Origin of the sequence: Streptomyces viridiviolaceus (assembly GCF_014650995.1) — a bacterium.
GTDB classification, from domain to species: domain Bacteria; phylum Actinomycetota; class Actinomycetes; order Streptomycetales; family Streptomycetaceae; genus Streptomyces; species Streptomyces viridiviolaceus.
The window spans coordinates 255955-310810 of sequence record NZ_BMWA01000010.1; the positions used below are offsets into that span (position 1 = coordinate 255955).

Annotated in this window: 55 protein-coding genes and 1 pseudogene (1 of these 56 cut by a window edge); 22 read left to right on the forward strand and 34 right to left on the reverse strand. The window is 73.6% G+C overall.

Annotated features, from left to right (window positions below; all coding sequences use genetic code 11):
• Positions 1-36: 36 nt before the first annotated feature.
• Positions 37-447 (forward strand): hypothetical protein, encoded by a 411-nt coding sequence (locus IE260_RS16830; RefSeq protein WP_189872627.1) that lies wholly within the window; start codon positions 37-39, stop codon positions 445-447.
• Between the two features lie 50 nt (positions 448-497).
• Positions 498-2819 (forward strand): ABC transporter ATP-binding protein/permease, encoded by a 2322-nt coding sequence (locus IE260_RS16835; protein ID WP_189872628.1) that lies wholly within the window; start codon positions 498-500, stop codon positions 2817-2819.
• 103 nt (positions 2820-2922) lie between these two features.
• On the opposite strand, the gene IE260_RS16840 is transcribed toward IE260_RS16835, so the two are convergent.
• The 3 genes from IE260_RS16840 to IE260_RS16850 all read right to left on the reverse strand — a co-directional run bounded on the left by IE260_RS16840 (position 2923) and on the right by IE260_RS16850 (position 5369).
• The gene (locus IE260_RS16840; protein WP_189872629.1) at positions 2923-4185 is read right to left on the reverse strand and encodes a streptophobe family protein; all 1263 of its coding nucleotides are present in this window, start codon (positions 4183-4185) and stop codon (positions 2923-2925) included.
• 189 nt (positions 4186-4374) lie between these two features.
• Positions 4375-4788, reverse strand: coding sequence for a PRC-barrel domain containing protein (locus IE260_RS16845; protein WP_373303354.1), 414 nt, complete (start codon positions 4786-4788; stop codon positions 4375-4377).
• A complete protein-coding gene (locus tag IE260_RS16850; RefSeq protein ID WP_189872633.1) occupies positions 4788-5369 on the reverse strand; it encodes a PRC-barrel domain-containing protein in 582 nt (193 codons plus the stop codon). The genes IE260_RS16845 and IE260_RS16850 overlap by 1 nt, the downstream gene beginning before the upstream one ends.
• A gap of 154 nt (positions 5370-5523) precedes the next feature.
• Here IE260_RS16850 and IE260_RS16855 point away from each other — a divergent pair, with 154 nt between their 5' ends.
• Positions 5524-5979, forward strand: a complete 456-nt coding sequence (locus IE260_RS16855) for an ATP-binding protein (RefSeq protein ID WP_189872635.1) — start codon at positions 5524-5526, stop codon at positions 5977-5979.
• 81 nt (positions 5980-6060) lie between these two features.
• Here the strand turns inward: IE260_RS16855 and IE260_RS16860 are convergent, their stop codons facing one another.
• A complete protein-coding gene (locus IE260_RS16860; protein WP_189872637.1) occupies positions 6061-6948 on the reverse strand; it encodes an RNA polymerase sigma factor SigF in 888 nt (295 codons plus the stop codon).
• A gap of 315 nt (positions 6949-7263) precedes the next feature.
• Between IE260_RS16860 and IE260_RS16865 the strand changes: the two genes are divergently transcribed.
• A complete protein-coding gene (locus IE260_RS16865; RefSeq protein WP_189872639.1) occupies positions 7264-7692 on the forward strand; it encodes a helix-turn-helix domain-containing protein in 429 nt (142 codons plus the stop codon).
• Positions 7693-7743: 51 nt separating this feature from the next.
• Here IE260_RS16865 and IE260_RS16870 read toward each other — a convergent pair whose 3' ends face one another.
• Together IE260_RS16870 and IE260_RS16875 are read right to left on the reverse strand one after the other, a co-directional pair.
• Entirely contained in the window at positions 7744-8346 is a 603-nt protein-coding gene (locus tag IE260_RS16870) for a ClpP family protease (protein WP_189872641.1), read from the reverse strand.
• Between the two features lies 1 nt (position 8347).
• Positions 8348-9001: an ATP-dependent Clp protease proteolytic subunit gene (locus tag IE260_RS16875; RefSeq protein WP_189872643.1), complete on the reverse strand. Its 654-nt coding sequence runs from the start codon at positions 8999-9001 to the stop codon at positions 8348-8350.
• Between the two features lie 361 nt (positions 9002-9362).
• Between IE260_RS16875 and IE260_RS16880 the strand changes: the two genes are divergently transcribed.
• Entirely contained in the window at positions 9363-9845 is a 483-nt protein-coding gene (locus tag IE260_RS16880; protein WP_189872746.1) for a VOC family protein, read from the forward strand.
• A gap of 14 nt (positions 9846-9859) precedes the next feature.
• On the opposite strand, the gene IE260_RS16885 is transcribed toward IE260_RS16880, so the two are convergent.
• Positions 9860-10813, reverse strand: a complete 954-nt coding sequence (locus IE260_RS16885) for an SGNH/GDSL hydrolase family protein (protein ID WP_189872645.1) — start codon at positions 10811-10813, stop codon at positions 9860-9862.
• A 217-nt stretch (positions 10814-11030) separates the two neighbouring features.
• On the opposite strand from IE260_RS16885, the gene IE260_RS16890 reads away from it, so the two are divergent.
• Both IE260_RS16890 and IE260_RS16895 read left to right on the forward strand, forming a co-directional pair.
• Complete coding sequence (locus IE260_RS16890) at positions 11031-11828, forward strand: VOC family protein (RefSeq protein ID WP_189872647.1); 798 nt, start codon at positions 11031-11033, stop codon at positions 11826-11828.
• A gap of 31 nt (positions 11829-11859) precedes the next feature.
• Complete coding sequence (locus IE260_RS16895) at positions 11860-12564, forward strand: ribonuclease H family protein (protein WP_189872649.1); 705 nt, start codon at positions 11860-11862, stop codon at positions 12562-12564.
• A gap of 13 nt (positions 12565-12577) precedes the next feature.
• On the opposite strand, the gene IE260_RS16900 is transcribed toward IE260_RS16895, so the two are convergent.
• Positions 12578-13027: an SRPBCC family protein gene (locus IE260_RS16900; RefSeq protein ID WP_189872650.1), complete on the reverse strand. Its 450-nt coding sequence runs from the start codon at positions 13025-13027 to the stop codon at positions 12578-12580.
• A gap of 180 nt (positions 13028-13207) precedes the next feature.
• On the opposite strand from IE260_RS16900, the gene IE260_RS16905 reads away from it, so the two are divergent.
• A complete protein-coding gene (locus tag IE260_RS16905; protein ID WP_189872652.1) occupies positions 13208-14191 on the forward strand; it encodes an aldo/keto reductase in 984 nt (327 codons plus the stop codon).
• 21 nt (positions 14192-14212) lie between these two features.
• Here IE260_RS16905 and IE260_RS16910 read toward each other — a convergent pair whose 3' ends face one another.
• Positions 14213-14560, reverse strand: coding sequence for a hypothetical protein (locus IE260_RS16910; protein WP_189872653.1), 348 nt, complete (start codon positions 14558-14560; stop codon positions 14213-14215).
• 152 nt (positions 14561-14712) lie between these two features.
• Between IE260_RS16910 and IE260_RS16915 the strand changes: the two genes are divergently transcribed.
• Complete coding sequence (locus tag IE260_RS16915) at positions 14713-15216, forward strand: DUF6328 family protein (RefSeq protein WP_189872654.1); 504 nt, start codon at positions 14713-14715, stop codon at positions 15214-15216.
• 10 nt (positions 15217-15226) lie between these two features.
• Here the strand turns inward: IE260_RS16915 and IE260_RS16920 are convergent, their stop codons facing one another.
• Both IE260_RS16920 and IE260_RS16925 read right to left on the reverse strand, forming a co-directional pair.
• A complete protein-coding gene (locus tag IE260_RS16920) occupies positions 15227-15652 on the reverse strand; it encodes an SsgA family sporulation/cell division regulator (protein ID WP_189872655.1) in 426 nt (141 codons plus the stop codon).
• A 96-nt stretch (positions 15653-15748) separates the two neighbouring features.
• Positions 15749-16720, reverse strand: coding sequence for an LLM class F420-dependent oxidoreductase (locus IE260_RS16925; protein ID WP_189872656.1), 972 nt, complete (start codon positions 16718-16720; stop codon positions 15749-15751).
• A gap of 84 nt (positions 16721-16804) precedes the next feature.
• On the opposite strand from IE260_RS16925, the gene IE260_RS16930 reads away from it, so the two are divergent.
• Positions 16805-18250, forward strand: coding sequence for a serine hydrolase domain-containing protein (locus tag IE260_RS16930; protein ID WP_189872657.1), 1446 nt, complete (start codon positions 16805-16807; stop codon positions 18248-18250).
• Here IE260_RS16930 and IE260_RS16935 read toward each other — a convergent pair.
• The 9 genes and pseudogenes from IE260_RS16935 to IE260_RS16975 all read right to left on the reverse strand — a co-directional run bounded on the left by IE260_RS16935 (position 18242) and on the right by IE260_RS16975 (position 30451).
• Positions 18242-19843: a serine/threonine protein kinase gene (locus tag IE260_RS16935; RefSeq protein WP_189872658.1), complete on the reverse strand. Its 1602-nt coding sequence runs from the start codon at positions 19841-19843 to the stop codon at positions 18242-18244. The genes IE260_RS16930 and IE260_RS16935 overlap by 9 nt on opposite strands.
• Before the next feature lie 136 nt (positions 19844-19979).
• Positions 19980-20939 (reverse strand): threonine/serine dehydratase family protein, encoded by a 960-nt coding sequence (locus tag IE260_RS16940; RefSeq protein WP_189872659.1) that lies wholly within the window; start codon positions 20937-20939, stop codon positions 19980-19982.
• A 206-nt stretch (positions 20940-21145) separates the two neighbouring features.
• Positions 21146-21823 carry an AIM24 family protein gene (locus IE260_RS16945; RefSeq protein ID WP_189872660.1) on the reverse strand — a complete coding sequence of 226 codons (678 nt, stop codon included), beginning with the start codon at positions 21821-21823 and terminating at the stop codon, positions 21146-21148.
• 57 nt (positions 21824-21880) lie between these two features.
• Positions 21881-23172: pseudogene (locus tag IE260_RS16950) on the reverse strand (CAP domain-containing protein).
• A gap of 92 nt (positions 23173-23264) precedes the next feature.
• The gene (locus IE260_RS16955; RefSeq protein WP_189872661.1) at positions 23265-26228 is read right to left on the reverse strand and encodes a helix-turn-helix transcriptional regulator; all 2964 of its coding nucleotides are present in this window, start codon (positions 26226-26228) and stop codon (positions 23265-23267) included.
• A gap of 282 nt (positions 26229-26510) precedes the next feature.
• Entirely contained in the window at positions 26511-26864 is a 354-nt protein-coding gene (locus tag IE260_RS16960) for a UBP-type zinc finger domain-containing protein (RefSeq protein ID WP_189872662.1), read from the reverse strand.
• Complete coding sequence (locus IE260_RS16965) at positions 26861-28303, reverse strand: ATP-binding protein (protein WP_189872748.1); 1443 nt, start codon at positions 28301-28303, stop codon at positions 26861-26863. Before IE260_RS16965 ends, IE260_RS16960 begins: the two co-directional genes overlap by 4 nt.
• 11 nt (positions 28304-28314) lie before the next feature.
• A complete protein-coding gene (locus IE260_RS16970) occupies positions 28315-29991 on the reverse strand; it encodes an NAD(P)/FAD-dependent oxidoreductase (protein WP_189872663.1) in 1677 nt (558 codons plus the stop codon).
• Positions 29992-30085: 94 nt separating this feature from the next.
• Entirely contained in the window at positions 30086-30451 is a 366-nt protein-coding gene (locus IE260_RS16975; protein WP_189872664.1) for a VOC family protein, read from the reverse strand.
• Positions 30452-30512: 61 nt separating this feature from the next.
• Here IE260_RS16975 and IE260_RS16980 point away from each other — a divergent pair, with 61 nt between their 5' ends.
• Positions 30513-31385: a universal stress protein gene (locus IE260_RS16980; RefSeq protein WP_189872665.1), complete on the forward strand. Its 873-nt coding sequence runs from the start codon at positions 30513-30515 to the stop codon at positions 31383-31385.
• A 46-nt stretch (positions 31386-31431) separates the two neighbouring features.
• Here IE260_RS16980 and IE260_RS16985 read toward each other — a convergent pair whose 3' ends face one another.
• The 3 genes from IE260_RS16985 to IE260_RS16995 form a co-directional block, all read right to left on the reverse strand.
• A complete protein-coding gene (locus tag IE260_RS16985; protein WP_189872666.1) occupies positions 31432-32664 on the reverse strand; it encodes a DUF4032 domain-containing protein in 1233 nt (410 codons plus the stop codon).
• A gap of 49 nt (positions 32665-32713) precedes the next feature.
• Positions 32714-33460, reverse strand: coding sequence for an MBL fold metallo-hydrolase (locus IE260_RS16990; protein ID WP_189872667.1), 747 nt, complete (start codon positions 33458-33460; stop codon positions 32714-32716).
• A 76-nt stretch (positions 33461-33536) separates the two neighbouring features.
• Positions 33537-34166: an alpha-ketoglutarate-dependent dioxygenase AlkB gene (locus tag IE260_RS16995; protein WP_189872668.1), complete on the reverse strand. Its 630-nt coding sequence runs from the start codon at positions 34164-34166 to the stop codon at positions 33537-33539.
• A 127-nt stretch (positions 34167-34293) separates the two neighbouring features.
• Here IE260_RS16995 and IE260_RS17000 point away from each other — a divergent pair, with 127 nt between their 5' ends.
• Positions 34294-34938 carry a TetR/AcrR family transcriptional regulator gene (locus IE260_RS17000; RefSeq protein WP_189872669.1) on the forward strand — a complete coding sequence of 215 codons (645 nt, stop codon included), beginning with the start codon at positions 34294-34296 and terminating at the stop codon, positions 34936-34938.
• 16 nt (positions 34939-34954) lie between these two features.
• Positions 34955-36628, forward strand: a complete 1674-nt coding sequence (locus IE260_RS17005) for an FAD-binding dehydrogenase (protein WP_189872670.1) — start codon at positions 34955-34957, stop codon at positions 36626-36628.
• Positions 36629-36650: 22 nt separating this feature from the next.
• On the opposite strand, the gene IE260_RS17010 is transcribed toward IE260_RS17005, so the two are convergent.
• Positions 36651-37004, reverse strand: coding sequence for a DUF488 domain-containing protein (locus IE260_RS17010; protein ID WP_189872671.1), 354 nt, complete (start codon positions 37002-37004; stop codon positions 36651-36653).
• Between the two features lie 156 nt (positions 37005-37160).
• Here IE260_RS17010 and IE260_RS17015 point away from each other — a divergent pair, with 156 nt between their 5' ends.
• Positions 37161-37619: a DUF6098 family protein gene (locus tag IE260_RS17015; protein ID WP_189872673.1), complete on the forward strand. Its 459-nt coding sequence runs from the start codon at positions 37161-37163 to the stop codon at positions 37617-37619.
• 26 nt (positions 37620-37645) lie between these two features.
• On the opposite strand, the gene IE260_RS17020 is transcribed toward IE260_RS17015, so the two are convergent.
• On the reverse strand, positions 37646-37897 hold the full coding sequence (locus IE260_RS17020; RefSeq protein WP_189872675.1) for a WhiB family transcriptional regulator: 252 nt from the start codon (positions 37895-37897) through the stop codon (positions 37646-37648).
• 114 nt (positions 37898-38011) lie between these two features.
• A complete protein-coding gene (locus IE260_RS17025) occupies positions 38012-38914 on the reverse strand; it encodes a LysR family transcriptional regulator ArgP (protein WP_189872750.1) in 903 nt (300 codons plus the stop codon).
• 69 nt (positions 38915-38983) lie between these two features.
• Here IE260_RS17025 and IE260_RS17030 point away from each other — a divergent pair, with 69 nt between their 5' ends.
• Complete coding sequence (locus IE260_RS17030; RefSeq protein ID WP_189872676.1) at positions 38984-39598, forward strand: LysE/ArgO family amino acid transporter; 615 nt, start codon at positions 38984-38986, stop codon at positions 39596-39598.
• Between the two features lie 94 nt (positions 39599-39692).
• Positions 39693-40988: an MFS transporter gene (locus IE260_RS17035; RefSeq protein ID WP_189872678.1), complete on the forward strand. Its 1296-nt coding sequence runs from the start codon at positions 39693-39695 to the stop codon at positions 40986-40988.
• Between the two features lie 4 nt (positions 40989-40992).
• Here the strand turns inward: IE260_RS17035 and IE260_RS17040 are convergent, their stop codons facing one another.
• The 3 genes from IE260_RS17040 to IE260_RS17050 all read right to left on the reverse strand — a co-directional run bounded on the left by IE260_RS17040 (position 40993) and on the right by IE260_RS17050 (position 43508).
• Positions 40993-41448: a cyclic nucleotide-binding domain-containing protein gene (locus IE260_RS17040; RefSeq protein ID WP_189872680.1), complete on the reverse strand. Its 456-nt coding sequence runs from the start codon at positions 41446-41448 to the stop codon at positions 40993-40995.
• A gap of 305 nt (positions 41449-41753) precedes the next feature.
• Positions 41754-43232: an aminotransferase class I/II-fold pyridoxal phosphate-dependent enzyme gene (locus IE260_RS17045; protein ID WP_189872682.1), complete on the reverse strand. Its 1479-nt coding sequence runs from the start codon at positions 43230-43232 to the stop codon at positions 41754-41756.
• Positions 43233-43262: 30 nt separating this feature from the next.
• Positions 43263-43508 (reverse strand): hypothetical protein, encoded by a 246-nt coding sequence (locus IE260_RS17050; protein WP_189872683.1) that lies wholly within the window; start codon positions 43506-43508, stop codon positions 43263-43265.
• Positions 43509-43669: 161 nt separating this feature from the next.
• Here IE260_RS17050 and IE260_RS17055 point away from each other — a divergent pair, with 161 nt between their 5' ends.
• From IE260_RS17055 to IE260_RS17080, 6 genes are all read left to right on the forward strand, one after another.
• Positions 43670-44113 (forward strand): ATP-binding protein, encoded by a 444-nt coding sequence (locus IE260_RS17055; protein WP_189872684.1) that lies wholly within the window; start codon positions 43670-43672, stop codon positions 44111-44113.
• Between the two features lie 175 nt (positions 44114-44288).
• Positions 44289-45158 carry a SigB/SigF/SigG family RNA polymerase sigma factor gene (locus tag IE260_RS17060; RefSeq protein ID WP_189872685.1) on the forward strand — a complete coding sequence of 290 codons (870 nt, stop codon included), beginning with the start codon at positions 44289-44291 and terminating at the stop codon, positions 45156-45158.
• 19 nt (positions 45159-45177) lie between these two features.
• Positions 45178-45399 (forward strand): DUF5133 domain-containing protein, encoded by a 222-nt coding sequence (locus tag IE260_RS17065; RefSeq protein WP_189872686.1) that lies wholly within the window; start codon positions 45178-45180, stop codon positions 45397-45399.
• 123 nt (positions 45400-45522) lie between these two features.
• Positions 45523-46392: an ANTAR domain-containing protein gene (locus IE260_RS17070; protein WP_189872687.1), complete on the forward strand. Its 870-nt coding sequence runs from the start codon at positions 45523-45525 to the stop codon at positions 46390-46392.
• Between the two features lie 55 nt (positions 46393-46447).
• Entirely contained in the window at positions 46448-47287 is an 840-nt protein-coding gene (locus IE260_RS17075) for a DUF1206 domain-containing protein (protein ID WP_189872688.1), read from the forward strand.
• Positions 47288-47315: 28 nt separating this feature from the next.
• Positions 47316-47750 carry a hypothetical protein gene (locus IE260_RS17080; protein ID WP_189872689.1) on the forward strand — a complete coding sequence of 145 codons (435 nt, stop codon included), beginning with the start codon at positions 47316-47318 and terminating at the stop codon, positions 47748-47750.
• A gap of 31 nt (positions 47751-47781) precedes the next feature.
• On the opposite strand, the gene IE260_RS17085 is transcribed toward IE260_RS17080, so the two are convergent.
• The 5 genes from IE260_RS17085 to IE260_RS17105 all read right to left on the reverse strand — a co-directional run.
• Positions 47782-50028: an FUSC family protein gene (locus IE260_RS17085; protein ID WP_189872691.1), complete on the reverse strand. Its 2247-nt coding sequence runs from the start codon at positions 50026-50028 to the stop codon at positions 47782-47784.
• Between the two features lie 89 nt (positions 50029-50117).
• A complete protein-coding gene (locus IE260_RS17090) occupies positions 50118-51494 on the reverse strand; it encodes an NAD(P)/FAD-dependent oxidoreductase (RefSeq protein WP_189872693.1) in 1377 nt (458 codons plus the stop codon).
• 234 nt (positions 51495-51728) lie between these two features.
• Positions 51729-53465 carry a PP2C family protein-serine/threonine phosphatase gene (locus tag IE260_RS17095; RefSeq protein ID WP_189872695.1) on the reverse strand — a complete coding sequence of 579 codons (1737 nt, stop codon included), beginning with the start codon at positions 53463-53465 and terminating at the stop codon, positions 51729-51731.
• The gene (locus IE260_RS17100) at positions 53462-54529 is read right to left on the reverse strand and encodes an ATP-binding SpoIIE family protein phosphatase (protein ID WP_189872697.1); all 1068 of its coding nucleotides are present in this window, start codon (positions 54527-54529) and stop codon (positions 53462-53464) included. Before IE260_RS17100 ends, IE260_RS17095 begins: the two co-directional genes overlap by 4 nt.
• Positions 54529-54856: the 3' portion of an anti-sigma regulatory factor gene (locus IE260_RS17105; RefSeq protein ID WP_189872752.1), read on the reverse strand. The gene runs 113 nt beyond the window's last position; 328 of the gene's 441 nt are visible here — the last part of the coding sequence; the start codon falls outside the window, past its right edge; it ends in the stop codon at positions 54529-54531. The genes IE260_RS17100 and IE260_RS17105 overlap by 1 nt, the downstream gene beginning before the upstream one ends.

Consider the following 54856-nt stretch of genomic DNA (forward strand, 5'->3'; position numbering starts at 1 on the left):
ACCGGCAGGCGAGCCGTGCGACGGGGGAGGGGAGCAGTGCACGACGAGTTCCTGTGCCATGTCACCGCCTACGGTGTCTGCGACGGCCGGCGGATCGGAGTACCCCTGGGAACCTACCGGGCTCCCACGCTGGCCCTCGCCCTGTGGTGGCTGCGCGACCGCGCGTCCTGGATCGCCGAACGCCTGGACCCGCAGCCCGACAACCCCCGCTTACCCTCCGGCGCCCTGACCCCGGTCGCCGACGACGCTCCCGACGTGCCCCGGGTCCTGCGCTCCTGGTGTGCCGACGACGTGCAACAGGAGTTGATCGCCGACGAGTTGGCGGCGGGTCGGCTGGTGCGCATCGCGACCAGCGACGACACCACGGAGTACGAGCTGCTGGCCGAGTCCGTGGACGCCCTGCGCATGCAGCGGGCCGCCCCGCCGCTGGTGGTGCCCGTCGCCTGACCCGTCCTCCCGCCCGGGCGCAAGAGTGTACGAATCGGTAGAATCCTGGCATGGTGAACAGGCCGGTCGCCCCGACCGCGCCCGAACTCGTCCTGGAGACCGACACCGGCTCCACGGTGATGAGTCCGAGCCGTGACTACCACGTCGGGCGCGACCCGTCGTGCGACATCGTCATCGACGATGCCCGGGTCTCGTGGCACCACGCGGTGCTGCGACCCGAGTACGACCATTGGACGCTCGAGGACGAGAACAGCACCAACGGCACCTACACCGACGGCCACCGCGTCCACGCGTGGGACGTCGGCCCCGGCACCGTCATCCACTTCGGCAGCCCGGCCGACGGGCCGTTCGCGGTCCTCAACCGCCGCCCGGCCCCGGACGCCGCCCCGGTCTCGCTGACCGGCACCCTTCGGCGGCCGACCACCGTGCGGCCGCTGCCCGCCCGCACCGTCCGCATCGGACGGGCCGCCGACAACGACCTCGTCGTCGACGACCTGCTCGTCTCGCGCCACCACGCCGAACTGCGCTCGCTGTCCGACGGGACGTACGAGATCGTCGACCTCCACAGCCACAGCGGCACCTACCTCAACGGCGTGCGCGTCACCAGCGCCGCCGTCGGCACCGGCGACATCGTCGGCATCGGCCACTCCGACTTCTACCTCGTCGGCGACACGCTCCAGGAGTACGTCGACACCGGCGAGGTCTCCCTCGACGTGCAGGACCTCACGGTCGCCGTCGAGCGGGGGCAGCGGACCCTGCTCGACCACGTGTCGTTCCCCGTGGGGGAGAAGAGCCTGCTGGCGGTCGTCGGACCCAGCGGCGCCGGCAAGTCCACGCTCCTCAACGCGCTCACCGGGCAGCGGCCCGCCGACCGCGGCACCGTGCTCTACGACGGCCGTGACCTGTACCACGACTACGCCGAACTCCGTCAGCGCATCGGCCTCGTCCCGCAGGACGACATCCTGCACGCCCAGCTGACCGTCCACAGCGCCCTGTCCTACGCGGCCGAGCTGCGCTTCCCGCAGGACACCGCCAAGGCCGAACGGGAGGCCAGGGTCGACGAGGTGATCCGCGAACTGGGCCTGGAGCAGCGCGCCGGGCAGCACGTGCACAGCCTGTCCGGCGGGCAGCGCAAGCGGGTCAGTGTGGCCCTCGAGCTGCTGACCAAGCCGTCGCTGCTCTTCCTCGACGAACCCACCTCCGGCCTCGACCCCGGCATGGACCGCTCCGTGATGCACATGCTGCGCGGCCTCGCCGACGACGGCCGGACCGTCATCGTGGTCACGCACAGCGTCCTCAGCCTCGACGTCTGCGACCGGCTCCTCGTCCTCGCCCCCGGCGGCAAGGTGGCCTACTACGGGCCGCCCGAGGAGGCGCTGCCCTTCTTCGGCTTCGACCAGTGGCCCGAGGCATTCGAAGCCTTCGAGCGGGAGCGCGACCGGGACTGGGCGGGCACCTTCCGCTCCTCGCCCCTGTACGCGCGGTACGTCGCCGACGCCACCGCACAGCCCCGGCGGCCCCGGTCCGGCCCGGTCGTCATCACCCCGCCGCCCCGGCCGCGCACCTGGTGCTCCCAGCTCGGCACGCTGGTGCGCCGGTACACGGCCGCCCTCAGCTCCGACCGCACCTTCCTGGCCATCATGATCGCCCTGCCCTTCGTGATGGGAGCGATGGCCCGCGCCCTGGCCGGCGGCCGGCTGACGCAGCAGACCGCGATGAACGCACTGCTCATCCTGTGCGTCGGCGGTGTGCTCACGGGCGCGGCCAACGGCGTGCGGGAACTGGTCAAGGAGCGCGTGATCTACCAGCGGGAACGGGCGGTCGGCCTGTCCAGATCGGCGTACCTGATGTCGAAGGTCGTCGTCCTGGGCACGGTCACCGTGCTCCAGGCCGTGGTGCTGACGCTGGTCGCCCTCCTCGGGGTGGATCTGAACGCGCCGGGCGGCGAAGGCGTGTTGATGCCGCCCCTTGTGGAGATCACCATCGCGGTCGCCCTGCTGGCGTTCACGGCGATGATGCTCGGGCTGCTGGTGTCGGCGCTGGTGCGCAAGGAAGAGGTGACGATGCCGCTGCTGGTGCTGCTCGCCATCGTCCAGGTCGTCTTCTGCGGCGCCCTGCTCAAGCTGGACGGCGTGCCCGGCCTGGAGCAGCTGTCCTGGCTGGTCCCCGCTCGGTGGGCGCTCGGCGCGATGGCGGGGACGGTCGGACTGGGCCGGATCGTGCCCGGCAGGCTGACCTCCGATCCGCTGTTCGAGCACTCGGCGGGCGTGTGGCTGCTCGACACCGGCATGCTCTTGGTGCTGTCGGCACTCTTCGGTGTCCTCGTGTCCCGGCTGCTGCGCCGCCACGAACCGGTCGTGATGCGCAAGTAGGAGACCCTTCGCCCCACCCCGAGGCCTCATGCGCCTGCCCCGCGAGCACGCACGGGACGCGCGGGCCCGCACGCCGGGCGGACGCTCGGCCTTGCGGACATCCCTAGCGCGGGCGGGCCCGCCTGCCCGCCCACCGCACCGGCAAGGCGCCGAGGAAGCCGGTGACCAGCCCCCACGGCAGGGCCAGACCGACCGCGCCCCACAGCTGCGGCCGGAGGAACAACTCCCCGGACAGACCGCCGTCCAGGTCTCCGATGCCGAGGACCGACAGCCCGTAGTGCGCGGAGATCCGGCCGACGAGGCAGATCATCAGCACCGTGAACGCCAGTGCGACGGCCATGTGCACGGCGTGCCGCCAGGCCGGGATGTCCGCCGGTGAGCGCCGCGCCGCCAGCCACCCGGCGGCCAGCAGCAGGACCACGTCGACGACCGGCAGCCACCACACCCGCCCGTCGTGCTCGGCGAGCGTGCCGAGATCGAGCGTCGCGACGTCCGGCGAACGCAGCACCTCGTCGAGCACGTGCGGCATCGGCAGCCCGAACGGCCCCTCCACGCGCCCGTTCCAGGTGGCGCCGAGGCCGATGGTCAGCGCCGGCCACGCGAGGTTCGGCAGGCCGAGCAGCAGTACGGCGAGGGTCTGCGCCGGCCTGTCGCGCGTCCCGGCGACGACCAGGCCGACGACGACGCCGATCACGACGTACGCGAGCAGCACGACGACCACGGCGTACGCCGCCGGCCGCACCGACGCCTGGTGGCGCAGCAGCCGCGCCGGCAGCGGAGCCCCGCGCGACACCAGCACGGCGAGCACCAGCACGCCCGCCAGCCACAGCAGTCCGAAGAGGACGGTCAGCGGCACGTCCGTGGTGAAGCCGGCCTTCGGAGCGAGCCCGAACAGGTCACCGAGGTCCTCCAGCACCCCCTCCCCGAGGGACACCTCGAAGGTCTGGCGCGCGGCGAAGGACAGCCCGAGGAGCGCGAGCAGCCACAGGACGGCGATCCGGGCGGCCCAGCCGGCCAGTTCCGCGGCACCGGCCACGGCCCGGTGCCGCAGCGGCCGCAGGAAGCCCCGGGCGATCACCAGCGCCCCGGTCAGCGTGACGGACAGCGGCATCACCGTCAGCGCCGCCTCCGTGCCGACGAGCCCCCCGGCGTCCCCGGACATCTCCACCGCGCCACCCACGGCGGTCACCACCGCCGCCGTGACGACCCGGGGGAAGGCGTTGTCCGGCAGGTCCGCCGCACCGGCCGCCCACAGTCCGAGCGCGGCCACGACCCCCATGGCGACCAGCCCGGCCAGCACCGTGCCGAGCGCCTGGAGCCAGCCGTGACGGGCGACCGCCGGGGCGGAGGGAGTTCGCGAGCTCACGCTGCCACGCTAAGCAGCGGCCGACCGGCGCGCCCGTCGGCGCTGCTGCCACCGCACCGCAGCACACCGGCCGCCACGCCTTTCGGCCCGGACCCGGGGGAGTGAGCCGCCGACGCCCGGTGTCGGCCCCGAGCCGCCGCCGGGCCCGCCGGTGGGGCCGGAGCCGGCCTCCGTCTCTGGCGCCGGCAGTCAGCCCGCCCGGACGACCAGGGCGTGGTCGCCGAGGCCGAGCAGGCGGTCGGGCGGCCACTCGTCCAGTGTCGTGACGACCGTCAGGATCCGGCCGGTACGCGGCTCGAACACCACGTCCAGCACCGTGCCGCGCTCGTTCCCGGCCTCGGTCAGGACCCGGCTGCCCAGGATGTCGTGCCGGGGCGGCACCGGCTCCGGAGCCGCGGTCGAACGGACCAGGACGACGTCCGGGCCGAGCGACTCCAGCGCGTCCCAGGCCAGCACGGTCTCCCTGCGCAGACGCCCGCCGCGGACGCGGACGTGACCGACCCTCCCGGACGCGGTGTCGACGGTCAGGGACGTCACGACCCCGAGCTGCGCGGCCCCGGCCGACGCCACCACGGGCCTGCCCCGCACCTGGGAGAACAGCATCACGGCAGCGGGCCCTTCCGCCGGCCCGCGCCTCCGTCGGCCAGGGCGGCGAAGGCCGTCGGGTCGTCGGTGACGCGGTGGACGGCGTCCGCGGGAAGGACGAGTGCCCGTCCCTGGACCGTGAGGCTCTCTCCGCGGGGCACGTACACCCGGCGCCGATGGCGTTTCGGGCCCGTCGCGAACTGCTTGGCCGCGGCCACCCGGAAGCCGACGACACGGCCGCTGGTGCCGCCCTCCACCACGACGTCGAGCACCCTGCCGATGTCGGTGCCCGTCTCCGTCAGCACCCTCGCTCCCAGCACCCGTCCCCGCAGGGGCTCCTCCCGCGCCAGCACGGCGGTGCTCGCCAGCGCCCGCCGGTCGCGGATCATCACCGCGTCGTGGCCGAGCGAGTACACGGCCGTCCACGGCAGGCCGTCCTGCAGCGGGCCGGACAGCAGGCCCCGTCCGCTCAGGGCGAAACCGGTGATCCGGCTCGCCGCCGTGTCGAAGACGGTGTCCTTCACCTGGGCGACGGCGTCGCCGGCCAGGGTGACCACGGGCCGGGTCGTCAGGCTTCGTGCGGCCATCAGCTCGTCCATCGCACGCCCTTCCCGTCGGGCCGGTACCCTTCGGGTGCCCCGCGCGACTGTGACGATGCCCGCAGTGGGGGCCGCGGGGACTGCGCGGCCCCGCTCGGGGTACGAGGACTGGTGCAGTAGCGTCCGGCCAGTCCGGCTTCCGAGAGAGAAACGCATGACCGAGTACCTGGACGGGGCAGTGATACCGACTGGTTTCGACGTGCCCGTGGAACCGCTGCGGCGGGCGGCACACTTCACCGGCGAGCCGGGATGCATCGCGGAGGCGCGTTCCTTCGCCTCGCTCTTCCTCGACCAGCTCAGGACCGAGTGGTGCGCCACGATCGGCCCCCGCGCCGACGGCGCGGTGCTCCTGGTGGTGAGCGAGCTGGTCACCAACGCCGACCGCCACAGCAACGGGCCGTACATCCTGGAGCTGGAGGGCACGGACGACTCGGTGGCGGTGACCGTCTACGACAGCAGCGGTGCGGTGCCCCGGCGTTTCCCCCGGGACCCCGAGCGCGTCGGCAGGCACGGCCTGGAGATCGTCCACGCGCTGGCGGAGACACTCGTCGTCGAACGCGTACCCGTCGGCAAGCGCGTGCGCGCGCTGGTGCGGCTCGAGGACGACTGAGCCTTCGCGCGCCTCCCGGTCACGGAACGGGTGCCGCCCCACCCTGCAGGGGCGGCACCCGCGTTCCCTTCCCGGTGGGGATCAGGCGCAGCCGAGTTCGCCCATCATGCCCTCGCGCAGGCGGGTGATGATCCGCTTGATCAGCCGGGACACGTGCATCTGCGAGCAGCCGAGCTTTTCGCCGATCTCCGCCTGGGTGGCCTCCTCGACGAACCGCATGTGGATGATCTGCCGGTCGCGTTCGCTCAGCTCGGCCATGAGCGGAGCCAGCGAATGGAAGTCCTCGACGAGCCGCAGCCCGTCCTCCTCCACGCCGATGAAGTCGGCGAGCACCGCCTCGCCGCCCTCGGGCCCGTCCCCGGTGAGCGCGGCGTCCAGTGACGAGGAGTTGTATCCGTTGGACGCGATCTGGCCCTCGATCACCTCGTTCTCGCTGATGTTCATCAGCGTGGCGAGCTCGGCGACCGTCGGGTCGCGGTCCAGCCGGCTGGACAGCTCCTCGCGGGCCTTGGCCAGCTCCACCCGCAGCTCCTGCAGCCGCCGCGGCACGTGCACCGCCCAGGTGGTGTCGCGGAAGAACCGCTTGATCTCGCCGACGATGTACGGCAGCGCGAAGGAGGTGAACTCGACCTCGCGCGACAGCTCGAACCGGTCGATGGCCTTGATCAGACCGATCATGCCCGTCTGGACGATGTCCTCCATGTCGTCCCCGCGGCCGCGGAACCGGCCGGCGGCGAACCGCACGAGCGACATGTTCATCTCGATCAGGGTGTTGCGCGCGTACTGGTACTCGTGCGTGCCCTCTTCGAGCTCCGACAGGCGCTGGAAGAACTGGCGGGACAACTGCCGTGCGTCACGCGGGGCCACGGATCGCGGGTCGACCACCCCCGGCAGGGATCCGTCACCCGTCCTGCTCCCGGTGGTCTCCTCGACAACCTGCGCTTCCGGCCGGATCACGGCGGTCTTCATTACCTCTCCCACGAAAGTCACGGTTCGACGTCTCCCTAGGTCCTTCCCGACTGCGGGTACCCGGGTCATGGCACGGCATGCCCTCCGTCCTGCCAGGTGGCGCAAAACGGCGGGTTGCGGCTCGGCGCGGCCCGTGCCGAGCCGGTCACGGTCCGCGCGGTGACGGCGGTATTTCGCGGGTTGTCGCGATATGTCACAGGGTATCCCTGTTTCCGGTGACCGGCACGTCGAACGGCCGCCGCCCATCGGCCCTCGTCCGCTCTGGGCGGAACGTCGATCCCTTCCCCCGCGCAGGGGGATTCCTAGTCTGGAGAGGTGAGCAGCCACGTGCCGAACGAAGCCCGCGTCATCCCCCTGCACCCGCCGGCCGCGCGCCCGGGACAGCGTCCCGTCGCCTCGCCGGCCCCTCCGGACCCGTCGGTACCCGCCGCCAGAGAGCCGCTGTGGCGCGATCTGGTCGGCGACGTCCTGCGGCGTGAACGCCTCGCCCAGGAGCGCACGCTGAAGGAGGTGGCTCAGGCCGCGCGCATCTCCATGCCGTATCTGTCGGAAGTGGAGCGCGGTCGCAAGGAGGCGTCCTCCGAGGTCCTCGCCGCCGCCGCGCACGCCCTCGGACTGGGCCTGGGCGACCTGCTGTCGCGGGCTCAGGGCGAGCTGGTCCGCATCACCGCGCGGCATGCCGGAGCAAGCCGTGGCCGCGGTCCGTCCGGCGCGCGCCACAACGGGCTCTGCCTGGCCGCCTGACGAACCGTGGGGGCCGGCGCCTCGTGGGAGACGAGACGCCGGCCCGCCCTTTCAGACCGTCACCAGGCGTCGGCTGAGGACCTCGTCGGCCAGTCCGTACCCCACGGCCTCCTCGGCCGTGAACACCTTGTCGCGGTCCATGTCCGCGCGCAGCGTCGCGACGTCGTGGTGCGTGTGCCGTGCCAGCACCTCCTCGACCTGGGAGCGGATCCGCACCATCTCCTTGGCCTGGAGCGCCAGATCGGAGACCGTGCCCTGCCGTCCGCCGCTGGCCGGCTGCCCCAGCAGCACCCGCGCGTGCTCCAGCACGAACCGCCGCCTCGGATCTCCGCCGGCCAGCAGCACGGCCGCCGTGGAGGCCGCCTGCCCGACGCAGAACGTGGAGATCGGCGCCTGGACGAAGGTCATGGTGTCGTAGATCGCCATGAGCGAAGTGAACGAGCCGCCGGGGGAGTTGATGTAGATCGCGATCTCGCTCTCCGGCGCCGACGACTCCAGATGGAGGAGTTGCGCGATGACGACGTTGGCCACACCGTCGTCGATCTCGGTGCCCAGGAAGATGATCCGCTCCGACAGCAGCCGGCTGAACACGTCGTAGGACCGTTCACCCTGCGGCGTCCGCTCGACGACGTTCGGAATCGTGTACGTCCCCATGTCACAGCCCCATCCGTCGCCTGGTGGCGGCCGGCCGGACGTCCGCGAGGGACTCGACGACCTGGTCGACCATCCCGTACTCCCTGGCCTCCTCGGCCGTGAACCAGCGGTCGCGGTCGCCGTCCCGGGAGATGGTCTCCGGGCTCTGACCGGTGTGCTCCGCCGTGATCCGTTCGATGGTCCGTTTGGTGAACTCCAGGTTGTCCGCCTGGATCTCGATGTCGGCGGTGGTGCCGCCGATGCCCGCCGACGGCTGGTGCATCATGATCCGCGCGTTCGGCAGGGCATAGCGCTTGCCCGGCGCGCCCACGCTGAGCAGGAACTGCCCCATGCTGGCGGCGAATCCCATGGCGAGCGTCGAGACGTCGTTGGGGACCAGCCGCATCGTGTCGTAGATGGCCAGACCCGCGTGCACCGAACCGCCGGGGCTGTTGATGTACAGACTGATGTCGGTGCGCGGGTCCTCCGCGGACAGGATCAGCAGCTGGGCACAGACCCGGTTGGCCGAGACCTCGTCGACCTGCGTGCCCAGCAGCACGATCCGCTGCGCGAGCAACTGTGCGGCCAGGTGGTCGTCGAACCGGCTGGGAGGGGTGTCGCCCTCCTCGGCCCGGGGCAGGGAGGCCGGCGCGAGGCCGGCGATGAGTGGAGACATCGGCGCTCCTTGTCGAGTGCTGTGTCGAGTCGTCGAGGCTGGTCGTTCGCGGCAGTCGGGCGCCGCGGTCTTCACTGTCGGCCCCCGGCGGGTTCCAGCGGGAGCTTCTCTGCCCGTGGCAGATTCGCCGAGGGCAGAGCGGTCACCCCGCCCGCTCCTGGCGCAACTGCCCGAAGGAGGCCCGGACATCGTCCGCGGACGGGCCGGGTTCCTTCGACCGTCGACCCCGTCGGCGGATGACGACGTCACGGCCGCGACGTGTGTACCGGCCATCCGCATTGTCCGCCGCGTGACCGATGAGTTCCGCCGCGTGGGCCGGTCGACAGTGGTGACCGCGTTCCACGCCCCGCAGGAGGAGCACATGACCACCGACGGATTCACCACGTATCTCTGGTTCGACGGCCAGGCGGAGGAGGCCGCCCACTTCTACGTCTCGGTCTTCAAGAACTCCAGCATCGGCAGTGTCACCCGCTACACCGAGGCCGGGCCGGGCCCGGCGGGTTCGGTGGTGACCGTCGACTTCACGGCCAACGGCCAGAAGTTCGTCGCGCTCAACGGCGGCCCCGAGTTCCGGTTCAGCGAGGCGGTCTCCTTCCAGATTCTCTGCGCCGACCAGGAGGAGATCGACTACTACTGGACCCGGCTCACCGAGGGGGGCGGCGAGGAGGGCCCGTGCGGCTGGCTCAAGGACAAGTACGGGCTGTCCTGGCAGGTGACCCCACAGCGACTGATCGACATGATCAAGGACCCCGACCCGGAGAAGGCGGCCCGGGCCACCCGCGCGATGCTCCGGTCGCACAAGTTCGACATCGCCGAGCTGGAGCGGGCCTACGCGGGCGGGTGACGCGCCCTCGCCCCTCAGCGTGCCCAGGCCCGCTCGCCGACCACGCGCGTGATCTCCCGGGCGATCCGCAGGATGCCGGGGGAGCGGACCGGGCACGGCCTCGGCGTGGACGTCGTGGGTGCCAGACAGAAGTGCAGGTGGTCGTCGCCGCGGTGCAGGGCGGTACGGCCGCGGGCCGGGTCGGTGCAGTAGTCCGGGTGGGCCCGTTCGTAGGCGGTGCAGGGCAGATACCGGGTCCAGGCGTAGCGCGCCGAGGCCGGGCTCACCGCCCTGCCCGCGCCGGCGACGAGATCGCCCGAGGCGGCGGCCCGACGCTCGTACAGGGCGTTCACCCGCCGGACCCGGTCGGGAGCGATCGGGTCCGGTCCCTGCAGCACCCAGACGATCCGGGGACGCCGGGCACCGCCGGCCGCGGCGATCTGCCCGGTGAGCCGCTCGGCGTCGGCGGCGTAGCGCTGGAAGTAGCGGGTGGGGGAGGCGTCGTGGGTGATGCCGTCCATGCAGGGGGTGTAGCCCCAGGAGTTGCCCCAGAACTGCAGCACGACCACGTCCGGGCGCCTCGCCCGCACCAGGGCCGCCGCCTTGTCCCCGGCCGGTACCAGGGAGCGCTCACCCGTGCCCTCCAGGTAGTCGCAGAGCGTGGTGCCCGGGTGAGGGGCACTGGTGTACGTCGCGTGCAGCCGCTCGCGCAGCTCCCGCCCGAGGACCGTCCGGCTCTCCACGGCGAGCGAGTCGCCGAGGTACAGCACGCCGGGCGCTCCGGCGGAAGCGGTCGGGCCCGGGGAGGGTGCGGCGGACCGCCGGTGGGTGGTGGGGGCCGCGCCCGGCGACGAGGACCGGGGCTCCGGCGACACGGACGCGGGATCCGACGGCACGGCCGCCGGATCCCGCGTCCGTGTCGCCGGGTCCTGACAGGCGCCGAGCAGCACCCCGGCCAGCAGCACGCCCACGAACCACGGCTTGCGCATACGGCACACTCCCGTCCCGGCCACCGAAACGGCCCCAGGCAAGCACAGCCGGGGCCGCCGGCGGAAGACACGTCCCGGCCGGTGCCGGCCGCGCTGCCGCACCCTCCGGGGATCCGGCCGGTGCGCAACCGGAGATTCGGCGCGCGGGTCCCCGCCCGGGTGGTTAGCGTGAGGAAACGGACCATCCGACCACCGATCCGTGCGGAAGGCGGCAGCCATGGCCGTGCAACCTGAGGGAGCCCCCTGCTGGGCCGACGCGATGTTCAGTGACGTCGAGGGAGCCAAGCGCTTCTACGGTGACGTCCTCGGCTGGACCTTCGGCGAGTCGGCGCCGGAGTACGGCAACTACACCCAGGCCTACGCGAACGGCAAGGCGGTGGCCGCCGTGGTCCCGCCCATGCCCGGCCAGGAGAGCGAGCCCCAGTGGTGCCTCTACTTCGCCTCCGAGGACGCCGCCGAGACCGCGGGGAAGATCCGCGAGGCCGGCGGCGAGGTGCTGATGGAGCCGATGGAGGTCGGCGACTTCGGCACCATGTGCCTGGCCCGGGACCCCAGCGGTGTCATGTTCGGCGTCTGGCAGGGCGGAACCCACGAGGGGTTCGAGGCGATGGACGAACCCGGCGCGTACTGCTGGGCCGAGGTCTTCACCCGTGAGCCCGAGAAGTCCGACGCGTTCTTCCCGGCGGTCTTCTCCTACTCGGCCAGGCAGATGGAGGACGACCAGGTCGACTTCCGGATCTTCGACCTGGGCGACCGCAGTGTCCTGGGCCGCATGACGATGACGGACGATTTCCCGCCCGAGGTCCCGCCCTACATCAACGTCTACTTCACGGTCGCCGACTGCGACGACGCCGTGGCGCGGGCCACCAGGCTCGGCGGCGTCCTGCGCTTCGGTCCCGTGGACACACCCTTCGGCCGGTTCGCGGCGCTCAGTGATCCGCAGGGCGCGAACTTCTCGGTGATCGACGTCACGAAGACCGAGGGCGAGATGCCGAAGCTCACGGACGTGTCCTGAGCCCGGTCCGGGCAACCCGCCGGGCCATGGCATGATCGGGGCCATGCGTGAACGTGTTGCGGCCGCGTGCGACGGGGCTTCGAAGGGAAACCCGGGCCCGGCGGGCTGGGCCTGGGTCGTCGCCGACGCCTCCGGGACGCCGGCGCGCTGGGAGGCCGGGCCGCTGGGCAGAGCCACCAACAACGTCGCCGAACTCACCGCGCTGGAACGTCTGCTGGCGGCGACCGATCCGGACGTGCCGCTCGAGGTCCGCATGGACTCGCAGTACGCCATGAAGGCCGTCACCACCTGGCTGCCCGGCTGGAAGCGCAACGGCTGGAAGACGGCCGCCGGCAAGCCGGTGGCCAACCAGGAGCTGGTGGTGCGCATCGACGAGCTGCTCGACGGCCGCTCGGTGGAGTTCCGCTACGTGCCCGCCCACCAGGTCGACGGCGACCCGCTCAACGACTTCGCCGACCGGGCCGCCAGCCAGGCGGCCACCGTGCAGGAGCCCGCGGGCAGCGAGCTCGGCTCACCGCCGCCGCCGGCGGCACCGGCCGTCCCGGCGGCCCGGAAGACGCCGCGCCGGGGGCCGGGCGCGGCGTCCCGGAAGGGCGGCGGCGCCTCGTCGCGCACCATCAAGGCGAAGTTCCCCGGCCGCTGCGTGTGCGGCCGCCCCTACGCGGCCGGGGAGCCCATCGCCAAGAACGACCAGGGCTGGGGCCACCCGGACTGCCGTACCGGAGTGCCCGGCTAGTAGCGCGGAGGAGTCAGACGACGCCGCGCCAGCCCCCGGTCTCCCGGCCGCGCGCCTCGATGAAGCTCTTGAACCGCTCCAGGTCGCCCTTGGTCTGCCGGCGCACGACCCCGAGCTTGTCGCCGACCTTCTCGGTGATGCCGTCCGGATGGAAGTCCATCTGCAGCATCACCTTGGTGTGGTCGTCGTCCAGGCGGTGGAAGGTCACCACACCGGCCTGCCTGGCCTCGCCGGACACCGTGGTCCACGCGACCCGTTCGTCCGGGATCTGCTCCGTGATCTCCGCGTCGAACTCCCTGTGCACGCCGTCCACGCTCGTCACCCAGTGCGTGAGGGTGTCGCTGCGCTGTTCGATGCGCTCGACCCCGCTCATGAACTCGGGGAACGACTCGAACTGGGTCCACTGGTTGTAGGCGGTGTGGACGGGGACGCCGACCTCGATGGATTCCTCGACCTGCGACACGCTGTGTCTCCTCCTTCGTCTCGTCGGGTGGAGCCGCGCGGGTACCCCAGCCCCGGGGAGCGAATCCCCCGGGAGCTTCACGATGTGAGCGTGCGTCAGGGACCGCGGGGGCACGTGGTCCGTGTCGGCGGACCACGTCCCCCTGCGGTGGGGGACCACACCTGATGACACACTGGCGGCATGGACGAGCGCACTTTCGACAGGTCGAATCAGCACGCCTCGGTGGTCGGTCTGGGCACCTGGCAACTGGGGGCCGACTGGGGAGACGTCGACGACAAGGAAGCGGAAGCGGTGCTGGAGGCGGCGGCCGAGTCGGGGGTGACCTTCTTCGACACCGCGGACGTCTACGGCGACGGGCGCAGCGAGGAGACCATCGCCACCTTCCTGCGCAGCAGGCCCGATCTGCACGTGCTGGTCGCCACGAAGATGGGCCGCCGGGTCGAGCAGATCCCGCAGAACTACGTCCTGGACAACTTCCGGGCCTGGAACGACCGCTCCCGGCGCAATCTCGGCGTCGACGTCCTCGACCTGGTGCAGCTGCACTGCCCGCCGACCCCCGTGTACTCCAGCGACGAGGTGTTCGACGCCCTGGACACCCTGGTGGAGGAGGAGCGCATCGCCGCGTACGGCGTCAGCGTGGAGACCTGCGAGGAGGCGCTGACCGCGATCGCCCGGCCGAACGTGGCGAGCGTGCAGATCATTCTCAACCCGTTCCGGATGAAGCCGCTGCGCGAGGTCCTGCCGGCGGCCCGGGAAGCGGGCGTCGGCATCATCGCCCGGGTGCCGCTGGCCTCCGGCCTGCTGTCGGGCAAGTACACCAAGGACACGGTCTTCGCCGCGAACGACCACCGCTCCTTCAACCGGCACGGCGAGGCCTTCGACCAGGGCGAGACCTTCTCCGGCGTCGACTTCGCCACGGGCGTCGAGGCCGCCGCCGAGTTCGCCGCCCTCGCCCCCGAGGGCTACACCCCGGCCCAGCTGGCGCTGCGCTGGATCATCCAGCAGCCCGGCGTGACCACCGTGATCCCCGGTGCCCGCTCGCCCGAGCAGGCACGGTCCAACACCGAGGCCGCCCGGCTGCCCGAGCTGTCCGAGGAGACGCTCGCGGCCATCCGCGACCTCTACGACCGGCGCATCAAGGACCAGGTCGAGGGCCGCTGGTAGGACGGCCCGGCCGCCCCTTCCTCACGGCACCAGGAGCAGCTGCCGTTCCTGCTCCTGGTCGCCGGCGGCGGCCCCCTCGTCCCGCGCCGTGAAGGCGTGGGTCAGCGTCTCGCTCGCCGCCTCGACGGCCTGCGGGGTGCCCTGCACGGTGACCGTCACCGGCGCGGAGAGCCGCTCGCCCGTTCCTCGTGGGCCCGGGGCCGCGTCCGGGGCGGGCGGGGAGCTGAAGGTCGCGGTGCGGACCGTCGCCCGCTCGTCGGCCGGGAGGGCGTCGGGCGCCCCGAAGGCACCCTCCAGCGCGCGTACGACCGCCCGCGCGTCGTCGATGCCGCCACCGCTGAGCGTCACGGTGAGCTGAGTGTCGGACATCCTTCGCCTTCCTTCCCGGCCTCTGCGTCGAGTCGCGGTCCGTGTAACCGCCCGCTGATCGCTCAAACCGGACACCGGCGCGGCACGGGGCCTGTCTGCGGGGAACCCGGGAAAGAGGAGATGCAGATTGCGGCACGTCAGAGGGAGGAACAGTGACGGACACGGACTCGGCAGCGGGCTCGGGCCGGCGCAGGGGGCGCAACGAGACCGAGGAGGAGCGGGCGGACCGGATGTGGACGGAGCTCATCCAGGAGGTCCGTGTCGCGCAGATGGGCGTGCAGATCCTGTTCGCCTTCCTGCTCACCGTGGTGTTCACCCCGAAGTACGACGACCTGTCGGACACGGACCGGACGATCTATCTGGTCACCGTCGTCCTGGGAGCCGTGACGACCGGAGCACTGATCGGGCCGGTGTCGCTGCACCGCATCGTCTCCGGGCGGCGGATCAAGCCGCAGGCCGTGCGGTGGGCCTCCCGGCTCACCGTGCTCGGCCTGGTGCTGCTGCTCGCCACGACGGCCGCCTCGCTGCTGCTGATCCTGCGCGTCGCGACCCACGACGGGTTCGTGCCCTATCTGGTCGCCGCCGTCGTGGCCTGGTACCTGCTGTGCTGGTTCGGGATACCCCTGTGGACCCGGCACCGCCACACGTCGCGCTGACCGGCCCCGGTCAGCCCCCGGCGATGACCTCCGCCAGGAAGTCGTCGACGCGCACCTCCTCCCTGCCGGGCCGGACCACCCCATGGGTGTCGCGCAGGAAGGCGGCGACGGCCGGCGCCCACACGTACACCACGGCGCGGTGCCGGCCGCCGTCGGGCCTGGCGTCGCCCAGGAACTCGATGCACAGCTCGTCCCACATGCCCCGCGACTCGGGGCGCAGCCGCACGTCTCCCACGCCCACCGGGCGGGTGAGCCCGGCGCCGACCATCTCCCGGTCCAGCGCCCAGCGCGCGAGCACGCGCCCGTCATGGCTGAACACCATGGTCAGCGCGAACGGGTCCGCGGCGTCGTAGCTCAGATGGGCCATCACGGGGAAGCGGTCCCCGTCGCCCGACTGGAGCTGTACGACGAGGGTCTTGCGCACGAAGGAGTTCACGTCAGGGCCTCCGGGAGAACGGACGTAGAGCCCTCTAGTACCCCGCTCTCCCGCGAGATGCTCAGGCATACGGGTGAACCTCCGGCCCGGCCCGGGTCAGCCCAGGGCGTCCCGCAGCGCGGGCAGCAGCGTCTTCTCCGACCAGTCCAGGAAGGCCGGTTGCGACTCGCCGCCGATCTGCACCAGGGCGATCTCGGTGAACCCGGCGTCGGCGTACGGGCGTACGGCCTCGACGAAGGCGTCCGGGTCGTCACCGCACGGGATCGACTCGGCGACGTCGTCGGGCGTGACGAACTGCGTCGCGGCCTCGAACGAGTCCGGGTGGGGCAGTTCGGAGTTGACCTTCCAGCCGCTGCCGAACCAGCGGAACTGCGCGTGGGCGCGCTTGATCGCCGTGTCCCGGTCGGGGTCGTAGGACACCGGCAGCTGGCCGACGCGCGGCTTGCCCGCGCCGCCGTGCCGGTCGAAGGACTCCACCAGCCCCGGCTCGGGCTCCGTGGCGATCATCAGGTCGGCGTGCTCGCCCGCCAGGGCGCAGGAACGCTCGCCGGAGACGGCGATGCCGATCGGCGGGGGGCTGTCCGGCAGGTCCCACAGCCGGGCCGACTCCACGTCGAAGTGGGTGCCACGACGGTTCACGTGACCGCCCTCGAAGAGCGCCCGGATGATCTCCACGGCCTCCTGGAGCATCTCGTGCCGCACGTCGACGGACGGCCAGCCGCCACCCACCACGTGCTCGTTGAGGTTCTCGCCCGAGCCGAGCCCCAGCCGGAACCGGCCCTCCGACAGCAACTGCAGCGTCGCCGCCTTCTGCGCCACCACCGCCGGGTGGTAGCGGAACGTCGGACACGTCACGTACGTCATCAGCGGAATGCGCGACGTGGCCTGCGCGGCGGCCCCCAGCACGGTCCAGGCGTAGGGGGCGTGCCCCTGCGAGCGCAGCCACGGGAAGTAGTGGTCCGAGGTCACCGAGAAGTCGAAGCCCACCTGCTCGGCGCGCACCACATGGTCGACGAGCTCACGGGGGCCGGCCTGCTCGGTCATCATCGTGTATCCGATTTGCACCATGAATGGCGAGTCCCCGTCCGGGCGGAGCGAAAACGGCACGCCGACCCCTCGGCGGGGGCCGGGTCGCCGCGGGAGGATGCCGCCATGACCGCCCGCCCGCTGCCCTCCGGCACCCCCGCCGCCCACGGTGTCGACGCCGCCGGCGTCCACGCCTTCGTGGACGCCCTCGAAGCCGCCGCGGACATCGAACCGCACAGCCTGATGATCATGCGGCACGACCGCGTGGTGGCCTCCGGCTGGTGGGCGCCCTACACACCCGGACGCCCGCATCTGCTGTACTCGCTCAGCAAGAGCTTCACGGCGACCGCCGCCGGCATCGCCGCCGCCGAGGGACTGCTCCGCCTCGACGACCCGGTGATCTCGTACTTCCCCGAGTTCGCGGACGACGTCACCGACCCGCGCACCCGGGCGATGCTGGTACGGCACGTGGCGTCGATGGCCAGCGGGCACGAGGCCGAGACCCTCGACCGCGCCCACGAGGCCGACCCCGACGACCTGGTGCGCGGGTTCCTGCTGCTGCCGCCCGAGCGCGAGCCGGGGACCGTCTTCGCCTACAACCAGCCCGCCACCTACACCCTCGGCGCCATCGTCCAGCGCGTGACGGGCGAGTCGCTGACCGCCTACCTGCGCCCGCGCCTGCTCGACCCGCTCGGCATCGCGGAGGTGGCGTGGCTCGGCGACCGGAGCGGACGCGAGCTGGGCTTCAGCGGACTGCACGCCACCACCGACGCCGTGGCCCGGCTCGGCCTGCTCCACCTGCGGGACGGGGTCTGGGAGGGCCGGCGGCTGCTGCCCGGGTGGTGGGTCGCCGAGGCCACCCGCGCCCAGGTGACGAACGCGGACGGCACGGCCGAGGGGGCGCTGTCGGACTGGCAGCAGGGCTACGGCTTCCAGTTCTGGATGTCCCGGCACGGTTACCGCGGCGACGGCGCCTACGGTCAGTTCTGCCTGGTGCTCCCCGAGCAGGACGCCGTGATCGCCGCGACCGGGGCGACCGAGCGGATGCAGGAGGTGCTGGACCTGGTCTGGGAGCACCTGCTGCCCGCCTTCCGCCCCGGCCCGCTGCCGGACCGGGCGGAGCGGGACGCGGAACTCGCCGGGCGGCTGGCCCGACTCGCGCTGCCGCCGGCCGCCGGCGGTCCGGTGCCGCCGGACCGGGCCGGTCAGTGGGCCGGGGCCGTGTTCACGCCGCAGGGTGGTGCCTGCCCGCAGCAGCCCCGCCTGACCGAGGTCCGGGTCTCGGCGGACGCCGACGGCTGGGGCCTCGCGCTCACCGAGGACGGGCACCGGCTGGAGCTGCGGCTGGGCCGGGCCGAGTGGGCCGTCACCGAGGAGCCGGTCCCCACCGCGGTGAGCGGCGGATGGACCGACGCGGCGACCCTGGTCGTGCACGTGGTGTTCCTCCACACGCCGCACCGCCTGACGGTGAGCTGCTCCCTGGCGGACCGCACGTTCACCGCGCACTGGGCCACCCGCCCGCTGCGAGAGGTTCCGCTGCGTCTGCTGCGCGCGCCCCGCCGGTCAGGCTGAGCCCTCCCGGAACGTCTCCAGGAACGCGGCGAGCGCCCGCTCGTTGGCCGTCTCCTCCCAGTCGGCGGCCGGAGTCGTCCAGCGCAGCGAGAAGCTGCGCCCGCCGCCGAGGAGGAAACCACGGCCGAACGTGCGCACCCGGGTGCCGTCGTCCCGCGCGAGCCACTCCATGTCGGCCGCCTCGCGTCCCCGGTACGTGGTCGCGCGGATCTCGCCGATCCTCCGGTAGCCGCCCGAACGACGCAGACCGGGCTCGACGTCGTCCCGCCAGACCGCCACGGGGTCCGCGCCCGCCCGCTCGCTGTAGGTGACCGCGAGGGTGCGCGGATCTCCGGACGCGCCGAAGACCACGCGGTACGCCGGCCCGGACACGCGGGAGGTGTCCAGCCGCCGCCAGTCCTCGGGGAGCGCGACGGAGAAGCCCTCCGGCGCGTCGTAGCGGCGGAACCCGGCCGGCACGGCGGTCCCCGGCACCGACGGTGACGGCGTCGCGCTCGGCCGGGGACCGGCACCGGGGCCGGCACCGGCGCCGTCGCCGGCGCCGTCGCCGGGCGGGGCGGCGGGGTCGGCGGGGCGGGCCTGCCCGCCGGTGGCGGAACCGCCGCTACCGGGCAGCCCGAGGGTGGCGGCGAGGACGGCGACGGTGACGGTGACGACGGCCAGGGCGGTGCCCGCGGCCACCGTCCGCCGGCTCCACCTCCGCCCCGCGTGACGGGCGGCGGCGTACGCGCCGCGCAGCCGGGGGCGGGGAACCGGCCGCACGGCCGCCTGGGGTTCCTCGGTCAGCACCCGGGCGAGGGCCTCGCGGACCACCGGAGGGGTCAGCCGCTCCCGGCAGTCCTTGCGGAGCAGCCCCTGGACCGCCCGGGTGAGCGGGCCGGCCCGCACCGGCGTGCGCAGCGGCAGCCTGTCCACGCCCTTCAGCGTGGCCTCGGGTCTGCCCCGGTCACGGAACGGCGGACGGCCCTCGACCATCGTGTAGAGGATCGCGCCCAGGGTCCACAGGTCGGCGGCGGGCCCGATCCGCTCGTCCCGGGCCTGCTCCGGGGAGGCGTACGACGGTGCGGTGAGCCGCGGGGCGAGGGTGGCTCCCGCCAGCCCGAAGCCGGTGACCACCACGGAGCCCTCCTCGCGCACGAAGACCTGCCCGGGGCTCAGCTCACCGTGCGTGATGCCCTGACCGTGCGCGGCCGCCAGTACGTCCAGCAGCTCCGCTCCGACGCGGGCCGCCCGCACGTAGTTGAAGGTGCCCTGCTCGGCGAGGAGTTCGCCCAGCGGCACGCCGCCGACCCACTCGGTGACCGTCCACAGGGAGCCGTACTCCACGACGGCGTCGACCACCGCGGCGATCCGCCCGGGGCACAGCAGCTGCATGGTCTCGCCGGTGCGCATGATCCGTCCGGTGGCCCGGCGGGCGGCCTCGCCGGTCAGGTCCTCGGGGAGCCCGATCTGCGTGACCAGGCACGGGCGGGCCGCCTCGACGTCCTCCCCGGACCAGCAGACGCGGTTCGTCTCGCGGTGGACGACCTCGAGAAGCCGGTACCGTCCGGCGACCCACTCGTGTGTGGAGACGTGCGCCCTGCCCATGGCCATCCCTCGCTCGCGCCCCTGGCTCTCAGCTTGCCCAGAGGTACGGTGAGCGGGCCCGGGTGCGTTCAACGAGTTCGGCACGTTGCGGGGGAAAGCGTCCGCAGCGGTGCGTGCCGTCCCGGACCGGGCGGCGCGCGGGTCAGCGCAGACCGAAGCGGGACGTCCAGGCCGCCATGTCGGCGGCCGTCGCGTTGCCCCCGCACACCACCAGCCCGATCCGGGCGCCGTCCCCCACCCGCTGCACCACGCGCCGGGCCGCGGGCAGCAGACAGCCGGCGGCCGGCTCGGTCCACACCTTCGCGTGCTCGGCGAGTTCCAGCGACCCCTCGAGGGCCTCCCGGTCGGGCACCACGAGGATCTCTTCGACCTGGGCGGCCACATGGTCGTACGTCAGCCGGGACACGGCCGGCGCGCTGAGCGTGGTGACGATCGAGGACAGCGCCACCGGCACCGGGCCGCCCGCCGCCAGCGCCCGCGACATGGCCTCGGCGCCCTCGGTCTCCACGCCCCAGATCCGCAGGCCGGGCCGGCGGGCCCGAAGCGCCGTCGCGACGCCCGCGATCAGCCCGCCGCCCCCGATGCTCACGAGCACGTCGGTGAGCTCCCCGGCGTCCTCGGCGAACTCCAGGCCGACGGTGCCCTGCCCCGCGATCACCACGGGATCGGCGAAGGGGTGCACCAGCGTCAGCCCCTCCTCCTGCAGCCGTGTCACGAGCGCGAAGGCACCGTCCATGTCGTCGGTCAGCCGCACCGACGCACCCGCCTCCTCGGCGGTCTCCACGGAACGGACGGGTGCCGAGCGCGGCATGACCACCGTGGCCTTCACATCGAGCGCCGCGGCCATGACCGCCACGGCGATGCCGTGGTTGCCGCCGCTGACCGCGACGACCCCGGCGGCCCGCTCGGCGTCGGTGAGCGACAGCAGCTTCGCCGTGGCGCCGCGCGCCTTGAAGGAGCCGGTGCGCTGCAGCAGTTCCAGCTTGGCGGTGACCGGAACCCCGAGCAGCGCGGACAGGCCGGGGCTCGGCACGGTCGGGGTGCGCACGACGTGTCCGGCGATCCGCTCGGCCGCGGCTTCGATCTCCGTGATCCCGATCAACGCAGTCATCCTTCCGGCGCGGACGGGGAGCCGCACCACTTCGCACCCTTTCGCGCGACGCGCTCAAGGTCAACACCGTTCCGCGTGCACGGCCTGCCGCTCAGAGGCCCCGCCGCACAGGAGGTCCAGCAGCGAGCGCGGCTCCCCGGCCGGCGCCGTCGCGCGGCCGCCGGCCCGGCCGACCGGAGCGGCCGTCTCCTGCGACCTCAGTGCTGCTGCGCCTTCTGCGGTGTCGCCTCGCTCGGGCGCACCACGACGTACCCCTCACCCTGGAGCATCAGCTGCACGGCCTCCCCGGAACCGCCGCGCAGCATCGACCCGAGGGACTGCGAGCGGTGCAGGGACGTTCCCAGCCCCGCCGTCCAGCCGACGACGGCGTCCGTGTCGACGTACACCGGATACTGCGGCGCGACCGGGATGACCAGCGGATTGCCCTCGCACACCAGCCCCAGCCGGCCGTGCCCCGTGAAGACGCTGTTGAACAGGCCGCCACCGGCGATGCCCGAACCTTTGACGGTGGAGATGCGGTACGACAACGACGCGTCGAAACACAGGACGTTGCGCCCGTTGACGGTGAACTCGTCGCCCGGCTCGACCTCGACGATGAAGCAGTTCTGCGCCTCGTGCGCGAACCACGCCTCACCCTGGCCGCGCACCGCCATCAGCGGGAGCCCCTCGCCGGTGACCGCGCGCTTGAGCATGCCGCCCACGCCCTGGCCCTTGCGCTCGAACTGCAGGTCGCCGCGGTAGGCGACCATCGCTCCCTGCCGGGCGTGCATCTCGCCGTTCACGGCGTACCGGATGCACTTGGCGTTCTCGACGGTCATGCCCGGCGCCGTGGCGGGCTGCACCATGTGCTCGCTGGAAAAGAGGTCACCCTTCATGGGGGCATCCTGGCCCGGACGACCGCGTTCCGCCAAGATCGCCCCTGTGCGTCCCGGTCAGCCGCCGAAGAGCTGCGTCCAGTACGTGCCGGCCCGGCCGCCGCCGGCCAGTCCGACCCCGATGTGCGTGAACTCCGGCTTGAGGATGTTGGCGCGGTGCCCGGGGCTGTTCATCCACCCCTCCACCACGTCGGCGGGGGAGCGCTGGCCGCAGGCGATGTTCTCGCCGATCGTGCGCTGTGCGGAACCCGCGGCGGCGGCCCGGTCCCAGGGCCGGCCGCCGTCCGGGTCGGTGTGGGAGTAGAAGTCGCGGGCCACCATGTCCGCGCTGTGCGCCTGAGCGGCGGCGGTGAGCCGGGGATCGGCTGCCAGCGGGCGCAGACCGGCCCTGGTCCGCTCCCGGTTGGTGAGGCCGACGACGTCGGCTGTCGTCCGGGCCAGGCCGGCCGGTGTCAGCGGCACGGCCCACAGTGCCGTCCAGTACGTGTCGCCCGAGGGCCCGCCGATGACGTACCCCCATCCCACGTGGGTGAAGGCCGCGTCGTGCAGGGTGCGCCGGGTCCGCTCGGTACGCAGGCAGTAGGCGACGAAATCGGCGGGCGTGCGCGGGCCGGAGACCAGGTGCTCCCCTACGGTCAGATACGCGTACCCGGCGCAGACGACGCGCTGGTGGACGGAGACGCCGTCCCGGGTCTCGACGCTCAGGCCGCCGGCGGCGGCCATGGCGGCGGCGTGGTCGCGGGCCGCGGAGGTCAGGCGCGGGTCGGCGGAGACGGGCGGGGAACCGGCGCCCGCACGGGCGGAGTTGACCAGTTCCACGAAACCGTCGGAGCCGGCGGACGGGACCGGCGCCCGGGCGGGCGCCGGCGTCTCGTCCACGACCTCCACCCCGAAGTCCCGGGCGAGCCCGGCGAGCCCGTCGGCGTATCCCTGGCCCAGCGCGCGGAGCTTCCAGCGGTCGCCGCGCCGGTAGAGCTCCGCGAGCAGCAGTACGGTCTCCTGCCGCGGGCGGGACGGGGTGAACCGGGCGAGCGTCCGGCCGCCCGCGTCGGTGACGTGGAGCGCGGGGACGGGCAGGGCGCTCAGAACCGCTCCGGGCTCGGCGGGCTGACCGCGACCGTCACCCGGGTGGCGCCGGGGCGCAGCCGGGCCGGGTCGACGGTGAGCGTGTCGTCCCGCAGCCGGGCCCCGGGGGCGTCCGGCTGGTTGTAGAAGACGAAGTCGTCGTCACCGCCCACCTTGCCGCCGTCGTCCGTGACGAGCGCCGACACGTCGAACGCGCCGGGCACCCGGATGCTCACGGGGCCGCTCGGCAGGGGGAGGTTGCCCCCGGGGACCAACTCGCTCATCGTGCCGCCCTGCTGTGTCGTGGTTCGCGCTCCGCTGGGTGGGTGTGGGGACAACGTCCCCCGGGCGGCCGGGGTTCCCGGCGCCGCCGGCGTCAGCCCGAGGCCGTCGGCTCGGCAGCGATCAGCCCCTGCCGGTAGGCGACCGCCACCGCCTCCGTACGGCTCGCCGCGCTCAGCTTGGCGAGGATGTTGGAGACGTGGACGCTCGCCGTCTTGGCGCTGATGAACAGCTCCTCGCCTATCTGCCGGTTGCTGCGTCCGAGGGCCAGCAGCCGCAGCACCTCCCGCTCACGGGCCGTCAGCACCGAGCCGCGGTCCCCGCCGGCCGGCCCGGGCGTCAGCCGGCCGCGGCGGACCAGATCGTCGAGCCGCTCCCGCAGCAGCGTGGCGCCGAGCCGGTCGGCCTCCCGCCGTACCGCGTCGGCCTCGACGGCGGCCTCCTCGCGGCGGTCGGCCGCCAGCAGCGCCTCGGCCAGCCGCAGCCGGCACCGCGCGTGTTCGTAGGCGTCGAGGTGGGCGAAGCCGGCCACCGCCGCCGCCCAGGCCGCCGGGTCCGGCCCGGACACCGCCCGTCCCCGCTCCGCCTCGGCGCGGGCCAGCCACGCCTGCCCCTCCGGGCCCTGCGACATGCCGCCCTCGCCGTGCCCGGCCGACTCCCGTGCCTGCTCCACGAGGCCGGCCGCGGTGTCCGCCCAGCGGCGCGCCCCCTCCTCGTCACCGGTCAGGCGCAGCTCCGCGGCCCTGTCGGCGACGGCGGCCAGCGCGAGAGCGGCGAGCCGGACCGTGACGTGGGGCAGCGTCCCCGCGGCGTCGGTCAGGGCCTCGACCGTCGACCGCATCCACCGCACGGCCTCCTCCGCATCCCCGCGCAGTGCCGCGGCGTCGGTCAGCACGATGCCCGCGACCAGCGTCCCCATCCAGTCGAACGGCCCCTCCAGCAGCGTGCGGGCGCGCTCGGCGGCCCCGAAGTCGCCGCGCGCCAGCGCCACGTACAGCGGGGGTCCGGCCGTGTAGCCGCCCGCGGCGGGCAGTACCCCGGCTTCGTCCGCCGCCTCGCGCACGCACTCGTCCCAGCGGCCCAGGGTGTACTGCACCAGCAGCCGCAGGTACCGCATCTCCCGCGGGTACGGCGCGGACAGCAGACCGGAGCGGCGGGCCCGGTCCAGTCCCTCCGTCGCCCACGGCAGGCACTCCTGCAGGTCGCCGGACTCGAAGCAGCCGATGGCGAGGTTGAACAGCGCGCGCAGCTCCACCGGCGCGTTGCCCGCCCGCCGCGCCAGCTCCCGGGCCTCCTGGAGCCGTTCGCGGCCCTCCGGCGTGCGCCGGCCGCTGCCCTCCAGGGCGACCAGGGAGACGAGCAGGTCGGCCCGGGCATCGTCGACCCCCAGTGCCTCCGCGACGCGCAGGGCACGGCGGGCGGTGCGCAGCGCGGTCTCGTTGTCCCCCAGCTGGCGGGCGGTCACGACGTGCGTGGCGGCGGCCCACACCCAGGTCGCCGACGGGGGCTCGGCGGGGATCAGGGCGAGGGCCTCGCTGCTGTGGGCGAAGGCGGCCGTGAGACTGTCGACGTTCAGCAGGTTCCCGGCCAGGGTGTAGCGGACGCGGGCGGCCAGCTCCAGGTCCGCGTCCTGGCCGAGGCCGGCCAGCGCCGACCGGGTCAGGGAGACCGCGCGGTGCAGCTCACCGGCGTGCGCGGCCGCCGCCGAGGCACGCAGCGTCAGCGTCACCGTGTCGGTCCCCGCCGGCCGCGCGGAGGCGTCCACCGCCGCCCACAGGTCGAGGGCCGCCTCGACGTGCCGCAGCTCCTCGGCGGGCGCGCCGACGCGCTGGGCGTGGTCGGCGGCCTCCAGCGAGGCGGCGAGCGCCTCGGGCAGGTCGTGGCTCTCCCGGTAGTGGTGGGCGCGCTCGGCCGCGTTCCCGGCGCGGCGGTCCCGCCCGGCCAGCAGCCGGGCGAACGCGCCGTGCAGGCGGGCCCGTTCACCGGGGAGCAGGTCGGCGTAGACCGCCTCCCGCGCGAGGGCGTGCCGGAAGGAGTACGTGTCACCCTCGCCGGGGACCAGGAGCTGCCGTTCCACGGCCTCGCGCAGCGCCGTCTCCAACTCGGCCTCGGGCAGCCCGACGGCGTCCCGCAGCAGGTCGTGCCCGACCCGGCGCCCGGCGACGGCGGCGGTGCGCAGCACCTGCTGTGCGGTGTCGGAGAGCTGCTCGAACCGGATCAGCAGGACGTCGACCAGGCCGGTGGGCACCCCTCCCGCCGGCGTGTCGGTGGCCGCGACCAGCTCCTCCGCGTAGAAGGCGTTGCCCTCCGCGCGCTCGACGATCCGGTGGACCGTGGCGTCCGGCAGCGGACGCTCCCGCAGGGCGCGCACCAGCCGGGCCACGTCGGCGTCGGGCAACGGACGCAGTTCCATCCGCTCCACGGCGGGCAGCCGCACCAGCTCGGCGAGGAGCGGGCGCAGGGGGTGGCGGCGGTGCAGGTCGTCCGCCCGGTACGAGGCGAACACCGCGAGCCGGTGGGCGGGCGCTCCGCCCGCCGGATGCTGGAGGATCCCCCGGCTCAGCAGGAACCGCAGCAGGTCCCGGGAGGACTGGTCGGCCCAGTGCAGGTCCTCCAGGACCAGCAGCAGCGGAGCGGCCTGCGCCAGCTCGACCAGGAGCGCCGCCACACCCTCGAAGAGCCGCAGCCTGGCGTCCGCGTGACGCGTGGCGTCCGTACCGCCGCCGAGCAGCCGGTCGAGCACCGGGTGCGCGGCGAGGACGGGGGCGAACCGCTCGTCCCCGGCGAGCACACCCAGGATCTCGGTGAACGGCAGATACGGCAGACCCACGTCACCGAGGTCGACGCAGTGCCCGGTGAGCACGGTGGTCCCGGCCTGCGCGGCCCGGTCGGCGACCTCGTCCAGCACGCGGGTCTTGCCGACTCCGGCGTCGCCCGCGATCAGCACCGCGCGGGCCGCCCCGCCGCGGGCACGTTCCAGTACGCCGGTAAGGCGGGCGAGTTCGGCCTCACGGCCGACGAGCGGGGTGGTGAATGAGATCTGCGGCACGCCGACCATCCTGGCACGTGCCTCCGACAGCACCGCCGCGGCCGGGGATGCCCCAGCGGGTGTCCGCGCAGTCGCCTGCCCCGCGCTGCCCGGTGCGGCCCCCGCGCGCGGGTGATGCCCCACCGCCGCACCGGGCGAACACCCGAGAACGACCCTGGCGTCCGCCCGGCACTCCGCCGGCCTCCGGCCGGGGTGGGGTGGGGTCCCGGAGCACGCACCGGACGCCGCGGGGCCCGCCCTCCGGGCGGACGACGTGACCTCGCGGACACCCCCGAAGGCGCGGCGGGACGTTCAGCGCCGCAGCGTCCGGGCCCAGTCCCGCGGTACCCGTCCCGCCGGTCCGGGGGACGGCTGGTCCTCGGGGTGGCTCCCGGGCGGGGCGAGGTCGGGTCCGGCCTCGCGCAGCTCGTTCGTCGCGTAGTCCCAGAACCAGTCCTCACCCGGCTCGAAGCTCTGCACCACGGGATGCCCGGTGGCCCGGTAGTGGCCCGTGGCATGCTGCCCCGGCGAGCTGTCGCAGCAGCCGATGTGGCCGCAGGCCGCGCAGCGCCGCAGATGGAACCACCAGCCGCCCGCCGCGTCGCACTCGGCACAGCCGGTGCCGCTCGGTACGGCGGTGGGGTCGATTCCGGTGTCACTGGTCATGCCGGCTCCTCGGTCGGTTCGGATGCGGCGGCGTTGAGCGGAAGCAGGACCTGGAAGCGGGTGTCGCCCGGTTCGGACGTCACCTGGAGCGTGCCGTGGTGCTTGTTGACGACGATCCGCCAGGAGATGTCCAGGCCGAGCCCGGTGCCCTCGCCCACCGGCTTGGTGGTGAAGAACGGGTCGAAGATCCGCCCCCGGATCTCCTGCGGGATCCCGGTGCCGGTGTCGCGGAACTCCACCAGCAGCCGGTCGTGGTCGAGCGCGGTCCGCACGGTCAGTGTGCCCTCCTCGCCCGTGTCGCGCATGGCGGAGACCGCGTTGTCGATCAGGTTGGTCCACACCTGGTTCAGTTCCGCCGGATACCCGGGGACGCTCGGCAGTGTGCGGTCGTACTCCTTGACGACCCGGATCCCGGGGCCGATCTTGCCCGACAGCATCAGCAGGGTGCTGTCGAGGAGTTCATGGACGTCGACGATCCGGTAGGGCGCCCGGTCGAGCTGCGCGTACTGCTTGGCGGCGTCCACGAGGTGGGAGATGCGGGCGGTGGAGTCCGCGATCTCGTCCATCAGCAGCTCGGTCTCCACGGTGTAGTTGAGCCATCCGACCGCCCCCGGCAGGATGTCCTCGTCCACGGCCGCCGCGACCTGGTCCAGCCACTCGGTGTCCAGTCCGGCCTGCACGAAGGTCGGTGCGAGCTGCCAGCCGCCCTCGATGCCGTGGTCGTCGAGCCAGTCGGCGAGCGCGTCCTCGCGGTCGGCGGCCTCCAGCGGGGTGAGCGAGGGTGCCTTGGCGACCCGCTCGGCGGTGCGCTCCTGGACGTCGATGAGGTTCGCCAACGCGTCGCGGGAGAAGGGCCCTTCGGCGATGACGGCGAGCTTGCGCCGCATCTTCGCCACCCGCTCCCGCAGCGTCGCCGTGGCGCGCACGGCCGCGGCGGCCGGATTGTTCAGCTCGTGGGTGAGACCGGCGGACAACGAGCCGAGCGCCAGCAGCCGTTCACGCTGGCCGATGGCCCGCTGCGTGTTCTTCGAGCCGAAGAAGAGCCCCTCCAGCAGATGCACCGCCATCGGGAACCACTCCTGCATGACGCTCGCGAAGGTGTCGGCGGGAAGCACGAAGAACCGCGTCGGCTCGGTGACACGCATGGAGTTGTTGTAGACCTGCGGCACCCGGTCGCCGAGATACGCCTGCATGGAGCCCGCGTACACCCCGCGCTGCGAGGTCCGGGTGACCTCCACGTCGTCCCCGCCGACCCGGCGGGAGAGGACCACCGTGCCCTCCAGCATCACGTAGAAGCACGTGGCCGGCTCCCCTTCGGTGTACACGGGACCGGGTTCGAACAGCTCCACCCGGCCCTCCGCGCACAGCCGGCCGAGCTGCTCCGGCGTCAGCTTCTCGAACAGGAACAGCGCCCCGATCTCCTCGGGCGAGCACGGCATCGACCGCCCGCTCACGACTGCTCCAGGTACCGGTGGACGAGCATCACGGCCATGGCTCCCTCTCCGACGGCGGACGCGACCCGCTTCGCGGACTCGGCGCGGGCGTCGCCCGCCACGAACACGCCCGGGACGCTGGTCTCCAGGTGGTACGGCGGCCGGTCCAGCTCCCAGTCCGCCGGCGGCCGTCCGTCGGGCGTCAGGTCGGGGCCGGCGAGGATGAACCCGCGCCCGTCGCGCAGGACCGTGCCGTCCAGCCAGTCGGTCAGCGGAGCCGCGCCGATGAACACGAACAACCACTGCGCGTCGACGAGTTCGCTGCGGCCGCTGCCCACGTCGCGCAGGGTCAGCCGCTCCAGGTGGCCGTCGCCGTGCGCCTCCTCGACGACCGTGCCGCAGCGCACGACGATGTTGGGCGTCCGCTCGATCTGCTGGATCAGGTAGTGCGACATCGACGCCGACAGCGACGGCCCGCGCACCAGCAGGGTCACCGACTTGGCCCCCCGGGCCAGGTACATCGCCGCCTGACCGGCGGAGTTGGCCCCGCCGACGATGTACACGTCGTGCCCCTGGCAGGAGGCCGCCTCCGTCAGCGCCGACCCGTAGAACACGCCGCAGCCGGTCAGGTCGACCGTGCCCGCAGCGGGGAGCTCCCGGTAGGAGACACCGGTCGCGAGGATCACGCTGTGCGCGGCGACCGCCGAACCGTCCGAGAACCGCACGATCCGCGCCGACCCGCAGATCTCCAGACCGGTCACCTCCCGCGCCGTGAGGATCTCGGCGCCGAACTTCGCCGCCTGCCGCCGGGCCCGCTCGGTGAGCTGCGAGCCCGACACCCCGTCCGGGAAGCCGAGGTAGTTCTCGATCCGCGAGCTCTGCCCGGCCTGCCCGCCGGTCGCCGACCGCTCCACCAGAACCGTCCGCAGCCCCTCCGACGCCCCGTACACGGCCGCGCCGAGCCCCGCCGGACCGCCGCCGATCACCACCAGGTCGTAGAAGTCGGACGTCGGCGTCGTCGCCAGGCCCACGTGGGCGGCGAGGTCGGGAGCGTCCGGCTCCACCAGCGGCGTCCCGTCCGCCGTGATCACCACCGGCAGCCGCTGCCCGTCCTGCCCCGCGGCCGACAGCAGCCGCCGCCCCTCCGGCTCGTCGGAGGAGTACCAGCGGTAGGGCACCTGGTTGCGGGCCAGGAACTCCCGGACCTCCGAGGAGCGCGCCGACCAGCGGTGCCCGACGACCTTGGTGCTGGGCACGGGCCGGTGGTCGCCGGTGCGCCACGCCTGGAGCAGGTCGTCCACGACCGGGTAGAGCTTCTCCTCCGGCGGATCCCACGGCTTGAGCAGGTAGTGGTCGAGGTCGACGACGTTGATCGCGTCGATCGCCGCGCCCGTGTCCGCGTACGCCGTCAGCAGCACCCGCCGGGCGCCCGGATACACGTCCAGGGCCTGCTCCAGGAACTCGATGCCGTTCATCCGGGGCATCCGGTAGTCGGCGAGGATCACGGCCACCAGGTCGCCGCGGAGCTTCAGCTCACGCAGCGCGTCGAGCGCGGACTCGCCGGACTCCGCCCGCACGATCCGGTACGAGGCGCCGTAGCGCCGCCGCAGGTCACGGGCGACGGCCCGGGAGACTCCCGGATCGTCGTCCACGGTCATGATGACGGTCCGCGCGGTGTCGGCGGCCTGTGTCATACGTCCCCCACGTCGAGCGGCCGGGTTCACGGCACGGCGTCCCCGTCACCGCACCGGCCTGACGCCCATCGTATGTTCCATCGCCGCGCCCCGCTCAGGCGGACGGGATGCCGCCCGGGGAGCCCAGCACGCAGAACTCGTTGCCCTCCGGGTCGGTCAGCACCACCCACGGCTGCTCGCCCTGCCCGACGTCGGCGCGGCGGGCGCCGAGGGCCAGCAGCCGGGCCACCTCGGCCTGCTGGTCGTCGGGGCGGAAGTCGAGGTGGAGGCGGTTCTTGACGGTCTTGCCCTCGGGCACCCGGGCGAAGAGCAGCCCCGGCAGGCGGTCGGGCTCCGGACGGATCTCGTACTCGTCGGGCGAGTCGCCGACCACCACCCAGCCCAGCGCCTCGGCCCACCAGCGGCCGAGGGCGACAGGATCGGCCGCGTCGACGTTCACCTGCTCCCACTGCAAGGTCATGGCGGCAGCTTAGTGAAGACTGGGTCCGACCGACGGCAGAGCTGACACAGGGAGGAACCGCATGACGCGCCCGATCACGGCAGGGGTGGACGGATCGGAGGAGAGCCTGGCCGCACTGCGCTGGGCGGCCAGGGAGGCGGTCCGCCGGGGGACGCCGCTGCGTGTGGTGCACGCCTGGCGGTTCCAGCCGCGCGAGGTGGTCGGCGCTGCGGACCGGGACACGCAGGAGCAGTGGGTCCGGGACACCGTGGACGAGGCCGTCCGGACCGTCACCGGACGCCATCCGAAGCTGGAGGTGTCCACCGACGTGCGCGAGGGCGACAGCGTCGCCGCCCTGCTCGCCGCGGCGGCCGACGCCGAGACGCTCGTGCTCGGCTCGCGCGGCCACGGCCGGGTCGTCGGCTTCCTGCTCGGCTCCGTCGGCCAGCAGGTGATCGCCGAGACCACGCGGCCCGTCGTCCTCGTCCGGGCCGGGGACCGACCCACCGGGGAGGCCGCCGGCCGGGAGATCGTCGTGGGCCAGCAGGGGGAGCCGGAGGACAGCGCCGACGTGCTCGGCTTCGCCTTCGAGACGGCCGCGGCGCGCGGTGCCACCGTGCGCGCCGTTCGGGCCTGGAGCCTGCCGCCGGTGTTCGCCTACAGCCCCGCCTCCCTCAAGCTGCTCGACGACGCCGGGGGCCTGGAGCCGTACGAGAAGAAGGCGCTCGGCGAGGCGCTGAAGCCGTGGCGCGAGCGCTTCCCCGACGTCCCGGTGGTCGAGCACGTGGAGATCGGCAGCGCCGGGCAGGTGCTGCTGTCGGTGGCCGGACGGGCCCAGCTGATGGTCGTCGGCCGCCGGGCCCGCCGCAGCGCCGTCGGCGCCCGGATCGGCTCGGTCGCGCACGGCGTGCTGCACCACGCGGACTGCCCGGTCGCGGTCGTCCCGCACACGTGACGCGCGCACACGTGCCGCCCGCGGACACGCCTGCCGCGCACCTCACTCAGTCCGCCGTGGGCTGCAGCGTCTCCCGGGCCTTGGGCAGGATGTTCTCGATGTAGTCCGCGACGGCCGTGTCCAGACCGATGTCGTGCTGCGCCCGCTCGGACAGGTACCAGCGGTGCTCCAGCAGCTCGTGGTAGATCTCGGCCGGGTCCATGGAGCCGCGCAGCTCGCGCGGAACGGCCCGCACGGTCGGCCGGAACACCTCCCGCACCCAGCGGTGGGCGAGTACCTCCGGGCGGGCGCCGAGGGGGTCGCCCGGGGCGTAGTCGTCCTGGGTGGCCATCCAGCTCTCCAGGTCGTTCAGCAGCCGCCGGGCCTGGTTCTCCTCGGCGTCCAGGCCCGTCAGGCGCAGCAGCTGGCGCTGGTGGTGGCCCGCGTCGACGACCTTGGGCACGAAGGTCACGGTGTCGCCGTTGCCGGCGTGCTCGATCTGCATCTCGGCCACGTCGAAGCCGAGGTCGTTGAGCCGGCGTATCCGGCGTTCTATGTAGTGGTACTTGCCCGCCGGGTAGACGGAGGTACGGGTCAGTTCCTCCCACAGACTCCGGTAGCGGGCGCAGATCTCGGTGCCGAAGTCCACCGGGTCGACGGACGGGTGCAGGGCTCCCGACGCCTCCAGGTCGAGCAGCTCGCCGCTGATGTTGACGCGGGCGAGGTCCAGGTCGTAGTCGCGCTGTCCGGTGCTCAGCTGCGGGTGCAGTTCCCCGGTCTCGGCGTCCACCAGGTACGCGGCGTAGGCGCCCGCGTCGCGCCGGAACAGCGTGTTGGACAGCGAGCAGTCGCCCCAGGCGAACCCGGCCAGGTGCAGTCGCACCAGCAGCACGGCCAGGGCGTCCATGAGGCGGTGCATGGTCGCCGGGCGCAGCGTCGTCTCGAACATCGACCGGTACGGCATCGAGCCGCCGAGGTGCCGGGTGATCAGCACCGGTTCCAGCGCCTCGCCGGCGCCGTCGGTGCGGCCGGTGACCACGCCCAGGGCGTCCACCGCGGGGATGGCGAGCCGGTCGAGGTCGCGCAGCAGCTCGTACTCGCGCAGCGCGGGCCGTTCGGCGAGCTCCTTGACGGCGATCACCTCTTCCCCGGCCCGGGCGTAGCGGACGACGTGGCGGGAGATGCCGCGCGGCAGCGGCACGAGGTACTCCTCGGGCCACTCCTCCAGAGGCAGGTGCCACGGCAGTTCGAGCAGGAGGGCGGGGTGCTCCGGGTTGGTGGCGCTGATCTGCAAGGCCATGGCCCGACTCTAGAGCGTCCCCTGCCGCGGCCTGCCGCGCGGTGCCGGTCTACAGCGCCCGCTCCACTGCCTGCCGTGCGGCGTCCCGCACCGGGCCGCGGTGGACCGGCCCGTGCCCGGGGAGCAGCAGGTCGCCGTCCAGGCCGGCGAGGACGTCCAGGGAGGCCACGGTCCGCGCCCGCTCGTGGTGGAACATGTCGGGCAGCAGTTGGGGTCCCGCCGCCCGGGAGGTCGGGTGGCCGCTCACCAGGGCGTCGCCGGAGATCACCACTCCGGCGTCCGGCAGGTGGTAGGCGCAGTGCCCGTCGGTGTGCCCGGGCGTGTGCACCGGCACGGGCCGGCCGGGCAGGTCGAGGGCACCGGGCGCCGGGAAGGGTGCCGGGGAGGCGACCGGGATCCGGGCCGTGCCGCCGGAGCGGATCACGTGCACCGCCCAGGGCAGCACGCCCGGCCGCCAGCCGTTGCGCAGCACCGTGCCGACGGAGACCTGGTGGAGGAAGTCCCGCCGGGCGTGCGGCACTTCGGCCTCGTGCATCAGGACCGGCGTGCCGTGGACGGTGCGCAGGTACTCCGCCGAGCCCAGGTGGTCGTTGTGGGCGTGGGTGATCAGTACGGCCGCCACCGCCTCCGGTGAACTCCCCACGGCGGCGAGGGACTCCAGCAGTTGCCGCCGGTCCCCGGGGTAGCCGGTGTCGACGAGCGTCACCGCCTCGCCCTCGGTGAGGATCACCCAGTTGGTGTGGCTGCCGTGCACCAGGTAGGTGCCGTCGGCGACGTGCTGGACGTTGGCGCGCATCGGTCTCTCCGCGTCCCGAGGTGGCTGTCGTCGGACAGCCAACCAGATGCGGGGCCCGCCGACGGGCCCCGCCGCGTCAGCGCACCCCGTGCGGGCGGTACTGGATGCTGATCCGGGGCCCCGCGGCGCGCGTGGACTTGGGGACGCAGTGCTCCCAGGTGCGCTGGCAGGAGCCGCCCATCACGATCAGGTCGCCGTGGCCGAGCGGGCGGCGGACCGTGCTGCCGCCGCCGTGCGCCGGGCGCAGCAGCAGGTCCCGGGGCGCGCCGACCGAGAGGATGGCGACCATGGTGTCCTGGCGCGCGCCCCGCCCGATCCGGTCGCCGTGCCAGGCGACGCTGTCCCGGCCGTCGCGGTAGTAGCACAGCCCGGCCGTGGTGAACGGCTCGCCCAGCTCATCGGCGTAGTGCGCGGACAGCGCGTCGCGCGCCTCGTCCAGGAGCGGGTGCGGCAGCGCGTCCTGGGCGCCGTAGAACGCGAGCAGCCGCGGCACGTCGACCACGTGGTCGTACATGGTGCGCCGCTCGGCGCGCCACGGAACCTCGGCGGCCAGCCGTTCGAACAGCGCGTCGGATCCGCTCAGCCATCCGGGCAGTACGTCTATCCAGGCGCCGGAGCCGAGGTGGGTGCGGCGCAGCCCGTCGAGGGAGCCGAGCCGGGCCTCGTCGGTCTGGTCGAAGAGCGAGCCCTGGAGGTGCTTGGTCATGGTTCCAGCGTACTCCTGATTCGAAAATATGTTCCATTGGTGGTGCGGGCCGGGATTTTTCTCCTGCGCAAGACCTTCGGATACATCGGTGTATCCGATACATTCGCGCATCGAACGGAGGGACGACATGGCGGCGAGGACGACTGGCGGGCGGGTGACCAGGCGACGTGTCCGTACCCGTGCCGACCTCCTGGACGCGGCGTTCGCGGTGTTCGCCGCCAAGGGGTTCGGCCATGTGTCGATCGAGGAGGTCTGCCAGGCCGCCGGCTACAGCCGGGGCGCCTTCTACTCGAACTTCGACAGCCTCGACGAGCTGTTCTTCGCCCTCTACCGCGAACGGGCCGAGCTGATCGCGGAACAGGTGTCCGGGGCCCTCGCCGTGGACGGTCCGGACCTGGACGTGCCCGCCGCCGTGGACCGCGTCACCGAGGTGCTGCTGCTGGACCGGGACTGGCTCCTGGTGAAGACGGACTTCCTGGTGCACGCCGCCCGCGACCCGGCCGTCGCCCGGACCCTGCTCGAGCACCGGGCGCGCCTGCGCCGGGCGATCGCCGACCGGCTCGGCCGGGCGCGCGGCCACTGCGCCCTGCCCGCCGTGCTGGGCGACGCCGACGGCGCCGCGCACGCCGTGGTCGCCGCCTACGACGGGGTCACCACCCAACTGCTGCTGGACGGGGACGTCGCCCGCGCCCGCGGCTGGCTGAAGCAACTGCTCACCGCGCTGCTCACCGACGGCAGCGGCACCACCGCACGAGCCGAACGAATCGTTTGAGGAAGGGACGGTCGCCATGGATGCCGACGTCATCGTCGTCGGAGCGGGCCTCGCGGGACTGGTCGCGGCGCACGAACTGACCAGCCGGGGCAGGAGGGTCGCGCTCGTCGACCAGGAGAACGCGGCCAACCTCGGAGGGCAGGCGTTCTGGTCCTTCGGCGGACTGTTCCTGGTCGACTCCCCGGAGCAGCGGCGCATGGGCGTCAAGGACTCCTTCGACCTCGCCTGGAACGACTGGCAGGGCAGCGCGCAGTTCGACCGGACCGAGGACGAGGACTCCTGGGCCGCGCGCTGGGCCCGGGCGTACGTGGAGTTCGCGGCGGGGGAGAAGCGGTCCTGGCTGGACGGGCACGGCATCAGGTTCCTGCCCACCGTCGGCTGGGCCGAGCGAGGCGACCTCAGGGCCGGCGGGCACGGCAACTCCGTGCCGCGCTTCCACATCGCCTGGGGCACCGGGACGGGCGTCGTCGAACCCTTCGTGCGCCACGCCCGGCAGGCCGCGCGCGACGGGCTGCTCACCTTCCACCACCGCCACCGGGTCGACGAGCTGGTCGTCGTGGGCGGCGCCGCGACCGGCGTGCGCGGCACGGTCCTCGCCGAGGACACCTCGCCCCGCGGCGTCGCCTCCAACCGCGAAGCGGCCGGCGAGTTCGAGCTGACCGCCCAGGCCGTGATCGTCACCTCCGGCGGCATCGGCGCCGACCACGACCTCGTGCGCCGCCACTGGCCCGAACGGCTCGGCACCCCGCCCGCCGAGATGGTCACCGGCGTCCCCGCCTACGTCGACGGACGGATGCTCGACATCAGCGCCGCGGCCGGCGCACGCCTGGTCAACCGCGACCGGATGTGGCACTACACCGAGGGCATCCGCAACTGGGACCCGATCTGGCCCGGCCACGGCATCCGCATCCTGCCCGGACCGTCCTCCATGTGGTTCGACGCCCTCGGCCGTCGTCTGCCCGAGCCCTGCCTGCCGGGCTACGACACCCTCGGCACCCTGCGCCATCTGCGCACGGCCGAGGACCTCGCGGGCCACGACCACTCCTGGTTCATCCTCACCCGGAAGATCGTCGAGAAGGAGTTCGCGCTCTCGGGCTCCGAGCAGAACCCCGACATCACCGCCAAGGACCGCGCTGCCTTCCTGCGCGAACGCCTGCTCGGCAAGGGCGCGCCGGCCCCGGTGGACGCGTTCCTGCGCCAGGGCGCGGACTTCGTGACCGCGCCGAACCTGGAGCAGCTGGTCGACCGGATGAACGGGCTGACCGAGAAGCCGCTCCTCGACGCGGGACGCATCCGCCGTCAGATCGAGGCCCGAGACCTGCAGATCGCCAACCCCTACGCCAAGGACGCGCAGGTCCAGGGCATCCGCAACGCCCGCCGCTACATCGGCGACCGCCTCGGCCGGGTCGCGACCCCGCACCGCATCCTCGACCCGGCGGCGGGCCCGCTGATCGGCGTCAAGCTGCACGTCCTCACCCGCAAGTCCCTCGGCGGCATCCAGACCGACCTCGACTCCCGCGCCCTGGGCACCGACGGCACGCCCGTCGAGGGCCTGTACGCGGCGGGCGAGGTGGCCGGCTTCGGCGGCGGCGGGGTGCACGGCTACAACGCGCTGGAGGGCACCTTCCTCGGCGGCTGCCTCTTCTCCGGCCGGGCCGCGGGCCGGGCCGCGGCCCGGCAGACCGCCTGAGCCTGCGCGGCCGTCCGTCTCCTCACGCCTCGTCGAGGAGGCGGAGCAGCACGGAGGCGTGGCCCCGCTCGGGGGACTTGGACGCCGTCACCAGCGTCACGTCGCCCTTGCGGGCCAGCTCCCGGACGTGGTCGAGGAGCTTCGCCGGCTCGGGGGCGGCGAGCTCGGCCTCGTAGCGCTCGGCGAACTCCTCGTACGAGCCCTCGCCCGAGTGGTACCACTGGCGCAGCTCCGTCGACGGGGTGAGGCCCTTGGGCCACTCGTCCACGTGCGCCTCGTCCTTCGCCACGCCCCGCGGCCACAGCCGGTCGACCAGGACGCGCACGCCGTCGTCCGGCTCGGGCGGGTCGTAGATGCGGCGTACGCGAACGCTCATGGCAGGGCCTTTCCAGGGGGGACGCTGCCGCGAGCCTACGTCCGGCGCGGGCGGGACGTCGGTGACGTGTGAGCCGTTCGGGAACGGCGGGCCGATTCCTCCCGCTCCGTTCGGGTACTCCGTCGGCCCGACGGGCCGACGAGGGGAGGTCAGGACATGGGGGCATCGGACGACCTGCCGGTCGTACGCACACTCGCCGAACTCACCGACCTGGTCCAACGGCACCAGGGCCTGTACGTGCGCTGGTCGCGTGGCCCGGGGACCGACCTCGCCGACGTCTCCCGCACCTCCAGCACCGACGAGCTCACGGGAATACCCATGCCCGGGCTGTCGGCCAACCCGCTGGACGTGGAGGACTGGTGGGGGGACCGGCCGGTACGGGTCTGGGCGGCCCGGCGGCTGCACGACTACGCGCACCTGCCCCATGACAAGGGCCCCGGCGTGCGCGCCTGGGTGCTCACCGGCCGGGAGACGGCCCGCGGCCCCGACAACGAGCCGCTGGTGACCGACGCCCGGCCGATGTGCTGGATCGCCCCGGAGGTCATCGACGAGGCCCGGGCCGAGGTGGAACGCCAGGCGCACCCATGGGGACCGTTGCGCCGCGGCGGGCGCTGAGGCCCGCCGCGGCGCAACGGCCGGGATCAGCCGGAACTCCTCCGTGAGCCCGCGCGCCGCTTCAGCGCGCGGCGCTCCGTCTCGCTGGTCCCGCCCCAGACACCGAGGGACTGCCCCGTGTCGAGCGCCCATTGCAGGCACTGCTCCCGCACCGGGCAGCGTCGGCAGACCGCCTTCGCCTGTTCGGTCTGCACCAGGGCCGGGCCGGTGTTTCCTATCGGGAAGAACAGATCGGGGTCCTCATGGCGGCACGCCGCGTGCTCTCGCCAGTTGTCCATCAAAGTCACCTGCGATCGGATTCGTGTCGTGCCTCGTGAATGCCTTACTCGCTTTCGGGTGACCTGGGGATACCGGGGTGAAACCGGCGATATGCCTTGTGTCGCGCCGGACGCCTACCTCCGCAGCGCCTCCGCCGCGGCCGTCACCACCGCCTCGGCCACCGTGGCCAGCGCCGGGGAGTCGAGCTTCCACTGCTGCCAGTACAGCGGGACGTCGACCGCCAGATCCGGGGCGAGGCCGACGAGCCGGCCGGTGCGCAGCAGCGGCTCCGCCTGCGGTTCCGGCACCATGCCCCAGCCCAGACCGGCGGCGACGGCCTCGACGAAGCCTTCCGACGTCGGGACGTAGTGCCGCGCCGGACTCGCGCCTTCGTGCCCGAGCCGGCGGACGAAGCCGTCCTGGAAGTCGTCCCGCCGGTCGAAGACCACCACCGGCGCCTCGGCGAGCACCTCCCGCAGCGGCCCGGCCGGATGCCGCGCGGCGAAGCCGGGGTTCGCGCACGGCAGGTACCGCATCCGGCCCAGGGCCTGGACGGAGCAGCCCGGTACGGGATCGGGGGACGAGGTGACCGCGGCCATCACCACGCCCTCCCGCAGCAGCGCCGCCGTGTGGTCCTCGTCCTCGCGGCGCAGCTCGAAACAGAGCCCCGGCTCCCGCGGCACCCGCGTGAGGGCCCCGAGGAACCAGGTCGCCAGCGAGTCGGCGTTGACGGCCACGGAGACCCGGGTCGGCTCCCCGGCCCCGCTCAGCCCCAGCTCGGCGGACGCGTCCCGCTCCAGCAGGGCCACCTGGCGGGCCAGCCGCACCAGCACCGCGCCGGACTCCGTGGGCCGGACGGGCTTGGTGCGCAGCAGCAGCACCCGGCCGGTGCGCTGCTCCAGCGCCTTCACGCGCTGGCTGACCGCCGACGGTGTCACGTGCAGCGCGGCGGCCGCCGCGTCGAACGTCCCCTCGTCCACCACGGCCAGCAGCGTGCGGACCTGGTCCAGCGGAAGATCCGCGAGTGCCGTCGTCATCATGGCAGCTAAGGATACGTAAGAATCTTTAGCTGTACGCCCTGTGATCGTCCCTCTAGCGTCGAGCGCATGACCAACACCCTGACCGCGGCGGCCGCCGGCTTCGGCACCGGCCTCTCCCTCATCGTCGCCATCGGTGCCCAGAACGCCTTCGTCCTGCGCCAGGGCATCCGCCGCGACGCGGTCCTCGCCGTGGTCGGCATCTGCGCGCTGTCCGACGCCGTGCTCATCGCCCTCGGTGTCGGGGGCGTCGGCGCGGTGGTGGTGGCGTGGCCGGACGCGCTGACCGCCATCGGCTGGATCGGGGGCGCCTTCCTGCTCGGCTACGGCGCCCTGGCGGCGCGGCGCGTCCTCCGGCCGGGCGGCGCGCTGCGGGCGGACGGCGACCCGGCCGGCTCGCGCCGGCGGGCGGTGCTCACCTGCCTGGCGCTGACGTGGCTCAACCCGCACGTCTACCTCGACACCGTGTTCCTGCTGGGCTCCGTGGCCGCCGACCGGGGGCCGCTGCGCTGGACGTTCGGGCTGGGCGCCGCGTTCGCCAGCCTCTGCTGGTTCGCCGCGCTGGGCTTCGGAGCCCGCCACCTCGGCCGTTTCCTGGCCCGGCCCGCGGCCTGGCGCGTCCTGGACGGACTGGTCGCCGCCACCATGATCGTCCTCGGGGTCACCCTCATCGCCGGAGCCTGAGCCGGACGCCGGCCACGCGGGTCATGCGTGCACGGGCGCGGCTGCCATAGTGAAGCCCGCAGACCGAAAGATGTACCGAGCACGTAGGAAGCGCGTGGACACGAGCGAGAGCAGTACCGAAGCCCAGGCGGAAGCCCCCGCCCCGGAGCAGGCCCGGCGGCGCGGATGGCGTCGCTGGGCGATGGACACCCGGCCCCTGCGCCGCCCCGCCTACCGCCGGCTGTGGTCCTCGACCATCGTCACGGCCGTCGGCAGCCAGCTGACCGCCGTCGCCGTACCCAAGCAGATCTACGACATCACCGGCTCCTCGGCGTGGGTCGGCGCCGCGAGCCTCGCCGGTCTGCTGCCGCTCATCGTGTTCGCGCTCTGGGGCGGCGCCGTCGCCGACACCATGGACCGCCGCAAGCTGCTGCTGATCACCAACGCCGGCATAGCCGTGACCTCCCTGCTGTTCTGGGTGCAGGCCGTCACCGGGCTGGAGTCGGTGGCCGCGCTGATGCTCCTCCTCGCGATGCAGCAGGCCTTCTGGGGACTGAACGCCCCGGCCCGCAACGCCTCCATCGCCCGGCTCGTCCCCGAGGGGGAACTGCCCGCGGCCAACGCCCTCGGCTCGACCGTCATGCAGACCGGCCAGGTGGTCGGGCCGCTGCTCGCCGGTGCGCTCATCCCGCTGATCGGCCTGCCCGAGCTGTACCTCATCGACGCCCTGGCCCTGTGCGTCACCGTGTGGGCGGTCCACAAGCTGCCCGCCCTGCCGCCGACGGGCACGGCGACCCGGCGCGCGGGCATACGGGAGATCGTGGCCGGCTTCCGCTACATCGCCGGGCACGCGGTGCTGCTGCTCTCCTTCCTGGCCGACATCGTCGCCATGGTCCTCGGCATGCCCCGCGCCCTGTTCCCGCAGCTCGCCGCCGAGACCTACGCCCCCTACGGCGAGGGGCTCGCCCTCGGCCTGCTGTTCGCGGCCATCCCCATCGGCGCGGTGGCCGGCGGGCTGTTCTCGGGCACCTTCTCCCGGGCCCGCCGGCACGGCTGGATGGTGATCGGCGCCGTCGTCGTCTGGGGCGCCGCCATCGCCGGCTTCGGACTGAGCGACAGCCTCTGGCTCGCGGTGGCCTTCCTGGCCGTCGCCGGGATCGCCGACATGGTCTCCATGGTCTTCCGCGGGGCGATCCTGCTCTCCGCCGCGACCGACGAGATGCGCGGCCGCACGCAGGGTGTCTTCACCGTCGTCGTCGCGGGCGGGCCGCGACTGGCCGACGTGCTGCACGGCAGCGCGGGCTCGGCCTTTGGACCCCGTACGGCGGTGGCGGGCGGCGGCGTCCTCGTCGTCCTGGTGATGCTGGCCCTGGCCGCCGCGGTGCCGGCGCTGCGCCGCTACCGCGTCTGACGGCTCACAGGGAGCCGTGCCGGTACGGGGCGTAGCTGTCCAGGAGCCGCCCGCGGGTGGTCTCCAGCCGGTGCGCGAGGATCTCGGCGACGGTCCGCACCAGCACGATCCCGAGCTGCGGGTCCTCCTCGCACAGGGCGAGCACCTCCGACGCGTCGAACTCGTAGGCACGCACCGGGCTGAAGGCCTCGGCCCCGAAGTCCCACTCGTACGGCGGGAACAGCCAGGACCAGCCGAGGAGATCGCCGGCGCCGAGGCTGGCGACCGTGACCCGCTGCAGGGACGTCACCTGCTGGGTCAGCGAGACCGCGCCGGAGCGGATGACCCAGAAGCGGTCGGCCTTGCCTCCCGCCTCGAAGATGCGGGTGTCCTCCGGGAAGGACACCTCGCGGGCGAGCGCCGTCAGACGCCGGCGCTGGGGCGGGGGAAGGGCGGTGAGCAGTTTGATCGCTTTGGTCATGACGCGGGGCTCCTCGCCGGCGATTGCGGTTCCGGTGCTTTCCCTACGCCCATTTCAGCCGCTGCCGGCGCCCTGAGCACCTCGACGGACGGGGGATTCGGGACGGATTTCGTGCCGGATCCCGCGCGCCCCGCGGAGGGCATGAAAAAGCCCTGGCTGGACGGGGGAAGCCAGCCAGGGCCGTAAGCGGTGACGCACGGAGGACGCTCGGTCGACTCCGTCGCCACGTATGGGTGAACGCTAAACCATCTTGGGGTCGTTCCGCGAATCCGGGACCGGCTCGGGTGACCCGTCTCACTCCACCGTCACCCGGCCTCCCGCGCGACGACCCTGATCGTCTCCAGTTGCGGGTCGCTGGGGTCCGGGAGGTACATCCCGGCGGCCAGGCCGCTGCTCAGATACCGCAGGACGGGCTCGGTCAGCCGCTCGCCGGGCAGGACGGCCGGGATGCCGGGCGGGTACGGCGTGATCATCTCCGCGGCGACACGACCGGCGGCCCGGTCCAGCGGCACGTCCTCGGTCGGCCCGAAGAAGGCGTCCCGGGGCAGCCGCACCTGCGCCATCCGCAGCTCGGACGGCGACGGCACCGCCACGCGCGCAGCGGGCCCCAGGCCCGGGGCCGCCCGGGCGAGGTCCTCGAGCGCCGCGAGCAGCTCGCCCGTGGTCTCCCGGTCGTCGCCGTGGGTGATCTGCGCACCGATCCGCCGGTGGTCGGTCAGGTGCGCGATCACGCCGCGCCGGGCACGCAGCCAGTCGGCCGCCTGGAAGCCCGTGATGCCGAGGCCGTCGAGGTCGATGACCACGGGCAGCGGGTCGAAGTCGTGCGCCAGACCCGGCCCGCAGAAGTCGTCCCGGTCTTCGACGTGCATCCCGTCGATCTTCTCGACGGCCGCGCGCACGTCGGCCGCGAGATCCAGCGCCGCCCCCATGATCTCCCGCCCGCGCAGCGCCATCTGCCGGCGCCAGCCGTCGAGGCCGGCGAAGATCAACGCCGACGGACTGGTCGTGCCCAGCAGGTCGGCCCGCATGCCGAGCAGCTTCGGCGGGACCAGCTCGCCCCGCAGATGGAAGACCGAGCCCTGCTCCAGGCCGCTGCCCATCTTGTGGATGCTGGTCACGCAGATGTCGGCGCCGGAGTCCATGGCCCAGGACGGCAGCTCCGGGTGGAAGGGCAGGTGCGCGCCCCACGCCTCGTCGACGATCAGCGGAACCGGCCGCCGGTGACAGACCTCGGCGACCGCGCGCAGATCGGCGCCGGCCCCGTACGGCGTCGGGCTGGTGATCAGAGCGCCCTTGGCGTCGGGATGGGCGGCGAACGCCTTCTCGAACTCCTCGGCGGACGGGGGATGGGCCAGGTGCCGCTCCGCGTCCCACCGCGGCTCGACCCAGACCGGTTCGATGCCGGACAGGATCAGCCCCGACACCACGGACTTGTGGGCGTCCCGGCCGATCAGCAGCTTCTCGTGCGGCCCCGCGACGGCCAGCATCGCCGCCTTCACCGACAGGGAACTCCCGCACGTGGAGAAGAACGTGTGCTCGGCGTGCACGGCATCGGCCATCAGCTCCTGGGCGCGCTGCAGCACACGGCCCCCCGTGAGCCGGTCGTCCAGCCCGCCGGTCGCCAGGACGTCGCCGAGGAACACGGCGTCGCCCAGCACCTCGCGCACCGCCGGATCGGCGCCGCGCGCCTGCTTGTGCCCGGGCGGTGTGAACGACAGCCGTCCTTCACGGCGGTAGTCGACGAGGGCTTCCAGGACCGGTGCGCGGGTGTGGTCGGCTGTCATGCCGACCCGGTTTCCCGGCCCGGCGCCCCATCAATCCGACCCGCCACGGGCCGAGCCGCCGGGATCCGTGTGCCTGCCCGGTGTCAGCACCTCGTCCAGCACCCGCAGGACGGCCTCGTACGCCATCGTCCGCACAGCGGCCTCACGCGCCCCTTCCGGGTCGGTCCGCCGCAGCTCTTCCCTCTGCGTCCGCCAGGTCCGCTCCTGCTCCACCGCGCAGGCCCTCGCGCGGTGCATGCGGCGCAGCAGTTCGTCCGAGTCCACAACATCCGTCATGCACTTCGCGTACCCCCGCACGGCCCCGGAATGGCGGTCCGCCCGTTCGCAGGCCCGAGGTTTGGGTGCGCCGCCAGAGGTCAGCCGGACAGCAGAGTCCCCGGCGCCGGCGCGCGGGTGCGGCCGGACCCGGCTTTTCTCATCGACCAGGGAGCCGACGGATGCGCGACAAGCACACACCCGAATCCGCTCTCGGCCGGCCCGGCGCGGGCCGGACCGCACGACCGCGGCCGTGCAAGCCCGCAGAGGCGCGCCGGGCCGTGGAACGCGCGGTCACCGAGTGCTGCCTCGCCGGCCACACCTCGTGCGACGTGGGCGCCCTGTCGGACGCCGTGCTCGTCGCCTCCGAACTGACCACCAACGCGATCCTGCACGGCGGCGGCATCACCGACTTCGAGGTCGACGTCGTCGGACCCGGAGTCCGCGTCTCGGTCAGCGACCGCAGTGACGAACTGCCCGTGGCCGTGTCGCCGACCGACCCCCAGGGACGCCGGCGCGTGGGCGGCCGGGGCTGGCCGATCGTCTGCCGGCTGGCACGGGACGTCCGCGTCTGCGACCTGCCCTCCGGCGGCAAGCGCATCACCGTGCTCGTACCGCTGTCCTGAGTACTTTTGGCAAAGCGGAGTTTGTTCCCCCGGGGTGGGGGCAGTCGCAGTTTCGTGCTTCGGACCGGAGGCGCAGCAGCGGGAGCGTCATGGCTGCTTCGGGCCCTCCGGGTGATCCGGGCGGCGACGTTCCCGCGGACAGTCCCCTGAGACCACCGTTCAGGAGCGAATCCGCATGCTCACAGAAACGCCCACCATCCGTCCCGGTGCTCCCGAGCCCACGGCCGCCGCCACCGCACCCGGCAGGCGCCGGCACGACGACGCCCCCGACACCGCGGCGCTCTTCGCCCGGCTAGCGGAGCTGGCGGACGGGCCCGAACGGGACGCCGTCCGCGACGAACTCGTCACGGCCTGGCTGCCCATGGCCCACCGGATCGCCGGCCGGTTCCGCGACCGCGGCGAGTCCATCGAGGACCTGCGCCAGGTGGCCGCGCTCGGGCTGGTGAAGGCCATCGACCGCTTCGACCCGGGGCGGGGAGCCTTCGAGAGTTACGCCGTGCCGACCATCACCGGCGAGGTCAAGCGGCACTTCCGGGACCGGATGTGGGCCCTGCGGGTACCGCGCCGGGTCCAGGAACTGCGCAACAAGGTGCGGGTGGCTCGCCGCGAACTCACCCAGAGCCCGGGCAGCCCCGAGCCCTCGGTCGCCGACCTCGCCGCCCACACCGGGCTCACCGAGGAAGAGGTGAGCGCCGGCATGGAGGCGCTGGAGAGCTTCAGCACCCTGTCGCTGGACGCCGAACTTTCCGCGGGCGACGACGGGTACAGCCTCGCGGACACCCTCGGCGCGGCGGACTCCTCGTACGACGTCGTGATCGACCGCGAATCCGCCAAGGAGGGCCTGCGCCGCCTGCCCGAACGCGAGCGCGCCATCCTGTACATGCGCTTCTTCGAGGACATGACACAAAGCCGTATCGCCGACCGCCTGGGCATCTCGCAGATGCACGTCTCGCGGCTCATCACCCGCAGCTGCGCCCGCGTGCGCGACGAGGCGATGGGCCGGCGGACGGGCCGCCGGACCTCCGGCCGGCAGACCACGGCCTGAGAACGAAGGAGCGAGACCGATGCTGATGCCTCACCCCGCCGTGCTGCGCAGACTCCTCGACGAGTACGAGGCGGCCGCGGCCGAGCGCCCCGCCGACGGCGCGGCCGAACCCAGCCCGCGGATGCGGGACCTGGCGTACACACTGTGCGTGTCGACCGGCACGCGCGAGGTGGGACTCGCGCTGGAGGCCGCCCGCCGACGGCTCGCGGCCGTCCCCGTGGCCGAGCCCGTGGCCGACTGACCCGCCGTCGGCCGCCGCCGGCCCGACGCGTGCCCGCCCCCGGACGGGGAAGGCGAGGGGACGTGGCCGCCCGCGACCGGTGTCCGGCCGGCCACGTCCCGGTACCGGATGCGGAGGGGTTTCATGGCGGCGTCGGCCGACGACGGGGTGACGGACGAGCGGGCGGAGCACGAGGAGGTGGAACGGCTGCGGGCCGAGCTGCGCGACCTGCGTGCCCGGGCCCGGGTGTACCCCCTGATCTCGCAGGCACAGGGGATGCTGCGCGAGCGCTACCGGCTCGCCGACGCGGAGAGCGCCTTCGCGCTGCTGCAGCGGGCCTCGCAGCGGTTCAACATCAGGATGCGCACGCTGGTGGACGCCGTGGTGACCACGCCGGGCCCGGAACGGCCCGACGTCATGTGGTTCCCGCGGCGCGTCCGCTCGCCGGAGCCCGGACTGCGGCTCTCGGCGGCACGCGACGCGGGTGAGCGCAACCGCGGGGGCGTCCTCGGTGCCGTGCTGAGCCAGACGCTCGCCGTGGTCGGCACCGACATGGGCAACGTGCAGCTGGCCGACCGGGTCCACGGCGGACTGCGCATCGAGAAGCACACCGGTCTCACCCCCGACTTCGTCGACTTCTTCCGGCACGTGGGGGACCGGGGCACGTCCTGTGCGAAGGCCGCCCAGGACGTCACCCAGGTCACCGTGCACGACGTGGGCACGGATCCCGTGTTCACCGAACCGGCCCGCGAGGCCATCCTCACGGCGGGCAGCCGGGCCTGCCACAGCGTGCCGCTCACCACCGCGTCCGGACTGTGCCTCGGCATGGTCTCCGCCCACGTCGACCGTCCCCTGGGCGAGCTCACGCCGGCCCAGCTCAAGGTGCTCGACGCCCTCGGTGCCGAGACGGGCCGGTGGCTGGCCTGGCACGAGCACACGGTGGTCCTCGACGCCCTGGAACACCTCCACGCGCTCGGCCGTGCCGCCCGGGGCTCCCGGCTGCGCCGGAGCTGAACGGTGTGCGCGGGGAAAGCCGGGGCATCCGCAAGGTCCGGGAGGGGAGGCAGACATGAACGCACGTGTCCTGGCACGTACGGGCCGCAGCCGGGCCCGGCGGGCGGCGAACGGATCGGCGGCGGAGGGAGCCGCCCGGGCGGGACTCACCGCCCGCGGCGTGATCTACCTGCTGGTCGGGGTGCTGGCCCTGCAGATCGCCTTCGGCGACGGGCGGCGGCAGGCTGACCGGAGCGGTGCCCTGGCCGAGCTGTCGGACCGGCCCTTCGGTGCGGTACTGCTGTGGGCACTGGGCGCCGGCCTCGTCGGCATGGCCCTGTGGCGGCTGTCGGAGGCGCTGTTCGGCGCCGTGGGCAAGGACGGACACACGGCGAGGAAACGGCTGGCCGCCGCGGCCCGCTGCGTGTTCTACGCCTTCGTCGCCTACTCCGTCCTGGCCTTCGCCGCCGACCCGGGCGGCCACGGAGGCGGATCCGGCGACCAGCAGTCCCGCGACGTCACCGCCAGGGTGATGGAGGTGCCCGCCGGGCGGTGGCTGGTGGCCGCGGCCGGGGCGGCCGTCGTCGTGGCCGGCGTCGTCATCGGCGTACAGGCCCTGCGCCGCAGCTACCGCAAGAAGCTGAAGCCCGGCGAGCTGGACCCCCGCGCCCGGCGGCTGGTGGACGTCACCGGTGTCGGCGGCGGGGTGGCGCGCGGAGCCGTGTTCGCCGCCGCGGGCGCCTTCGCCGTACGGGCCGCGGTCGACTACCGGCCCGACCAGGCCAAGGGCCTCGACGACACCCTCCGCTCCTTCGCCGACACCCCCCTCGGACCATGGCTCCTGGCCTGCGTCGCGGCCGGCCTCGTGCTCTTCGGGGTGTTCTCGTTCGCCCTGGCACGCTGGCGCAGGGTCTGAGTCGCGCCGCACGGGGAACACGGGGCGGATGAGCGAACACGAGATTCCGGAGCCGGAAGGCCGTCCCGTGGACGTCTACCTCGACCTCCTGCGCATCCGCATGGACACCGACGACTACCAGATGCTGCTCAACGTGGTCGAACCGGTGCTGCAGGCGATCGACGAACACCAGATGCCCACCATCGACTTCTCCCTGGACGGCGACAGCGCCGAGGAACTGCCCCAGGAGATCAGGGACGAGGCCGCACTGGTCATCGCCACCGCCGTCACGGGCCGGCTGGACAACGAGGTCGTCGAGATCAGCACCGAGGAGACCGGTCTCGTCCGCGTCGTGACGGACGCCGCGACCGCGTCCGACCCCGAACGCCTCGGCGAGATCGCCGAGTACCTCAAGGAACGCCACCGGCAGAACGAGGAGCTGCGCGGCATCGCCGAGGCGAGCGGCATGCCCACCGACTTCTGACCGCCGTCGGCACGGGCACCGCCCGCGTCCGTCACCGCCTCGGCGTCGCCACGGGCACGCCGAGCGGCCGGGCGAGGCCGACCACCGCCTCGTCCAGGCGCTCCAGGTGCCGCAGCACCCGGCCGGTGACGCGGCCGTACCGCGGTGCGCCGTCCGTGCCGGGCTCCAGCAGCGACGCGATGCTCGGCCCGGTCTCCACCTCCACCTCGGCGTGCTCGTCGGCGACGTGGGCGGCGATCGCCTCGATGTTGCGCACCGTGCGCCGCACCGCTCCGCGCAGCCGCGGGTCGGCCGCGATCGAGGGATGGGTGGGCAGCAGCTCGGCCGTCGCGGCCAGGGACCGCGCGTGGTAGGCGCACGTCTCCAGCAGCGCCACCACGTACTGGGCCGTGTTCCGCCGGGCCCGGAGCGGCGTGATGGGGTGGGTGAGGGGATGGGTGGCCCCGCGCAGATCCCCGAGGGCCTGGTCCAGGTCGCGCGCCGTGTCCAGCAGATCCGCCGCGGGCCCGCCGCTGAGCTGGTCGACGGCGCCCTCGGTGACGTCGACCAGCCGTTCCAGCACGGTGACGAGGAGTTCGTTCGTACGCCGGTCGGTGCGGATCGGCAGCACCAGCGCCGCCGCGATGATCCCGCAGGCCGCACCGAGCGCGGTCTCCTCCACGCGCAGCAGCAGCACCGACAGGCTGTACGTGTGCAGCAGGGTGTACAGCAGCCCCAGCATCGCGGTGACGAAGAACGACATCAGCGTGTAGGACAGCGGCGCCGTGTAGAACATCGCGAAGATGAACAGCAGCACCAGCCCGAACGCCGTCCAGGTGTGGTTCCCGACCAGGCCGGCCAGGACGATCCCGGCCACCACCCCGAGCACGGTGCCCAGCAGCCGGCGGTACCCCTTGACCAGGATCTCGCCGGTGGAGGCGGTGTTCAGGAAGACGATCCAGCACGTGAGCACCGCCCAGTACCAGCGCTGCGAGGACAGGAACTCCCCGCCCACGATGGCGAGCGAGGACCCCACGGCGACCTGGACCGCGGCACGTGTGGTGGGCCGGCGCAGCCCGGTCGGCTCCTCCTCCGGCTCCGCCTCCTCGCTCGCGTCGATGGCGGCGTCCTCGGCGTCCAGCTCCTCGCGCGAACGGGTCGTCGAGGGCGTGTCGTCCGACTCGTCCTGGGGGCCGTCCAGCGCGATCCGCAGTCCCATGACCGCCCGCGCGGTCTCACCGACGCCTCGGAAGACGTCCTGGACGGCGGCCGTGCCCTCGGGCAGGTTCTCCTCCTCGCGGTAGCCGAGGAGCCGGTTGCGCAGATGGGACAGCGCGGTGCCACGGGCCTCCGCGGCGGGCCGCAGCACGAGCGCGCGCAGCGCCCCGAGGTCGCGGCGCAGCATCGCCGTGGTCTCGTCCGGCGAGCCCGTGCGCGCGACCGAGGGCGCCGGCGCGCCCGGCAGATGCAGGGTCAGGGTGTCCGCCCGCTCGGCGCTGCGCGCGGTGAGCAGCAGCAGACCCAGCCGCTCGGCGGCGATCTCGGCGTCCGCGACACGGCGCTGCACGAGCCGCGCCGTGGACTGGTCGGGCGTGCCCTCCTCCAGCCGAGCCTGGATCATCAGGGCCGTCTCGTGCAGGCGGGCGGTGCCGTCGCGCAGGTGCTCCAGCACCCTGTCGATCTCGCCCGGTCCGGCGTCCAGCAGTTCGATCTGCGCCGAGATCAGCTGCGCCAGCCGGGCCCGGAACGCCTGGCGCAGCCGCTGGAGAATGCCCGCCGGGGTCGCCGGTACGACGGCGAAGCGGACCACCGCGCTGCACAGGAACGCCACGGCGATGGCGCCCCACAGCTGGGGCAGCGCCGAGACCTCGGCACCGACGAACAGGGAGAGGAAGTAGACCTGGAAGCCGATCATCCCCAGAGCGGTGCCGCGGTCGCCGAACCGGCGGCCGTAGACGGCGCAGAAGATGAGGACGACGAAGAAGGCGTCACCGGCGACGACGTGCGGGCGCAGCAGCGCGCTCAGCGACACCGAGGCCAGCGCCACGGGCAGGCCCAGGGCGAGGGTGACGGCCTGCGCACCGGGCTGCTTCTCCCGGATGGCGAAGGTCGCGACCATCGCCGCCATGGCGCCCGCGACCAGATGGGTGACATCGGCCCCGAACACGGCGAGCACCGCCAGCGCCAGGGCAATGGCGCCCACCGTCCGCAGGCCGGCCGTCAGCCGCAGCAGACCGGGGTCGGACGCGGCGACGCGGTCCCGCAGCCGTGTCCGCACCGAGCGCCTCGCTGCCTTCACGCCGCCGTACACTCTCCCGTTTCACGCCCGTCCCACACCGAGATCCACTTCTCAGCATGTCATGCCGCGTGCGGCTTCCTGCCGCCGGGTCACAGCTGAGCCCGGCCGCTTCCCTCGATGCGCTCCCGTACCTGCTCCGGTGTCAGATAGGCGTCCGTGTACTCGAAGTCCTTCAGCTTGGCGGGCTTGCGGGCCTGGAAGCCGGTGCGCACGAAGTCGTCACCGGCGATCGCGTTGAGCATCCAGTTCGTCATCACCCGCGCCTTGGCCACCCCGGTGCGCAGGGCCGACCAGTGGTATCCGCGGGCGACCGCCTGGGCGGGCAGACCGTGCAGCTCGATGCCGAGCGGCTTGGAGACCGCGTCGGTGCCGCCGAGGTCCACCACCAGCCCCAGGTCCTTGTGGACGTACGGCCGCATCGGCTGGTTGTGCAGGGTGGCGATGATGTTCTCGGCCACGTGCCGGCCCTGCCGCATCGCGTGCTGCGCGGTGGGCGGGCAGACGGCACCCTCCTGGCCCTTCGCCAGGTCCGGGACGGCGGCGGAGTCGCCCAGCGCGAACACACCGTCGTGGCCCGGCAGGCACATCTCGGCGGTGACCGCGAGCCGCCCCTTGACCGTCTCCGCGCCCAGGGTGGCGATGAGGGGGCTCGCGACCACGCCCGCGGTCCAGATGAGCGTGCGGGTCGGCACCACCCGGCCGTCGGTGAAGGTGACCTCCTCCGCGGCGGCCTTCTCGATGGACACGCCGAGGGAGATGTCGATGCCGCGCCGGCGCAGCACCTCCTGGGCGGCGCGGCCGAGCTTGTCGCCGAGCTCGGGCATCAGCTTCGGGGCGATGTCGATCAGATGCCACTTGATCAGGCTCGGGTCCAGGCGCGGGTAGCGCTTGACGGCGGCGTGCGTGAGGCGTTGCAGACAGGCCGCCGTCTCGGTGCCCGCGTAGCCGCCGCCGACCACCACGAACTGCAGACGGGAGGCCCGCTCGGCCGGATCCTGGCTGGCGTCGGCGAGGTCGAGCTGCGAGATGACGTGGTCGCGGATGTACGCGGCCTCCGCCAGCGTCTTCATCCCGAACGCGTGGTCGGTCAGACCGGGGATGTCGAACGTGCGCGTGATGCTTCCGGGGGCCAGCACGATGTAGTCGTACGGCTCGTTGACGATCTGGTCGGTGATGGTGCGGACGACGCAGACCTTGGCCTTGAGGTCCACGCCGATGGCGCCGCCCGGGATGATCCGGGTGCGGTACTTCTTGCTGCGGCGCAGCGAGAGAGCGATCGACTGGGGCGTCAGCACGCCGGAGGCGACCTGGGGCAGCAGCGGGAGGTAGAGCTGGTAGGCGAACGGCGTCACCAGCGTGACGTCGGCCTCGCCGGGGGCGAGCTTCCTCTCCAGACGGCGGACGCACTCCACGCCGGCGAAACCTGCGCCGACCACAAGGATCCTGGGTCGTGTCACGGTGTTCATTCCTTCCTGCGGCTCCAGGCAGTGTGTCGCGAACGCCATTCGCCTGCCCCTGGATCGCTGCTTCGCACCTCCTCGATCCCACCCCGCCGCCGGGGCTTTGGCGAGCCGGACGAGGCAGGCAGGCGACACCTGCCGACCACCACCATGCCCTGCCCGGGCCAGGAACGCACCGGTCAGGAGTGAACGGGCCGGCGCCCGAGGGGGCCACCCGGCGGGAGAGCGACGTCCCGGCGGTCACCCGGAGCCGCGGACGTGGCACAGCAGCAGGCACACGTCGTCGTCGCGTTCGGAGTCGCTCAGCATCGGATCGAGGATGCTGTCCGCCGAGCCCTCCAGGTCCGAGTCCAACTCGGCGGAGCGGAACGCCCCGAGCGCCGCGGCCAGCCGCTCGATACCCGGGTCTATGCCCCGGGCACGCCGCTCGACCAGCCCGTCCGTGTACAGCGCCAGCGTGGAACCGGGCGCCAGGCGCTCGGTGTGGTCGGCGATCTCCTGCTCGAGCGGGATGCCGAGCATCGCACCGGGCTTGGCGTCCAGGGCCCGCACCCGCCCGTCGGGCGTCCGCAGCACCGGCGGCGGATGGCCCGCGGCGGCCCACGTCATGGTCGGGTCGTCGGGGTGGAAACGGGCGATGACGGCGGTGGCGTACAGATCGGGCTGGAGGTGGTGCAGGAACGTGTGCAGCCGGGTCAGCAGCCGGCCCGGGCTGCCGCCGTCCACGGCGTAGGCGCGCAGGGCGGTGCGCAGCTGACTCATCATCACGGCCGCTCGCAGTCCGTGCCCGGTCACGTCGCCGACCACGGCGATCACCCCGCCGTCGGGCTGGCGGAAGGCGTCGTACCAGTCGCCGCCGATGTTCAGGCCGTGGGTGGCCGGCAGATAACGTGCGGCCAGGCCGAGGCCGGGGGTGGCCGGCAGCTCCGTCAGCAGGGCGCGCTGCAGCGTCTCGGCGATGTCACGGTTCTGCTCGTAGCGCCGGGCGTGGTCGATCGCGATGCTGGCCCGCCGGGTGAGCTCGATCAGCATCACCGCGTCGTCCGGGTCCCAGCGCTCCCCGGGCGGAGAGAGGGTCAGCACGCCCAGCGCCGCGCGCCGGGGCACGAGGGGGATGCACAGCAGGGGGCGGCCCGGATTCAGCATCGACGGCGGCTGGTCGCCGACGCCGGGCAGGCCGCCCGGGTGATCCGCGGCGTACTGCGGCCGTCCGGTGCGGGCCGCGACCACGGCGGCCGCCGGATGGGCGGAGCTGCGGTCGCGGGCCGCGTCCTGGTCGAACAGCCAGACGTCGGCGGTGGCGGCGTACTCCGGCACCAGCAGCTCCGGCAGGCGGCGCACGATCTCGTGGTGGTCGAGCGATGCCGTCAGCACGGCGCTGGCGTCGGCCAGGAACGTCAGCCTGCGACGCGCGTTCTCCGCCTCGGTGCGTGCCTTGCGCTCGGCGGCGAACGCCTCCCGCTGGGCCCGCCCGGCGGCGTCCAGCTCGGCGTGCAGCGCCACGACGCCCTGGTTCGTCTGGTGCAGCTCCTCCCGGTGGAAGGCGACCAGATCCTCCTGCTCCCTGAGCCGGTGGAGCACCAGTGCCGTGTCCTCGTCGGCGTCCAGCAGGGCCTCCGACAGCGCGGCGGGATCGTCCGCCACCGCGTCGCGGCCGGCGCCCTCGGGCGCCTCGGGGCAGGCCACCGCCATCCGCCACGGCGGCTCCCCGGCGGCGCATTCCTCACGCGACGGCGTCACCACCGCGTGCAGCACGCGCTCCCCGGCTCCGGACGGCCCGGACGCGGACGGGCCGGTGTCCAGGGTCAGCCGCCAGGTGCCGCCCTTCGTCAGGCACTGCCGCAGCTGCGCGCCCAGTGAGGCCGCCAGGCGGGTGCGCTCCAGCGGCGGAACACCGTACGCCGCGGCCAGGCGCGCGGTGGCGATACGGGCGCGTGCGGCGTCGGTGACATCGGAGATCTGCCACGTGTGGGTCATGGATGGTCCGGCGGGGTCGGAGTCAGTACGGCCACGGCGGTGTCGTCCCGCACCGGTCGGGCGGAACTGCTGGCGTCGCGTATCGTCACGGCGGCCGTCACCGCCGGGTCCGCAGCCGCGAGGCAGTCGTCCGACGGAGGCGTCCAACGGCTGGGCAGACCGTCGCTGTGCAGGATCAGCAGCCGGTCGTCAGTCCAGGCCGTCTCCTCCTCGCGCACGGTCGTGGGCCGATGGACGCCGACGATGCCGGGCCGGGACAGCAGGGGGCGCCAGACGCCGCCCTCGCGCAGCCGCGCCCCGATGTTGCCGATGCCGGCGAAGCGGAGCCGTCCCGCTCGCGTGTCCACCTGGGCCACCGCGACGGCCGCTCCGCGGGTACCGCCCAGCGCCGCGTCGAGCCGCCGCAGCGCCTCGGCGGGCGTCAGGTGCGCCGCGCCGCGCAGCGCCTCCACCGCCGCGGCCGAGGCGCGGGCCGCCTCGGGACCGTGGCCCAGACCGTCGGCCAGCATCAGCGTCACCCGGTCCTCGGCCCGCACCCACGCCCACGCGTCGCCCGAGTACTCCGCCTCCCCGAAGGGGACGTTCACCCCGCCGGCCCTCACGGCGGCCACCGGGTCCGGACCGCCCCCGGCGGCGCCCCGCGCGGCGTCGCCGACCCGGGCCAGCGCCACCGTGCCCCGGCCCGGGACGCTGTGCAGACCGAAGTCGTCGGCGAGGCGCGCACAGGTACCGAGACCGGCGCCCAGCGACCGGGAGGTGGAGAAGCCGTCGCGTCGCGCGGCGGCCAGATCGGGGATGCCCGGGCCGTGGTCCACCGCCGCCAGCTGCACGAGCCGTGCCGCGTTCCGGCCGCCGGTGAGGGCGGGCGGGTCCACGACGTCGACGAGGAGCCGGCCGCCCCCGGCGTGCTTGAGCAGGTTGGTGGCCAGCTCGGTCGCCACCAGCGCCGCGGCGGCGGTACGCCGTTCGTCCAGCGAGGCCAGGGCCGCCGCGTGCTCCGCCGCCACCCGGGCGTCGCGCACCCGGGTCGAGTCGTGCACGGGCACGTCCCACACGCGTGGCATCAGGACTCCTCCCGCGGCCCCGGCGGCCGGCCCGTCCAGGACGTCACCCGGACGATCGTGCCGGCGCCCGGGCTGCTCTCGATCGCGAACTCGTGGACCAGGCGCCGGGCGCCGCCCAGGCCCATGCCCAGCCCGTCGCCGGACGTGTAGCCGTCACTGAGCGCCTGTTCCAGGTCCGCGATGCCCGGCCCCTCGTCGCTGAAGGTCAGCCGCAGCCCCCGCACACCCCCGCTGACGAGGTGCTGCGTCTCCATCGTGCCGCCGCCGCCGTACACGAGAGTGTTCCGGGCCAGCTCGCTGGCCGCGGTGACCAGCTTGGTCTGGTCC

What these genes read in the sequence shown, in the direction of transcription:
- IE260_RS16835 (WP_189872628.1), top strand. Translation starts at nt 498, where the DNA reads ATGGTGAACAGGCCGGTCGCCCCGACCGCGCCCGAACTCGTCCTGGAG.
- IE260_RS16845 (WP_373303354.1), bottom strand. Translation starts at nt 4,788, where the DNA reads ATGCTGTTCTCCCAGGTGCGGGGCAGGCCCGTGGTGGCGTCGGCCGGG.
- IE260_RS16850 (WP_189872633.1), bottom strand. Translation starts at nt 5,369, where the DNA reads ATGGACGAGCTGATGGCCGCACGAAGCCTGACGACCCGGCCCGTGGTC.
- IE260_RS16855 (WP_189872635.1), top strand. Translation starts at nt 5,524, where the DNA reads ATGACCGAGTACCTGGACGGGGCAGTGATACCGACTGGTTTCGACGTG.
- IE260_RS16860 (WP_189872637.1), bottom strand. Translation starts at nt 6,948, where the DNA reads ATGAAGACCGCCGTGATCCGGCCGGAAGCGCAGGTTGTCGAGGAGACC.
- IE260_RS16870 (WP_189872641.1), bottom strand. Translation starts at nt 8,346, where the DNA reads ATGGGGACGTACACGATTCCGAACGTCGTCGAGCGGACGCCGCAGGGT.
- IE260_RS16875 (WP_189872643.1), bottom strand. Translation starts at nt 9,001, where the DNA reads ATGTCTCCACTCATCGCCGGCCTCGCGCCGGCCTCCCTGCCCCGGGCC.
- IE260_RS16880 (WP_189872746.1), top strand. Translation starts at nt 9,363, where the DNA reads ATGACCACCGACGGATTCACCACGTATCTCTGGTTCGACGGCCAGGCG.
- IE260_RS16885 (WP_189872645.1), bottom strand. Translation starts at nt 10,813, where the DNA reads ATGCGCAAGCCGTGGTTCGTGGGCGTGCTGCTGGCCGGGGTGCTGCTC.
- IE260_RS16890 (WP_189872647.1), top strand. Translation starts at nt 11,031, where the DNA reads ATGGCCGTGCAACCTGAGGGAGCCCCCTGCTGGGCCGACGCGATGTTC.
- IE260_RS16895 (WP_189872649.1), top strand. Translation starts at nt 11,860, where the DNA reads ATGATCGGGGCCATGCGTGAACGTGTTGCGGCCGCGTGCGACGGGGCT.
- IE260_RS16905 (WP_189872652.1), top strand. Translation starts at nt 13,208, where the DNA reads ATGGACGAGCGCACTTTCGACAGGTCGAATCAGCACGCCTCGGTGGTC.
- IE260_RS16910 (WP_189872653.1), bottom strand. Translation starts at nt 14,560, where the DNA reads ATGTCCGACACTCAGCTCACCGTGACGCTCAGCGGTGGCGGCATCGAC.
- IE260_RS16925 (WP_189872656.1), bottom strand. Translation starts at nt 16,720, where the DNA reads ATGGTGCAAATCGGATACACGATGATGACCGAGCAGGCCGGCCCCCGT.
- IE260_RS16930 (WP_189872657.1), top strand. Translation starts at nt 16,805, where the DNA reads ATGACCGCCCGCCCGCTGCCCTCCGGCACCCCCGCCGCCCACGGTGTC.
- IE260_RS16935 (WP_189872658.1), bottom strand. Translation starts at nt 19,843, where the DNA reads ATGGCCATGGGCAGGGCGCACGTCTCCACACACGAGTGGGTCGCCGGA.
- IE260_RS16945 (WP_189872660.1), bottom strand. Translation starts at nt 21,823, where the DNA reads ATGAAGGGTGACCTCTTTTCCAGCGAGCACATGGTGCAGCCCGCCACG.
- IE260_RS16955 (WP_189872661.1), bottom strand. Translation starts at nt 26,228, where the DNA reads ATGGTCGGCGTGCCGCAGATCTCATTCACCACCCCGCTCGTCGGCCGT.
- IE260_RS16960 (WP_189872662.1), bottom strand. Translation starts at nt 26,864, where the DNA reads ATGACCAGTGACACCGGAATCGACCCCACCGCCGTACCGAGCGGCACC.
- IE260_RS16965 (WP_189872748.1), bottom strand. Translation starts at nt 28,303, where the DNA reads ATGCCGTGCTCGCCCGAGGAGATCGGGGCGCTGTTCCTGTTCGAGAAG.
- IE260_RS16970 (WP_189872663.1), bottom strand. Translation starts at nt 29,991, where the DNA reads ATGACACAGGCCGCCGACACCGCGCGGACCGTCATCATGACCGTGGAC.
- IE260_RS16975 (WP_189872664.1), bottom strand. Translation starts at nt 30,451, where the DNA reads ATGACCTTGCAGTGGGAGCAGGTGAACGTCGACGCGGCCGATCCTGTC.
- IE260_RS16980 (WP_189872665.1), top strand. Translation starts at nt 30,513, where the DNA reads ATGACGCGCCCGATCACGGCAGGGGTGGACGGATCGGAGGAGAGCCTG.
- IE260_RS16985 (WP_189872666.1), bottom strand. Translation starts at nt 32,664, where the DNA reads ATGGCCTTGCAGATCAGCGCCACCAACCCGGAGCACCCCGCCCTCCTG.
- IE260_RS16990 (WP_189872667.1), bottom strand. Translation starts at nt 33,460, where the DNA reads ATGCGCGCCAACGTCCAGCACGTCGCCGACGGCACCTACCTGGTGCAC.
- IE260_RS16995 (WP_189872668.1), bottom strand. Translation starts at nt 34,166, where the DNA reads ATGACCAAGCACCTCCAGGGCTCGCTCTTCGACCAGACCGACGAGGCC.
- IE260_RS17000 (WP_189872669.1), top strand. Translation starts at nt 34,294, where the DNA reads ATGGCGGCGAGGACGACTGGCGGGCGGGTGACCAGGCGACGTGTCCGT.
- IE260_RS17005 (WP_189872670.1), top strand. Translation starts at nt 34,955, where the DNA reads ATGGATGCCGACGTCATCGTCGTCGGAGCGGGCCTCGCGGGACTGGTC.
- IE260_RS17010 (WP_189872671.1), bottom strand. Translation starts at nt 37,004, where the DNA reads ATGAGCGTTCGCGTACGCCGCATCTACGACCCGCCCGAGCCGGACGAC.
- IE260_RS17015 (WP_189872673.1), top strand. Translation starts at nt 37,161, where the DNA reads ATGGGGGCATCGGACGACCTGCCGGTCGTACGCACACTCGCCGAACTC.
- IE260_RS17020 (WP_189872675.1), bottom strand. Translation starts at nt 37,897, where the DNA reads ATGGACAACTGGCGAGAGCACGCGGCGTGCCGCCATGAGGACCCCGAT.
- IE260_RS17025 (WP_189872750.1), bottom strand. Translation starts at nt 38,914, where the DNA reads ATGACGACGGCACTCGCGGATCTTCCGCTGGACCAGGTCCGCACGCTG.
- IE260_RS17030 (WP_189872676.1), top strand. Translation starts at nt 38,984, where the DNA reads ATGACCAACACCCTGACCGCGGCGGCCGCCGGCTTCGGCACCGGCCTC.
- IE260_RS17040 (WP_189872680.1), bottom strand. Translation starts at nt 41,448, where the DNA reads ATGACCAAAGCGATCAAACTGCTCACCGCCCTTCCCCCGCCCCAGCGC.
- IE260_RS17045 (WP_189872682.1), bottom strand. Translation starts at nt 43,232, where the DNA reads ATGACAGCCGACCACACCCGCGCACCGGTCCTGGAAGCCCTCGTCGAC.
- IE260_RS17050 (WP_189872683.1), bottom strand. Translation starts at nt 43,508, where the DNA reads ATGACGGATGTTGTGGACTCGGACGAACTGCTGCGCCGCATGCACCGC.
- IE260_RS17055 (WP_189872684.1), top strand. Translation starts at nt 43,670, where the DNA reads ATGCGCGACAAGCACACACCCGAATCCGCTCTCGGCCGGCCCGGCGCG.
- IE260_RS17060 (WP_189872685.1), top strand. Translation starts at nt 44,289, where the DNA reads ATGCTCACAGAAACGCCCACCATCCGTCCCGGTGCTCCCGAGCCCACG.
- IE260_RS17065 (WP_189872686.1), top strand. Translation starts at nt 45,178, where the DNA reads ATGCTGATGCCTCACCCCGCCGTGCTGCGCAGACTCCTCGACGAGTAC.
- IE260_RS17070 (WP_189872687.1), top strand. Translation starts at nt 45,523, where the DNA reads ATGGCGGCGTCGGCCGACGACGGGGTGACGGACGAGCGGGCGGAGCAC.
- IE260_RS17075 (WP_189872688.1), top strand. Translation starts at nt 46,448, where the DNA reads ATGAACGCACGTGTCCTGGCACGTACGGGCCGCAGCCGGGCCCGGCGG.
- IE260_RS17080 (WP_189872689.1), top strand. Translation starts at nt 47,316, where the DNA reads ATGAGCGAACACGAGATTCCGGAGCCGGAAGGCCGTCCCGTGGACGTC.
- IE260_RS17090 (WP_189872693.1), bottom strand. Translation starts at nt 51,494, where the DNA reads ATGAACACCGTGACACGACCCAGGATCCTTGTGGTCGGCGCAGGTTTC.
- IE260_RS17095 (WP_189872695.1), bottom strand. Translation starts at nt 53,465, where the DNA reads ATGACCCACACGTGGCAGATCTCCGATGTCACCGACGCCGCACGCGCC.
- IE260_RS17100 (WP_189872697.1), bottom strand. Translation starts at nt 54,529, where the DNA reads ATGCCACGCGTGTGGGACGTGCCCGTGCACGACTCGACCCGGGTGCGC.